Genomic DNA, 57,671 nt, shown 5'->3' on the forward strand with positions numbered 1-57,671 from the left:
TCGCTGGCAAAGAGGTCGTTTTTGATTGCGCTACGCTTCTTCATGGTACTGATCTATCGGGTGTTAGTGGTTGCTTGATGCTATCACAGGGCTACCGGTGCTGTGAGGGAGGTTTTTCGAGGTGCCCTTTGATCTCCACTGCTTGCTCCTGGGTCAACATCTCGGCGGCTCAAAACCGCCATTATCGCCCAGGGGGTCAATTTTGCCTCGGCGTCAGGGGGTCAGTATTACATCGGCGTTAACACCCATCATGGAGGGGTTGAAATTGAGCTGTTTTGTGAGCAATCCACCGCTCTGATTCCACGGGTTGAGAACGGTGACCTAGATCTCGCACTTGTGTCTCGGGAACATCCCCGACACGGCACGCTATTGTTCTATGAACCGATGGTGTGGGTCGGCTCATCTGAGTTTCGGATATGGAGGCGAGATCCGCTTCCCATAGCGGTTTACGAAAGCACAAGCCTAGCCAAACGCAGTGCTATCAACTCATTGTCTTTGCAGGGACGGCGTTATCGAGTTGTGTACAATAGTTCAAGCCTTGCTGGACAAATTGCTGCTGTTGAAAGTGGCCTCGCGATTGCTGTACTGACGCGTTGTAGTGCCCCTCCTCATTTGGAGGTTCTGGGAAGTGAGCATGGTTTAGGGCCATTGGAGCCTATGGAGGTATCTGTATACCGAAGCCTGGCGTCGCACGGAAATGCAGCCGTCGATCAGCTCCATAATTTATTGGTCAAAACGCTCAGAAGTTCGCTTTAAGAAGGCCTTCTCCCAATGTGGAGAGGAGGTACGGTGTTTGTTTTCGCTGTAACGCGCATGGCACACTTAATGTCCGCTTCGGGACGTTAGGGAACGTATGAACAAGTCCCTTCAGTGCCATTAAAACTGCATTTTCTCTGTGCTGGGGCGCATAAAATGCGCACAACCGCCCCTTCTTAACCGACTGCAACCGCCTTTTCAGGCAGTACAGACGGATTAACCCTGTGCTCTCAACATCTGGTCCACCCGCACAACATTGGCCAGCGCGAACAGCATGGCCCAGCTTGCTGTCGTTTTTCTTCAGGCCACGGTAACGGGCTTTTACGAAGCCGAACTGGCATTTGATGATCCGAAACGGATGCTCAACTTTCGCACGGATGCTGGCTTTCAGATACTCGGTGCGGATTCTGACCTTATTGATCCGAGGGTGTTTTTTCAGGGTCTTCAGCTTCCCTGGCTGTTCAGCGATGTACCAGTCCGCACTGACATCTTTCAGCTCGTCTCGCTTTTCGGCGCCCCGGTAACCCGCATCAGCAAAGATGAATGCTTCTTCACCGTGCAGTAGCTGGCCAGCCTGATTGAGATCGTGTTCGTTTGCGGCAGTTGTGCTGAAACTGTGTGTGATGCCGGTGCGGGCATCCACGCCTATATGAGCTTTCAAGCCAAAGTGCCACTGATTGCCTTTTTTGGTTTGATGCATCTCCGGATCACGCTCGCCCGTTTTGTTCTTGGTGGAGCTGGGGGCTTCGATGATAGTGGCATCAACCAGTGAGCCCTCTTTCAGAAGGACACCGGCCTCAGAGAGCCATTGGTTCACCTCTTGAAAAATCTGTCGGGTCAGACCGTGGCGTTCGAGTAAGTGCCGGAACTTCAGAATGGTGGTGTGATCGGGGATGGCTTTATCCAGTGACAAGCCTGCAAACAGCCGCATTGAGGCAATCTCGTACAGCGCATCTTCCATTGCTGGATCACTGAGGTTATACCACTGCTGCATGCAGTGAATGCGCAACATGGTGGACAAGGGGTAAGGCCGACGGCCGTTTCCAGCCTTGGGATAGTGGGGCTCGATAACGGCTTCGAGACGCGCCCATGGAAACAGCTTGTCCATTCGGCCAAGGAACTTCTCCTTGCGGGTCTGACGGCGCTTGTTGCTGAACTCGCTGTCCGCGAATGTAAGTTGCTGATCCATCTTATGCGTCCTCGATCATGTGCAGTCAGCATTATCCCATGTGGCGGACTTGATCACACCTTCCTTAGCCCGCTTGATTCACCGCACGCATAATGTCTGCTCTGGGCCAACTTCAGCATCACTGACAGGTTGGCCTGGCTAGCGCACATAACGGACCTTAGCGGGTGACTACAACTGCCGGTATACAGCCGCCGTCACGATGCCTGCCGCAATGGCGGGCAACGGTTTTTTCAGTATAAACATGAGGAATGCGGTAATGAGTAGGGCGAGTTTGGCTCCAGCATCTCCAGTTACTGCCATTGGCGCTATAATAGCCACCAGCACCGAACCAGACATTGCTTGGATAAACTGCTTAACGCGGCACCCGATTGGTACAAACGAGATTATGTAGACGCCACCCAGCGGGTCACCAATGTTACCAACGCCATCACCAGAACAATAATGATTAGGCCGATACCGGAGGCTTCAATATTCATCGCCTTGCTTCCCCGCCCCCAAAATTGTACCCGCAACACCGCCCGCTAGGGAAATGCCATAGGAGGGGGATTCCATCCCATTCCCCTAGCTCCCTGACATAAGTCTGATGCTCTTTGCACATTACAGATGAATGCACTTCGCCCACCTGAAAGATAGCAGCCTGCCCAAATCAGCTTGGCTGCGTACAGAAGATGGCAGTTGCCTATGGCTGCATGAAATGCTCTTCCTGCAGAGCCATGTCGTCTTTGAGGATACGCTGGATCTCCAGTACCGCAGCCGCGTTCTGTTGCACGCTGTGTCCCGAAATTATGACTTTCTCAGATTCTGCACCGGGAAGGTGGGCGCTGCGGTATGGTACCAGGCCGTCATCGGAATCCTCAAGCGGCACGTCGGCATTGGTCTGCGCCAGGATCGAGTGATAGCGCACCTGAGCCGAGATGGGAAAGTCCGCCGCCGCGCGCACAAAAGGATCGTTCTCGTCGAGGTTGTCGACGCTATTGGGGATATGCCCCAGGCTTTCGTGGCTGCTGGCCGCCGCATTGGGTGCTAGTGTGTGGGCGAGTTCTTCGAGCACCGTAACGGGGAAGCGAATGAATCCCGCCATCCAGCGCCCCAGGCGTCCACCTGCGACCGACGTGCCCCGGTGCGGTGCTGCGATGAAGATGGCGCGGCTGACATGCGGGAAGGGCTCGAAACGCAACATCGGATCTATGCGTTTGATCTGCTGCGGCGTCAGCCGACTGCGATCCGCAGCCAGCTGCACCAGCGACTGGTCGGTTGACGACACCATCAACCGCGCGATGACCCCGCCCATGCTATGCCCCACCAGTACAAGGTCGGACGATGCCGGCGCCTGGCCGGAAGGATCGAAATGCGCCAGCGTATCCCCGAGCGCTCTGCGAATCATCGCGTGGTTCAATGCGATCGGCAGATTGGTCGGGTAGTAGACCTGCCAGATTTGGTAATGCTGGCGCAGGGTCTCATCGCCCAGGATTTCGTTGGCGAGCTCCACCCAGGCTTCCGGGCTGCTGGCTAGTCCGTGCAGCATGACGATGATACGTCTGTTCGGATCGTAGGGTTGCATTAGGTAGACGTGCGGGCGGTCGATGCCGCCCTCGCGCCCAAGCAGGCTGCGCAGAGACTGGCGGTTGAAGTTGGCACGGGCCAGCCACAAGCCGTAGCCGGCCGTAAAATTGGCTGCCAGCGGCACACGTTGGCCGTGCAGCATGATAGCCGATTCCTCATAGGGATCATGCACCGTCAAACGGGCGGTACGGGTATGCAGCACGCTGTCCAGATCGTCTCCATCAGGGTGCAGAAGAACCGTCATGGGCGGCGCGGACATCTCGCTCCAGGGTAGTGGCTGCTGATCGTGTTTAGCTGATGAGCTACCCTCGCTGGTAGGGGCAGACGTCAAGGGGGCATCCGGCATGACGGCCACCAGCTCGGCTCCGAATCCGTCGCGTCGGTAGAGACTGCGCATTCCGCGGAAAGACAGGGATGAGGCTGGTAAGAGTTCGGCTGGCACCGCCGTACTGCCCGGCAAGCGCTCACCGCGCATATCCAGTTGCAGCTCCCAGCCTGCAATGTTCCGGTGGGGCTGCGCTGGCAACTGCGTAGGCGTTTGTTGCTCAACTTCAAATATCGCGGTGGCGGCACGTTCGACAGCATAGTTATACCAGTCGCGTACTTGTGTCTGGCGATCCTCGAAGGCTCGCTCTCCTGGAGTATGGTCGCCGAGAAAGAGGTAGGCGTAGGCATAACGGATGGTTTCAAACCAGGCGGCTTGCTGCTCGGATCCGGGCTTCATAGCTTGTGCCTGCGCCAGCCACAGTTCGGACAGCGCAGCCAGACGTCGATCTGTGGCCACTCCCGTCACCGCGGCCAGGGCCTCGACGCAATCCGCTGAGATCGGTTTTGCGCAAGCCTGCGCATCCAATGCCGCCACCCTGATGGTCTGGGTCGTCGCATCGCTGAGTTTGCCGCGTGTCAGGATATCGCCGCGCTTGAGTTCGATGGCCTCGCCCGCATCCAGTGTATGAACCTCAACCACTGGGCCGAACTCACGCAGGATCGAGCAGCCCCCCAGCAACAGCGGGGCAATGACGAGCCACACTGCCATGCGGCAAGACTGCTGGAACCTCATGGAGATACCTCGTCGGCCGGCACGCCGGGCACACCTTGTCGAATCGACATCGAGAAGTCGTCTCCTGATGCGTCAGAGGCCAGTGCGCGTTCGTTGATGTGCCCCAGTGCCTGCAGTTCTGCGTAGCGATGGCCGGGCGTCAATCCGTGCAGGTCATGGATGTATTCCGCAAAGTGTCCGGACAGCAGCAGGCGATAGTCCGCCGGCAACGCTGGCGCAATGAGCCGAGCCAGCTCGAATACGATGGTCGTGCAGTTACTGGTCAAGGTGTTGTAAAAGCGCGGTGTGCGCCGCAGTTCATTGGCCGCGTGCAGATACTCCAGAAACAACGCGCGGACATTCGCCTGACTCATCTGCAACCGATAGAGATAAACGGCCTCGCCTCGCGCATTGCTGCGCGTACGCACAATGTCGCGCTCATCGGCGGCTACCAGGATCTGCTCGAACTGACGGAAGAATCCGCCGATCGCCGAGAAGGACTCGTGGCGCTCCTTGCGTATTTCCAGTGAGAACACCACCCGCTCGCCACCGTCGAAGCCGAACGACACCAGTGTGTGCGCAATGTGCGGCCCCATCCAGTAGGAAAGTACCAGATCGGCGCTACGCAGGCGGGTAAGGTCGTAGGTACGGTTCTCCCAACGCGGCGTGTAATCGGTTTCACTGCGCCATTCGAAGTTGCGTACATTTTTCAGTTGAACATGATCGCCGTCGATCCTGGCCTCCAGCAACTGGGCGACATCGTCAGCCCATAGGCGGTGGTGCGAGGGCTGCAGGGTGCTCCACCACGCCGCCAGAATAGCGACGGCGCTTACGAATACCACTGCCGTGAAATTACATGACTTGCGGCTGAGCAGACCTGTCAGCGCCGCCACCATCGACAGTCCCGCGGCCGCCCACAGCGCGAGGGTGAACCAGCGAACAGCCGGCTGCGGCACCTGATGCCATAGAGCCAGTGCACCCCATGCAGTCAGCAGTAGCACCGCAACCCCGGTCACCAGTCGCACAGGGAGGTGTCTGGCTTTTTGCCTTACCTTGCTCATCAAGGCTGCAAGAGCTCAAGCAGCAGCTGCCGATGCGCATCTCGTACCTGCACGAGCTCTATGGAAGGGTTTCCCCTGGATAGCATTGACGAGTTCAGCCATAGCAGTGCGGGAGCGAGCGCCAGCGGGAAAAAGTGCTCAGTCAGGACACTCGGACGAACAACCCCCCGGTCTATGTTGCCTTGGATGATGAGCTGTGCTCGCCTGCGCAGTTCGCGCGCTACCTCATCATGCCAACGTTTCACCAGTTCCGGTGCTCTGGCGCTTTCGGTCAGAAGTAATCGGTAGATCGATACCGTAGCGGGGGATTCAAACGTCGCGTAAAGGCGATCAAGATAGGCGTCTACCAGCTCTGGCAGCGTCAGTTCTTCATCCGGAAGCCAGCCCTGAAAATCGCGAAACTGCTGGGTTGCACGTTCGAGCAAGGCGTGAAAAATCTCTTCCTTGCTTTTGAAGTGGGCGTAGATGCCTGCCTTGGATAAGCCCGCACATTCCGCCAGGCGCTCCATCGACACGGCGTTGTATGTCCGATCCGCAAACTCGATCAACGCCGCATCCAATATTTCCTCTCTCCTGGCCACAGAAGACAGATAGCGGCGCTTGCCTGGTACGTCGTCTTTTTTGGTTGGCATACAAAGGTCCCTGTTCAAAAATTGACTGGATTGTCCCATGGACTGGTCACCGGTTCCACCATGGGCGCATGGTCAGCCCAGGCTGAGCACTTCCAACTGGCGGGTGTGCAGTGCCTAGTGAACGGCTAGTTGCGTTTTCGGGATTGTAACGTATAATCACAAGCAACCGTCCAGTCGTTTTCTTTATAGTGTGCGATAACGCGCACTATTCGCAGGGACGCATACGAACCCGGAACGCCGGAAAATGAAGAAGGAGAGCCCCATCGACCGGTTGCTAGAGGCGAGAGTGCAGACATTAATAGGGAGGTGGCGTGAACAGCCATCAAAGTCGCGCTCGATTGCAGCGTTCGTTGGTGACCGACATGCCTGCGCGTCGCTGTACGTGGGCGGCTACTCCTCTACAACCAGGCCCTATTCAGCCCGAACCCCGTACGGAACGTGATCATGCCTCCAGCTTTTCCTTTATTGTCTGAGTTCAAATTGCGCACTGCCTCGCTGGCACTGAGCGCCGTCGTACTGACCGGCTGCATGTCGCTCGCTCCCGCTCCTGATACTCCGCCCCCGCCGGTGCCAGCGGTTTGGTCTGGTCATCCTGAATCGAGCACCGAGGGTGCCCACGCGGGAGAACTTGCCTGGCAGGCCTACTTCACGGACCCTTTGCTGCAACGCCTCATCGAGACCGCGCTGGAGAACAACCGCGATCTGCGCCTGGCCGCGCTGCGTGTCGAGGAAGCCAGCGCCGCATTCCGCATTCAGCGCTCGGATCGATTTCCTGCCGTGGGCGTGGGTGCCCAGGGTGGACGCGCCCGCGTCCCTGGCGATCTGAACATGTCGGGCCGGTCGCAGGTGGGCGGCGAATATCGGGCCGAGGTGGGTTTGAGCACCTGGGAGCTGGATCTGTGGGGCCGGGTCCGCAACCTCGAGGACGCCGCCCTGCAAACCTGGCTGGCAACCGACGCTGCGCGCCAGGCCGTCCACCTGGCGCTGATCGCCCAGGTGGCGGACGGTTACCTGGGCTTGCGCGAGATTGACGAGCGTGTGGCTATCGCCCGTCAAACCGTCGCGACTCGCGAGAATTCCTACCGCATTTTCCGGCGCCGCGTTGAAGTCGGCTCGACCTCGAAGCTGGATCTCACCCAAGTCCAGACCCTGCTGAACCAGGCTCAGGCGCTGCTGACCCAGCTTGAGCAAGCGCGCGCCACGCAACTGCACGCGCTGGCGCTGCTGGTGGGCGCTGATCCTGGCCCGCTGCCCGCCAAAGCACCCTTCGATGAAACAACGGTGCTGGCCGACCTGCGGGCCGGTCTGCCTTCGGAGCTGCTGGTCAGCCGCCCGGACATCATTTCCGCGGAACACCAATTGCGCGCTGGCGATGCCAACATCGGGGCCGCCCGCGCGGCGTTCTTGCCGCGCATTGCGCTGACCGGCAGCTTCGGCACGGCCAGTTCCGATCTGGACGGCCTGTTCGATTCCGGCAGCCGCGCCTGGACCTTCATGCCCACCCTGTCGCTGCCCATCTTCGATGGCGGGCGGCGGCGCGCCAACCTGGAACTGAGCGAAGTGCGCCGCGACATCGCCGTTGCCGGCTACGAGAAGACCATTCAAACGGCCTTTCGCGAGGTGGCCGATGCACTGAGCGCCAAGTACTGGCTGGCTGAGAAATTGACGATCCAGCGGGCCAATCTGGAAGCGCAAAGCGAACGCGCGCGGCTGGCCCAGTTGCGCTACGACAACGGCTCGGCCGCTTTCCTGGAGGTGCTGGACGCCCAACGCGATCTGCTGGATGCCGGACAACAGCTGGTACAGGCGCGCCGTGCGCTGCTGTCCAGCCAGGTGGCGCTGTATGCCGCACTCGGCGGCGGAACCCTCGCCGCAACCGGTCAGGCGCAGGGTGCGACCTCGGCGCCCACTTCCACCCCATCAACCCGTTAAGGCACGCGAAACCTATGACTGCTTCATTCTCTCTCAAGAAAAAACTTCTGATTGTTGCCGCTGCAGCGGTTGTTATCGCGCTGGCCTGGTGGGGCTGGACAGAGCTTGCCGACAGTGGGCCCGGCGAAGGCTTCGTTAACGGCAATGGCCGCATCGAAGCCACCGAGATCGACATCGCCACCAAGCTTCCCGGACGTATCGAAGACATCCTCGTACGTGAAGGCGACTTCGTCGTGGCGGGCCAGCCACTGGCCAGGATGCAACTGGAAACGCTTGAGGCGCAGCGCGACGAAGCCTTCGCCATGCGTGAACAGGCCGAGCACGCGGTGACCGCAGCACAGGCCCAGGTGGCGCTGCGTGAAGCCGACGTGGTTGCGGCGCAGGCACTCGTCGGTCAGCGCGAGTCGGAGCTCGACGCCGCACAGCGGCGTCTGGCACGTTCGGAGACACTGTCCCGAGAGGGTGCCGCCTCGATACAGGAGCTGGACGATGACCGGGCGCGCGTGCGGGGCGCACAGGCGACGCTCGCGGCCAGCAAAGCACAGACCGCCGCTGCCCGCGCCGCGGTCGAGGCCGCCAAAGCGCACCTTGTCGGCGCGAGATCCAGCGTATCCGCTGCCACGGCCAGCATCAATCGCATCGAAGCGGACATCCGCGACAGCGAACTGCGCGCGCCGCGCGACGGAAGAGTTCAGATTCGTGTGGCGCAACCCGGTGAGGTGCTTGGAGCCGGCGGACGTGTCCTGAACCTGATCGACCTGTCGGACGTGTACATCACCTTCTTCCTGCCCGAAACCGTGGCCGGCCGCGTAGCGCTTGGCACCGAGGTACGCATCATTCTGGATGCCGCGCCGGATTTTGTTATTCCAGCCACTGTTTCCTTCGTCGCCAGTGTGGCGCAATTTACCCCTAAGACGGTTGAAACCGCGAGCGAGCGGCAGAAACTGATGTTCCGAGTGCGCGGGCAGATTTCCCAGGATCTGCTGCGTGAACACCTGGATCAGGTCAAGACCGGGCTGCCCGGCGTGGCCTGGGTCAAGCTCGACGCCAATGCCGAGTGGCCCGAGAACTTGTCCCTTCGCGTGCCGGAGTAAGTATGAGCCACAGTGCGCAACCCATGACCGTTGCAAGCGTCAGACAGGTGCGCTTGCGTTACGGCGACGTCATCGCCCTGGATGGCATCGATCTGGACATTCCCGCCGGACGGATGGTCGGCCTGATCGGCCCCGACGGCGTGGGCAAATCCAGTCTGCTCTCATTGCTGGCGGGTGTGCGCATCATCCAGGAGGGCACGGTCGAGGTGCTGGGTGGCGATATGGCCAGCAAAGCCCATCGCAAGCAGGTTTGCCCGCGCATCGCCTACATGCCGCAGGGACTGGGCAAGAACCTGTACCCGACGCTCTCGGTCGAGGAGAATCTGCAGTTCTTCGCGCGCCTGTTCGGTCATGGCTCTGCGGAACGCCGCCAGCGTATCGATGAGCTCACTCAGGCCACTGGCCTGTTCAAATTCCTTGAGCGCCCGGCAGGCAAGCTCTCCGGGGGCATGAAGCAGAAACTCGGCCTGTGCTGCGCACTGATTCACGACCCGGATTTTCTGATTCTCGATGAGCCGACGACCGGCGTGGATCCGCTGGCGCGCGCACAGTTCTGGGACCTGATCGAGCGCATCCGCGCCGATCGCCCCGGCATGAGCGTGATCGTGGCTACCGCCTACATGGATGAGGCACAGCGCTTCGACTGGCTCGCCGCCATCGACGACGGCAAGGTCCTCGCCACCGGTACGCCGAAGGAATTGCTGGAGACAACAAACAGCCCGAACCTGGAAGAGGCATTCATCCGCCTGCTCCCGGAAGAGAAAAAGCGCGGACACCAAGCGGTTGTCATTCCGCCTCTGCCTGAGGACGGCGCGGACGATATCGCCATCGAAGCCGAGGGGCTGACCATGCGCTTTGGCGACTTCGTTGCTGTCGACAGTGTCTCCTTCCGTATCCGGCGCGGTGAGATCTTCGGCTTCCTCGGCTCCAATGGTTGCGGCAAGTCCACGACCATGAAGATGCTCACCGGCCTGCTGCCGGCGAGCGAGGGCCGGGCCTGGCTGTTCGGCCACGAAGTCGATCCGCATGACCTGGACACCCGCCGCCGTGTCGGCTACATGTCGCAGGCGTTCTCGCTCTACAGTGAACTCACGGTACGCCAGAATCTGGAGTTGCACGCCAAGCTGTTCAGTGTGTCCCCGAACGATATTCCGGGCCGCGTGGACGAGATGGTGGAGCGCTTTGGGCTGGCGGACGTCATCGACAGCCTGCCGGCCAGTCTGCCGCTGGGCATACGCCAGCGCCTGTCGCTGGCCGTTGCCATGGTGCACAAGCCCGAGCTGCTGATTCTGGACGAGCCGACCTCCGGCGTCGACCCGGTGGCGCGTGATGCGTTCTGGCGGCTGCTTATTGAATTGTCGCGGCGCGACCGGGTGACGGTCTTCATTTCCACTCACTTTATGAACGAGGCCGAACGCTGCGACCGCATGTCGATGATGCATGCCGGCAAGGTGCTCGACAGCGACGTGCCCGCCAGACTGGTCGAGAAACGCGGCGCCAAAACCCTTGAAGAGGCCTTCATCGGCTACCTCCTCGAAGCCGAGGGCGGCACAGCCGCCCCGCCCAGCCAGCCTGAGGCCGACAATCACGAGGAGCCGCCATCCGCGGTACCCGCTGAACACCGCGGGCACCGCGCTGGAGGCTTCAGCTTGCAGCGCATGTTCAGCTATCTATGGCGCGAGACCCTGGAGCTGCAGCGGGATCCGGTCCGCGCTACCCTGGCGCTGGGCGGTTCTTTGCTACTGATGTTCGTGATCGGCTTCGGCATCACCATGGACGTCGAGGATCTGAGTTATGCGGTGCTCGATCGCGACCAGACCACGCTAAGCCAGAGCTACACGTTGAACCTGGCCGGCTCGCGCTACTTTACCGAGCACGCGCCGATCGTCGACTACGACGATCTTGACCGGCGCATGCGCAGCGGCGAACTGTCGCTGGCCATTGAGATCCCCCCTGGCTTCTCTCGCGATGTGTTGCGAGGCCAGAACGTGCAGATCGGTGCCTGGATCGATGGCGCCATGCCACAACGCGCGGAAACCGTCCAGGGCTACGTTCAGGGCATGCACCAGCACTGGCTGTTGGCACAGGCCAGCGAGCGCGGCGGCGCCAGCGTAGCCGGGAATGCCAGCGTCGAGACGCGCTTTCGCTACAACCCCGATGTCAAGAGCCTGCCGGCCATGGTACCGGCCGTGATTCCTCTGTTGTTGCTCATGCTGCCGGCGATGCTGACCGCGCTGGCGGTGGTGCGCGAGAAGGAGACGGGCTCGATCACCAATCTCTACGTGACGCCGGTCACGCGCATCGAGTTCCTGCTTGGCAAGCAACTGCCCTATGTCGGTCTGGCCATGGTGAACTTCCTGCTGATGAGCCTGCTCGCGGTCACCGTCTTCGGTGTGCCGGTCACGGGCAGCTTCTTCACCCTGTCGCTGGCCGCGCTGATCTTCTCCTTCGCCGCGACAGGCATGGGGCTGCTGGCCTCGGCCGTCACGCGCAGCCAGATCGCCGCCATGTTCTTTGCCATGATCGGCACCATCATTCCGGCCACCCAGTTCGCCGGCCTGAGGGAGCCCGTGTCCTCGCTTGAAGGCTCCAGCAAGTTCATCGGCGAGATCTACCCCGCCACGCACATGATCTCCATCAGCCGTGGCGTGTTCAACAAATCACTCGGCCTGGCCGACCTGACGGGGCCGCTGTGGTCGATGCTCATTTCGGTTCCGGTCATTCTCGGCGTGGCTGTTTTGCTACTCAAGAAGCAGGAGCGTTGAGATGCGCAGAAGAAACCTGGCCAACATCTACGACCTTGGTGTCAAGGAGCTGTGGAGTCTTTGGCGCGATCCGATGATGCTTGTGCTCATCGTCTATGTGTTCACCGCGTCGGTCTACACCAAGGCCACGTCCATGCCGGAGACGCTGCACAACGCGCCCATCGCCATCGTCGACGAGGATAATTCGGCGCTGTCCCAGCGGGTTGCCTCGGCCTTCTACCCCCCGCAGTTCACGCCACCGGCCATGATCGACTATGGGGACGTGGACCCGGGCATGGACGCGGGGCTGTACACCTTCGCTCTGGTCATTCCGCCCAACTTCCAGCGCGACGTGCTGGCGGGGCGATCGCCTGCCGTGCAGCTCAATGTCGACGCCACCCGCATGAGCCAGGCCTTCACCGGCAGTGGCTATATCCAGCAGATCTTCACCGGCGAAGTCAATGAGTTCGTCAAGCGTTACCGCGGCACCGACGCGCCACCCGTGGATCTGGCATTGCGCGCACGCTTCAACCCGGCACTGGACAAGGCCTGGTTCGGCTCGGTGGTGCAGATCATCAACCACATCACGCTGTTGTCCATCATCCTGACCGGCGCAGCGCTGATCCGGGAGCGCGAGCACGGCACCATCGAGCACCTGCTGGTGATGCCGGTTACACCCGCGCAGATCATGCTCTCCAAGGTCTGGTCGATGGCCCTGGTCGTGCTGATCGCCTCCTTCCTGTCCCTCAACCTCATGGTGCGCGGCATCCTGGGCGTGCCCATCGAGGGCTCCATTGTGTTGTTCTTCGCCGGCGCGGCCCTCAGCCTGTTCGCCACCACCTCCATGGGCATATTCATCGCCACGCTGGCGCGCAACATGCCGCAGTTCGGCATGCTGATGATGCTGACCATCCTGCCGCTCCAGATGCTATCCGGCGGCGACACGCCCCGCGAAAGCATGCCCGAGATCGTGCAGAACATCATGCTGATCGCACCCACCACCCATTTCGTGGAACTGAGCCAGGCCATCCTTTACCGGGACGCGGGCCTGGAGACGGTATGGCAGCCGTTCCTGGCGCTGGCCCTGATCGGCACGGTGCTGTTTTTCCTGTCGTTGGCACGCTTTCGCAAAACGATCGGCCAGATGGCCTGATCGTTTGATCGCCCGAGTGGGCACTCAACCCAGTAAGGAGTTTGACCATGAGCAATGAAACCATCCCTCCCAACCTGTTCAAGGCGAACCTGGAACTGCAGCTGCGCCTCTGTATTGACCACCGGAGGGCACAACGGCGGCATCGTGAGCGAGCCTGGCCGAGGCAAGCGCCAGTATCAAATCCATACGCGCGCCGTGAATGAGGGGTACATGGCGCCGGACGAGTGGCAAGCCACTGCACAGACGCATCTAGATTCGTGGTGGCCGGCATGGTCAGCATGGCTTCGAGAGCGCTCTGGTGAAGGTGTTGCGCCTCCGCTCATGGGGGCCGAATCCCGTGGATATCCCACTATTTGCGACGCCCCGGGGAAATATGTACGCAGCTGAATAAGCGCATACCGCGTCCGCTATTGCGACACGGTATGCGCAATATCTGTTCGGCACCCCGTCCTACTCTGATAACTGGAGATATTCATGTACTCAAGACTGCTGGTTCCGCTCGACGGAAGTCCTACCGCCAATTTGGCGCTCCACCACGCTGCGGTGCTGGCACGCCTGAATGGCGCAACCATCGTCTTGCTGCACGTCATCGAGGAGATGAAGCACAGCAACGGCTTCGAGAGGCCGAGGATCTATATTGAAGAAGTGAGGCCGGGCTTCCTGGCGGCCGGGCAGAAGCTGCTGGACGAGGCGGCGCTGCGGCTGAGGCAGGAAGGCCTGGCGGTTGAGACCGTCCTTCTGGAAAGCAAGGGCGAGCGCGTCTCGGTGCTCATCGCTCAGCAGGCACTGACCACTCAATGCGAGTTGGTGGTGTTGGGTACTCACGGACGCCGGGGCGTGGACAGGCTGCTGATGGGAAGCGATGCCGAGCAGCTCGCTCGCATCGCACCAGTTCCGGTGATGCTGGTGCGCCAGCCCCAATCGGTCATTGCGACTGCAACCCCTGGGCAGGGTGGCACGCCAGCGTGACGAAGGTTCAGTCCACCGACCAAACTGAATGGAGGCTGAAAGTCGCAGCCCCCTTGCTGCTGCTATTGCTGAGCGCCTCCGCACAGGCCCAATCCTGCCACCAGGACAACCCGCTGCGCTCAACGGGAACGCTCAATCTGCGGATCGACAACGACATGTTCGGCGGCATTGGACAAGACCAAGGGTACTCCAACGGGTTTCTCGTCAGCTGGGTCTCCCCCAACCTTGTGGACTATCGCGATGACCCTTGCCTACCCCGTCTCGTCCGTGGGCTGAATCGTTTTCTCACGGTGCTGCAACCCGAGGGTTTTGACGAACAGAACATGACCATCGGCTTCGGGCAGATGATGTACACCCCGAGCGACAAAACGCGCAGCGATCTGATCAAAGACGACCGCCCTTTCGCCGGCGCAATGATGTTGAGCCTCGGCTACAACGCGCGGCGCGGCGATACGCTGCGCACCTCACAAATCCGCGTCGGTGTTGTGGGCCCCTCCTCCCAGGCCAGGCAAACCCAGAACTGGTGGCATGACACCATCGGAGTGGACAAATTCAATGGCTGGAGACACCAACTGCGCGACGAACCTGTGCTGCAGTTGCTGCACGAACGCCGAACGCGAGTCTTCAGGCAAGAAAACGTCAGCGGTTGGGGCTGGGATCTGACCCGCCACTGGGGCGGCAGCTTCGGCAATTTCGCCACCTACGCGAATGTAGGTGGAGAACTGCGCTATGGCCTGCGCCTGCCGGATGATTTAGGCACGGCACCGCTGCGGCCTGCCGGAGAAAACACCGCGCCCGTGCGCACGACCGCTGGCGGCAACTGGAACGCCCACCTCTTCGTGGCGCTAGACGCTCGCTGGGTTCTGCACGACATCACGTTGGACGGCAATACCTTCAAGTCCAGCCATAGCGTGGATAAACGGTCACTCGTGGCGGATGTCGGCTACGGCGTCGCGATTACCCAGGGCAATTGGCGCATCGCGATAGCCCGCTACCACCGCACACGCGAATTCCGGGGACAAAACGAAATCCCGGTCTACGGAACGATCACTGTAGGAAGGAAATTCTGATGCCGGTCGATTCCTTCCTCGACTCCACATGGGCCGTCCTGTTGTTATTCGTCGGCACGGGACTGATTGCTCGTGTGGAGTACTGACGCTGAATAAACACCCGAGTTCGTATATGGTCTTCTCCCGTCTTGCAAACCATGCCAGATAAAAAGGCTGCTGTCGTATATTCGGTCTCAGATGAAGCTCAATGATCGCTTCGGACCCAGATGAAGCATTCGCACATACTCGGCTTTATCGACAGTACGGTGTTTTCAATCACCAACGAACTCTGCAAGCTTTCAAGTATGTCGGTTTGACCTGTTATTCATCATGTCATGGTTAACGCAAACCTTGGGTGGTCAGCTCCTTAAATAGCCTTACAAGTCAGATTCATGCAGCGGCAGCATGCCTGATGAGGAAGCGCTCTTTTTTGGCGACACACACCCAGGCGAATCGCACCATTTTATTAGCATAGGCAACCACCGCTCGATTAAAGCCCCTATGCTCAACGAGGCGTTGAATCCAGCGACTCAATGGGTCATCTTTCTTGCTCGCTCTCGATACCACTGCACGCGCCCCGTGAATCACTGCGCTGCGCACCCGCGCGTCACCGCGTTTCGAGATACCCATTAACCGTGCTTTACCACCCGTACTGTGCTGTCGTGGTACCAAACCCAGGGCCGCGGAGGCATCTCGGCCTTTACTGAACTGCTGACCGTTCCCCATCCACTGTTTCAGGGCATGAGCGACAATATCACCGACTCCCGGGATCGCAAGCATACGTTGACAGGCACTATCCTTTTCGACCGATTGTTTTAACTGCTCATCGTACCAGTCGACCTCCTCGTCTAGTGCCATCAGCCTCTCTCGCTGTCGAGACAGCAGCAGCCGCATTCGATAGGTCAATTGATTATCTGCATCTTCCAGGATCTCGGGGAGGCTCCGTTTCAGTATGTGCAAACCAACAGGCAATACGATTCCATATTCAGCCAGAATGCCGCGTATGTGATTGGCTAAACGGGTACGATCATGCACCAGTTGCTGCCGGATGCGTGCGAAAGTGGAGTCGTCTTGTTCATCAACTGTCTTTGGCAGCACCGGCCGTATAGCCCCATGATGACAGGCTTCAGCAATCGCTTGGGCATCGTTGTAATCGTTTTTCTGTCCACGGGAATAACCTTTCACATGCTGCGCTGGCAACAGAACAACGTTATGGCCTAACTGCGTGAGCGTTCGAGCCCAGTAATGAGAACTGGCACAGGCTTCCATAGCAATTGTTGACTCCGGCCGTTGGGCGATATAACTCACCAACTGGCTGCGCGTGCGCTTCTTCTTTTCAACAACGCGACAGGATTTATCGACTACAACGATGTAGAAGCTGTTTTTTGCCAGATCAATACCGACAGTATGTTGTTGATCAGTCATAACATGTACTCCCGTATTCACTGTGACGCTCTTGTTACATTATGGGGCACATCATTCGAATGTGCTCCGAGGGAGGGAGAAGACCATTTAATCAACAGTTATCCACTGACTATCGTCTGTTTTGCACAATCCAGCCCTGATTCAGAGTTATGGTCATTTCTGGTGTACGGGGAGATAGAAGGATGGCGTATCCTGTCTGACTGATCCTGTACTTGTTCCCCATCCTTGAATTTCACGTTGTTGACCACGAGGGCCAGCAGATCAAATCCCTTGATCCGTTTCCAGCGCTTCTGCGCGGTTTCCAGTAGCTTGTAGACCATCGCCAGCGTGGTCTCTCGGGAGCCGCAGTTCCGCGCTCTCTTGCTTCTCAGGCGCACCGTCGAAAACGTCGATTCGATCGGATTGGTCGTCCGGATATGGACCCAGTGTTCTGCCGGGAAGTCGTAGAACGCCAGCAGCTCCTCACGATCCTTGCGCAGCCGTTCCATGGCGCCGGGATACTTCGACTCAAAGCGTACCAGCGCCCGGTCAAATGCCTTGTGCGCCTCGTCCTGCGTCTCGGCCATCCAGATCTCATGCAGCGCCGCCTTGACCTTCGGTTGCACCGACTTTGGCAGCGCGGACATGATGTTCGCGCTCTTGTGCACCCAGCAGCGCTGATGGCGGGTGTCCGGATAGCACTTGGCCAGCGCTTTCCAGAAGCCCAAAGCGCCGTCGCCGATGGCCAGCTTCGGGCTGGTCGTCAGGCCTCGGGCCCGAAGCCCTGACAGGAGCTCTGACCAACTGGCCTCCGACTCGCGGTAGCCGTCCTCAACCGCAACCAGCTCCTTGCGCCCATGCTCCGTCACGCCGATGATCACCAGCAGGCAGAGGCGGTCATCCATGCGCACGTTGCTGTATACGCCGTCGGCCCACCAGTACACGTAGCGGCTTTGGCTCAGATCTCGCTGACACCACTCCCGGTGCTCATCGATCCAGTGCTGCTTCAAGCGACTGATGGTGTTGGCCGACAAGCCCCTGGCCTGATCACCCAGCAACGCGGCCAGTGCCTCTTGGTAATCGCCGGTGCTCACACCCTTCAGGTACAGCCAGGGAAGCACTTCCTCCACACTCCGGGCTCGCTTCAGGTACGGCGGCAGCAAGGTGCTGTTGAAGCGAACCCCGGAACCACTCCGATCCCGTACTTTCGGCACCTTGATGTCGACATTGCCGATGCCGGTCTGGACAGTACGCTCAGGCAAATAGCCATTGCGCACGACGGCCTGACGGCCATCCGGGAGCCGGTGCTCGGCATGCTGATCCAGAAGCGCCTGAAGCTCGGCCTCGACGGCCTGTGCGATCAGCTCCCGTGCCCCAGTCCGCAGCAGCTCGGTCAGCGGATCAATAACGTCTTTTTCTGGTTGTGGAAGAGTCTTCAGGGTAGACTTGGCCATGGCGTATCACCTTCTGTTGGTTGTTGATCTGGCGTGATCAATCAACAGGATACGCCATCCTTTCTACCTTCCCGTACACCAGAAATGACCATAACTCTTTTCCAGTCCGGTAAAGGGATTATTGCGTTGCTGCTGAGCCAATTGAGCGGCGCGGATTAGAATTTTTGAGGGTACGCAGCCGACATTCACGCAACAGCCGCCAATCACATCGGCTCCCTCAATAAGAGTGACCTTGGCACCACCTTCAGCGGCTTTAATAGCGCAGGCAAAAGCGCCGGAACCCGTACCGATAATCGCCACGTGTTGAGTTTGGTTGCTTTCAGTGTTGCTTGCATTTTCGTTGTCACAGCAGTCGTTCGGTGAAGTAATTTCTTTTGCAGTGCCAGTGGATTCTTTTGCGATATAACCGAGAGCTTCTATTGCTCCAATGAGAACGGTTACGCTGACCCCACCGTTCGTGGTGATCGTTGCTCTGGCGTTTTCATAAGATATTTCAACCTTATTAACGCCTTCGATCGCATCGAGTGCTTCTTTAACGTGGGCGACGCAACTTGGACAGGTCCTCCCTTCTATCGATAGTAAGATCATTCGTTTTCCTCAAATAGTAGTCAGGCATTGCGTCGTGTTAAACAGCACAGCTGTCATCATCACAGCGTTTATTCGCCGGTGAAAAAATATCCCAAAGCGATACGGCAACCATCAGGCCTAATGCTGAATAGGTGACATAGCTGCTCCAGCCGTACTGGAAAAACGGATAGAGCGATAACAGCAATAAAATGGGGCCGGCCACACCCAGCGCACTACGGTGCCATTGCCGGTGGCTGAACCAGCCAAGTCCGTTGAGTACCAAGGCAATCCAGGCAAACAGGGGTAATAGCGTGCTAACAAACAGACCTTCCCATTGGCTGAGAAAACCCAGTCCTACCGCAGCGCCCAGACTGGCAATGGCCGGGAAACACATGGCGCATCCCATAGCAGAAACCAGCGCGCCCAATGAGCTAATCTTATCGCCGAACCGGGTCAGTAACCGTATTAGCATTTCTATGCTTTACTCCTTGAGCGTTGACGGATAACCCGCGTTAGTGGTGGCTTCGGTCAGTGCTTTTACCGTGGTTTTTTCGTCGTCGAAGGTGACCACCGCCAGTTTGGTCTTAAAGGTCACTTCGGCTTTACTGACGCCATCGACTTTTTGTAAGGCTTTTTCCACGGTAAAGGGACAGGTCACACAGTTCATGGTTGGGACTTCCAAAGTAACTGTTTTCGGGGCAGCTAAAGCGTTCAGGCTGGTCAGTACGAACAGGGACATTAGGGCGAGTGTTTTCATAATTTTCTCCAAGAGCAAGCCATAAAGATTTAATCAAAATAAAAGGTTAGAAATCGTCATCAGGCGAACCAGACAATCCAATAATTACTGGTGACTAAAACCAACGCAGTCAGTGCCGTTAACCAAAAGATCACCTGCCGACGTTTTCGCACTTGAGGAACTGCACAGGCGGTGCCTGGCTCACAGTCCTCGACGGGGCGATAGACCTTCCAGCCTGCGAAGCCAAATAAGGCTAAAACCAGCAGGATAAAAATGGGACGATAAGGTTCTAACAAGGTTAAATTACCAATCCAGGAGCCACTCACGCCTAGCAGCAACAAGACGAAAGGACCAGCGCAGCAAAGACCAGCGCCAATAGCGGCAATAACACCGCCGATGATTGGAAAGTTGGGATTACTTTTTGACATAACTCACTCTACTTATCGTACTTTAGTAAAACAAGCTTAAACCCCGTACCCAACTACGGAGTCAAGATAAAATTTGACTCATTATTAATCTTCAGGAAGTAGGGAATCAATAATGGGACAGTGGGATTGGTTAGTATTAGAATTACACTCATTCAATAATTCTGTGAGAACGGTTTCTAAGCGGCGAAGACCTGCTATTTTGGCTTTCACACTTGCAAGCTTGTGTAAAGTCATTTCTTGCACTTCTATACAGGGAGTGTCATTAAGGCTGAGTAAATTGGAGATTTCTTCCAAAGTGAACCCAAGATCTTGGGAACGTTTAATGAATTTTATTCGGTTTAATGTTGCCAAAGGATAAAGTCGGTAGCCTAGATGCGGTTTTTCAGGTTTTTCTATAAGACCACGTCGTTCGTAATAACGAACAGTCTCAACATTGATACTAGCTTGTTCGGCTAATTTTCCAATTGTGTACATGTGTTATATTTCTCCGTATCTAAGTACGGAGAAATATATCCCTATCTACGTAATTAAGCCATAAAACTTCGTTAGCCTTGAGCTTCTACTCCTTGTTTTATTTATTTCCTGATGCCTGGTTATATGCCCTAATATCGATCAAGTTGTTCTGAGCATAATCTCCCGCAAGGGGTGCATTTGAGATCACTGCAATCTGCTTATCCACAAATGCTTTATCTTCATCAGACACACTGTCAGAGATGTAAGCGCCACTCTCATCCTTTTGACGATACTCATTTAGCATTTGCTCCCTTAGACCAAGCATTTCAGGCGACCAACTCGATGAGTCTTCAGAGTTGAAAACGCGCCCCGCCAAACCTTCATTGAAAGCTTGAGCGAAAACTTGACTTTGAATCGGGGTCAATCCCATTCTCTGCCCTTCGCTGTATGCTTCCTGTTTAAAATCATCAGCATACTGCTCTAGAAACTCACCATATCGATTGTTAACTGCCGCACCGAATGCCCCCGCCAACATGGCTTCAGACTTAGTGCCCCAGTTTACTTCGGAGGCATACTGCGAACTCGATCCACTGTATGCATCATTAAACGCCGTCAATGGGTTTTCCAAAGAGGTTCCGGCATCAACGGCGGCTTTTAAGCCATCCCAGGTTGATTTGCTGGCCACAGTAGCGTTGTGCAAGAAACCTCGTGAGCCAGGATCTTCAAGCGCTTGTTCTTTGTAACTCTCATAGTCTTCGCCAAAGTGATTCAGGGTATGCAGAGCTGCATCAGTATGCTTGCCACTGAAATCACCAATAGCACTGGCGCTGTTGAAGAACATTTCAGCACCAGAAACTCCGCTATCATCAGCCATAATACGTGATCGCCACTGAGATCCAGCTTCACTGTTTAGTTCAGATTGATAGGTACTTGTGTCAGTAGCTACGGCCTGTTGGGCTTGCTGCTGATGCGCATTCAACTGTCCATCTATACCAGACAGATTGGTTTGGTAAGCCGATTGAGCTGCGTTGAACTGAGTTTGAACTGTTGCTGCATCCTCGTAGCCGCCCAATACACCCGATTCAACTTGGCTTTGAGCACCACCAAAAGTAGGTGCAGCTGATGACAAGCCTTCATTAGAGCGCGGTTGAATTGATCGTAAATCGGCTCCGGTAGCCATGGCCATAACAGTCATTGCTGCTTGATAATCATTGTCTCGTTCAGCGGGCGTTGAGGAGTTGCTATAGGTTAAAGACTCCATAGCTGCGGCCACATACGCCTGATTATCATCAGGTAGCAAGCGCTGATACATTGGAAGGTTTTCACGTAATCGGTTACCTGCTTCAACATGCTGGTTCATATAGCGACCTAAATAATCCATGACTTCAGGATTATCCGCTGCTAATCGAGTTAACGTCGAACCATCCGTGTTCCTTTGTCCTGATAGACTGTAGCTGGCCTGATCAAGCTCACTAAAGCGGTTTGATGCCGTGATAACGTCTTGTGCTGAACTCTGAAGTGACTGATAGTCTTGGTTAGACAACGACATTTCAACGCCAGAACGTCTTGAATCTGAAAGGTCCTTAACCATTGCATCGCGATACTCAGCACGTCGTGAATCACTCGATGCCAAGCTTTGCATTTCCCCAGTGAGTGTATTTGCGGTCGTTGATCGAGAACTGCCTTCTGACGACTCAACTTGGCCACTAAAGTTTCCACCTAAATCCAAGCCTGCTCGTAACCGTGATATTTTTGGCACTCTTGAGGATTCGGGCTTATCGACTCCAGGCAAGTTACCTTGTCGGGAGTCATTCCCCCCTGTACCAAGTAATCTTCCCAAGAAGCCTTTATCTGCTACTTCTTTATCATCGGTATTTGTAATGGTTCCATCTCCACCGACCCTTAGGCCTCCCGATAACACGCCCGATACCAAGCCACGTACAGCGTCTTTTTTATCGTCTCCGAAACCATACCGTGTTTGCAGGTCATCAGTGACCTGATTAACAACGGCGCTAGATGCGGAATTAGAAGAACCGATCTGACGTCCAACCGAAGAAAGGTTGTCGTAACTTAGCTTTTCACCAAAGGTTCGACTCATGGTATTGCCAACCTGACGGCTAAAGGCTTGAGTTGCCTGAGTCATGGATTCTTTTGCAGAGCCGACCATTGAACCCACTGCGTTTCCGACAGAGAAACTGCTTAGTAAGTTTGACGCGCCGGTCATTGCAGAACCCGTGAGGGCTGAATTTTGGAACATTGACTGTGATTGCATCACCGGGGCATTTTTCGCGACATCTGGACTTGCCAGCTTTTCATCAATGGCATCACCGTTTTGAAGACGTCCAGCCAAGTGGGTTGCAGTTATTGCTGAGCCATACACGAGCATGAGCGAAATTGCCGGAACACTCGACGCCAACATGCCGCCAGTAGCTATCCAGGTTTGCAGCACTGAATCCATCTGCATCATCCCAGCAAAAGATGGCACTTCTGTACCTGCAAAGGCATCAAGAGCCGACATTTTCCCTGCAACGGTTAAATGAATATACAGGTTAATGATAGCCATGACAGGCATCCAAAGTTGAATCCAAAGCAGGATTAACAAGTACTTCCCAGCCATTCGCATCCCGATTTGGCCAAGGGCTATCACAAAGGCCATCAAAGGGGTGATGGCGTAAATGAAACCCTCAAAAAACGTCATCATCGGACGAACGATACTTTGGAAAAGAGTCTGCTCCGCCGCCCATTGTGTATTGCGCTGTTCAATCGCTTGATTAACCATAACGGCGGCGGTGAAAGCTTGATCATCCATATACTTGCCCGTCACGCTTTGCTCATAAATAGGCAAAAGCACTGACGCGGTCATATACTCTTGGGTGTTAACCGAAGCCAAACCAAGGTTATTCAGTGCATTTCGGATCACGTCATCAGTGTCCGTTGCTGACGAAGTCCCCAATGAGGCTGACAGAACCTGTTTAAGCCTTGGAATGAAGGTTGATTCTGTCATGAGTTTCAGTTGGCTATAGGCATCGGTGCAGTCCAGATCGCTACTGCTACCACTGAGCATGATTCGAGTGCCATAAATGCGCGAATCAAACCTAATCGCTGTCATCGGATTAGGATCACTCAGCACCTGATCGAGGTTCTTTTGGCCAATGTCGATACCAATCAAGGTGCACTCTTTGATGTAGTTAAACCACGATTGCTCGATGTCCGAGCCGCCGACACGATTTGCATCACCCAACCCAGAGCGATCCATCACCTGTTTTCTCACTTTAATCAGTGACTGTAAACTGGATGCAAAGCCGTATTCCGTCATGGCGGGAGTTGAGAACGCCGTCTCAAACAATCGCGTGATTTGAAAGCCGACAGTTGAAATCGTACTGCCTGCGGCAGCAACACCGATGGGCACATTATCAACCACTCGAACTTGTCCCGTGTACGCATCCTCAATGCTCACTCGGGTACTGGGTCCAAACATGGTTGCAAAGACTAACCATGAGACTAAAACGTGTTGAAAGTTAATGCCACGACCGCCTTGCATTAAGGCCTGAACAGAGACCATCAATACCCCAATGAGCAAGCCAATGCGAACCATTGAAGTAAAGTCGCCTGTACCAGTAATCATCGCGACAGCGTTCAAGACCTGCTCTAAAAATGCCGAATCCCCGATGGAATAGATCTCCCACATGACCTATTCCCCCAGTGCCGTAGATTTAACGGTGTAATAACGCTGTTTGCGAATGGTCTGAATCACCTGGTTAAAATGCGCCAGCAATTCTTGCTCTGAGCCGTATCTTCGCTGCAACGCAGCGTACTCCTCATTGATTTGGCGACGTGCACGTTCAAGGTCTTCCGTTAATAACTTCGCATAGGCATGATCTTCCACACCGGAGGTACTTCTAGCTGCATTGAGCATGTCTTCAACCAATGCTTGGGCCATCTCAACAGCAATAAATGGCGCAGCTCTTGAAGCAAACGACCTAGCAGCCCCTTCATTTAATGCAGAAAGTGTTCGAATCATGCCGCCAATGCTTGCAGGAGCCGAGGTCATAAAAGCTTTTTCAGTGGTGCTAGCTGCCCCTGTATTTCGAGCAAATTTAAAAATAATGCCGTTACTAGAACCTGTACCTAGAAGTAAATTTTCTACCTGGGTTGATAACCCAGTAAGAGTCACGTTAGTAATTGTCGGGTTCAGACAACCGTCTTGCGTCACTGTGTCACATCGGTACATAGCGACGTTACCGCCGTGAATTAGATGCTCAATAGTCACTTTATTGCCATTCAGCCTGGTCAGTTTTGGGGCTTTACCTTGGCCATCAGCGGCATTAGCTAGATCACCAACAATGATCGAACCCGTCACAGACATAACCGCTTCTAGAAAACGGTCATCCCCCGATGCAAACCAGCTTGATGCAGAGTGACGTTTCAGTGCTCGCCAAACCAAGTTGCCTTTAATCGTTTTGTTCACATCAGATGCCGCGACACTTGAAGCATTCTCGTAAGGGTTCTTACCATTGGATTCACTCCAACTGGTAAAAATGTCTCCAGCCCCTTTAAGTGAGCTCAACATGCTGGCTTCTGTTTGCCCCTTCTTACCAAAGGCGGCCAGGGTATCGTTCACGACTCCCTGAGCCATTTGACAGGAATTGCCAAAATACTCGTTCAACTGCTGGATTTTCTTTTGCAGAGTCTCCATGTGCTGGGAACATTTCTCACACATAGCACTGAGCGCCAATTGGAATGCGTATCCCTTGGCATTTGCCGCTACAGAGCGAAGTAATTGAACAAACTGATCTGCATTAACAAATGACAAACTTCCAGCGAACATATCAATGCCGCCACAACCGGCTTGGAATGACGGAGGCACCATAGAGACGAGGTTCTCGTTCATGATCCTGTTACGAACAACAACACTTCCGCCAGATATAACGCCACGCCGCTGACTCTCGAATACACCAGGCGCAGTGCTGTTGGTCATTGAACCAAATAACTGGTTCATCTCCTGTTGCAAGCTTGCTTGGCTCATAGACGAAAAACCAATCGCACAGACGATTAGCGATACTCGTAATACTTTTTTCATCGTTATAACCCTCCTTGTGCACGCAGATAGCGAACAAGGAACTCAGGGTCCTGTAATATCTTCTCGTTAAGCTCTTGGGCTGACATCGCGAGTGACACGCCGGGCTGAACAGGTCTGGTGGCATAGTAAGTTTGATCGTCAATCCAACCGGCTTGATGGGCTGCGAGAATAATTCGATTATTGAGCTCATCAAGGCTCATTGCGCCTTGGCCAATCGGAGTGATGACATTAGGCGGATCAACTAAGAATACGGCAGGGACAGTCGTAACGGACAAGGATTGAGCTTGTCCTGAATCGACTTTGTAATTAGGAAACTCTCCACCCGGTAAAGGCAAGCCATCGACTGCAATAGCAAACACCTCGAAACCATAGTTCAAAGCCATTGATTCGATGATAGGCGCTTGAGCATGGCAGTAAGGGCAATCAGAACGATAGAAGAAGAATAAGCCAGCCCGTTTTGCTACTTCACCTAAAGCAATATCTCGTTGAGCGCCAGCTTCTCGATCCATCCGATTGGCAGCATAGGTAGCCAAGGGTCTGCGACTGATTTCATCCAAAACTGGATCGCCCATGACTACCTGCTGACTAACATCAGCAAACTGTGAGCCCTTATCCATCATGACGCGCTGGAGATACAGATAGGCTCTGACGTTCTCATTCGTCGGCTCATCAATTGCCTTGTCCATGAACGACTGCATGTGCTCACGAAACCAGGCAGCACTGAAAGGCTTTAGCCCGCTCTGACTCGACTCTGCCGCACCAGATTCCGGCTTAATAAGCTCTTCAGCCTCCGCTGGCTCAGGAATGACCTGATACCAAAACCAGCCTTCCTGACCACGCTGATAGAATGGCTCGTCACTGGCATAGGCGGGTAAGATGAATAGAAAGAAAATAATGATTGGGATGGTCACCCATAGGATAAACCAAGGTAACAAAGGCGTTCTCATTGTCAGCTCCAGAAAATTTCATAGAGCTAACATGCTAATGATCCCGGTAAGAGCGATTGGCCAGATAGATGAAGGAATTGTGTGTGTTTCTGACTAGCTGTTGTGACTAGTAACAACAGCTAACGTTAATGAACAAAAGATATGATTTTACGCTTTGAGCGAAAGGCTAAGCCTCAGCATAGCCATCACTTTTATCTCAAAGATTAAGAGATAAGCTTTTGAGCAACAGTTTTTAGTTTAAGTTTTAAGTCGTCAGAAATAATTGGAAGCGCTACACCGTCATCGCCAACAGCTACTGCTGGCCCATAATCATCATAATCTTCACCAGTGTCAGCATTGATTGCCCTGTAACAATCTTTGGTTACGTCGATATCATCCTGTAGACCAACGTAATACCAAAACCACTTTTCAGTTTCACTAATCGTAGCTTCGATTATTTCAATCAACCCTTCGCGTGACGGAGCAACAATCATTTCAGCTTTTAGCCAATCAAGATAAAAACTAATTGGGATTACTGGCTCATCTTCGTCATGACAATGCAAAGCATATCCAATAGCCTCAATCACAACATAAGGATCATCATAAAAATAGCCACTCCAGCAGTGGCTATGGCCGTCACCACATTGATCATAGATTGGTTTCAACGATGAAGGAATTGGAAATACCGCATCATTACTGTTTTCAAATTTCTTTAATACCAGCGTTAAAAGCTCTCGATAAGGGACGATTTTCTGGTATTGCTCAGCAACGTCAGACTGAATTACATTAAGCGAATGACCAGCTAGTTTTTTGTTATACCAGAACTCGCCACTTCTGTTATCCGGATTGCCTTCATATTCAGCCAATAATGTCGCAGCTACAACAAGACCAACCAATATCGCTTCTGAGTCATTTGCATCTATGAATGAGGTTAAAACACCTAGCATTCGTGTTTCACCTAATGCTTCTTCAAAAGAAGCCTCAGCATAAAATGCATAAACATCATCTAAAGAGATAATGTTAAATTGCTCCCAAGCTTGCTGGATTCGCTGGCATACTTGAAGCGTAACACCTGCATCAAAATCCAAAGCTTGCAAGCGCTCAAAGCACTGTCTATTTGCGATCTCAAGGTTTTCAACTCTATATTCAGAGGCAACTTGAAATGCCGCGTAGCTTTTAAAGCCGCAAAATGCTGCGAACGCTTCGTATAAATGGCTTTTCTTTATTGATGGAATTGCTGTTTTTAACTCAGAATGAGCCGTAAAAATGATGGGTTTTAAACTTTTCATATACATATCCATATGCTTGAGACAGTTATTAACCGTTATCAATCATTGCTACACACGATTACAACATGATCTCTCAAGCCATGTATGTATAATTAAAATTTAAGTAAATATTGGGTTCTCTATACGCCTTTTCAGGTCAATTTGCTGTTTTTCACTCGTGTGCAAGTGTGGCTAGCGCCACTAAAAAATAAAGAAGCAAAAGAAACCGTAGTAAAAGCCGACCGAGATGGGCTAAGTGCTCGCGTATCGCCCAAGGGCAAAATTGTTTTTCAGTTTCGTTATCGGTTCGATGGCAAGCAACAGCGGGTAGACATAGGTACTTACCCACTTATGAAACTTGCTGAAGCCAGGAATGAGCTGGATAGGTTAAGAGCGGTGCTCGACCAGGGCAGAAACCCCAAGCTCTACCTACAGCAGGAACGGGCCAAGTATTCTGCCAATCAAAGCTTCGAATCGATTTTTCGAGACTGGATAGACTCTGCCGGTAAGCAAGGGCTAAAGGAGAAAACGTGGCACTACCAAAAACGCAGCAGTGAAATATATTTGCTGCCCCGACTTGGCAAGTACCCATTAACTGACATCAATGAATTGTCCTTGCGTAACTGTCTTCGTGAGGTTTCGGAGTCGTCCCCTTCAAACACAGAACGCCTAGTGTCTGTGCTGCATAAGTTTTATGACTGGCTGATTGATGAACAAATTTTGGAAATTAACGCTGCCGCTGGGATCACAGCAAAAAAGGTTGGCGGTAAGAAAGGCAAACGAACTCGGGTGCTAAATGACAACGAGATCAGGATACTTTGGCGATATTTGCATGAGTCAAAAATCACTGAGAAGAATCGCATCTACATAAAACTGCTTCTGCTATTGGGCGGTCGCAAGGGCGAACTCATTCAAGCTGAAAAGCATCACTTTGACTTGCAATCAGCAATGTGGACAGTGCCTATAGAGATCCGCAAACAAGGTGAGAAAATTGGAGCGCCGATCATGCGGCCATTAATCAAACCAGCTATCGAGCTGATTGAACTGGCGATGCAAATGAGTAAATCAACTTACTTGTTTCCCGCTAACGGGCAAGAAGAACTTGCCACAAATGGCTTTGATACCACTATTCCTAACAATGTGAAAATCTGGGCTCGCAGATCGCTTGGTATTGAGATGGAACACTGGTCTATGCATGATCTTCGAAGAACGATGCGAACGCGAATGTCTGCCATCACGACGCAAGAAGTTGCCGAGTTGATGATTGGCCACAGCAAAAAGGGGTTGGATGCTATCTACAACCAATATCAGTACCTGGATGAAATGCGTCATGCTTACGACGTTTGGTATCAACAACTAGAGACCATCATTGAGCCGACAGGCTTTCCATTCAACTGGCGTTTCGGACAATAAAATAAAAGAAAGAGGCTCAGTCCTCTTTCTTCTCATACTCCTCCAAATCTTCAATGTGCCACAGCTTGTTTCGTGTATTTCGGTTGATACGAGGTTGCGGCAAGCTGCCATCTTTTATTCTTCGCCAGAGCGTCGTATAGCTAATGTGGTAACGAGCCATCACTTCGTAAGATGTTAGAAAAGGGGTTACCTGGTGCGCTACTGCTGTCATCTGCATTCTCCTGAAAATCAATGTAAAGCTATCATCGCCTGATTCATCACTTGTTGATGGTCAGAAAGATGCATGATTTGTTCAGAAGATCAGCCTTATCATGACACCGGTATCATTGTGCAGTTTACCAAATTTCCAGTTTACGGCGAAAAGCGCCGTAAAATCGCATTAAGTTAAACCATCTTTATCGATATGCACGCTCTAGCTACTAGGAATTTAGCGTAGCGGTATACTTCGTAAGTGCATTTCGATGGCTTCAATCACTGACTTAGTGAGGGGTAAATGCGCTTTTTCTTTCGCCCATACCTCATGGAAGCCTGCTACGGTTTGCTTTGCAGTATCTAACACCAATTTTTCTGGCAACATGGCTTTAGCCGCTAAGTGTGATAGCTCATCCAGCGTGAAATCGCTGAATTTCTTGCTACGGCTCACCTTCAGCGATGCACTATCATCGGGGATATAAGGAATGGTTGAAACAAAGTCATAAGCAGGTGCAATAGACGCAGTGCGCTTATCTTTGTAAATCACAGACCAATTCTTCAAATGCATATCGGCATTGCCAATTAGCGTGTTGAACACCAATCGGCGAGTAAATTCAGCAATGTCTTCGTCTTGCCCTTCAATACCGATAACCTGAGCAATATTTCGCATACTGGCTTTTTTGTATTTATCTTGAGGATAGACGCCAAACACTTGCGCAAAGTCCTCAATGTGAACAGCTTGACCATCTGCACGGTCAAAACGCTTGATCACAAAAGCGCTATCTCCAAATTTGCCAATGCCATTTGGGATATTAGTAATCCGATTAATAGGGAGTAGCTGCGTTTCTGGCACGTCCATTCCCAACATTCGAGCCAGTTCCATCATTGAATATTCATTTTCTGGCACAGCTTCAAATCGAGACGACGGTAATTTTACAATCCAAGAGCCACCTTGACCGGTTGCTGGGATCGTCAAACCGCCATTTGCCTGCTGCACAGCTGAAAACTTCAATTGCACTCCCGCTAATGAAAAACGCATTGGCCCATCTGTCTTCGTTTCATCTTCTATGTCTTGATACACATTAGGTGGTAAGGCTTCACCATCCGCAGGCTCAACCGTGATCGCTCCAGCCAGATCCTGCCCCAGTACCCACAATAGAAAAAATTCCCGTGCTGGGTTCACACCAGCACGCTCAGCCAGGTAATTACGCATGGTTTCTTCTGGTAAAAGGTTGGAGAAAAACGGGGTTAACTTAGTTTGGGTAGGTTTGAAGCTAGTCAGCAGGCCACCGAGCGAATCTTTAAAGCCAAGCCCTAACACAGGCCGCGATTCGTCATTAATGTACGAATCCATAAAGGCAAAAAGTGTTCTGTCATTACCCACGTTGGTGATCGTTGCGATCGGTTCACCATAGAGCAACACGTTGAGCGTAGAGACATGGTTAGTCATCGTCGTCTTCCTCTAACTGATACGCGGGCGACATTGGCTCACCCTCATCGCTGATGCCGTTAATACCTTGGCCACTTCGAATGATCGACTTGATGGCAGGTACAGACTTTTTAGGCGCAACCAATAGCTCTAGGTCTAGTACACGGGCAAGTGCAATCAAACTGGATATTCTTAAATCAACACTGCCAGACTCGATTTTCGAAATATGGCTTTGAGGCACACCCGAACGAGCACTTAACTCTCTCTGGCTAAACCCCTTTCGTACCCGAGCTTCTCGAAGACTTTCTAGTATCTGCTCTGTTACATAGCTCATTTCGATACGCCTTAATGCATCACTTAAGAATAATTATATACAAAAACATATCACAGTAACTCAAATAACACAAATTCGATTAGCCATTACATATCAAAAGCAATGACCTGATACATAATTACATATAAGTAGAAGGAGATTTTTGTCATCGACAAAAGAGCGATACTCTCGCTGATAATCGCGAACTGACGCATCAAACTCCCTAAGTACTTTTGTCGCTCAGCCCTTATACAGCAAGGGCTACAGAAGAACTCGCGTCAAATCGCCAGAAGATAAGTGCAACAAAGAGGAAGTTTGTACACAGTTACAGGAAATTTTGTACACACAAGTCGAAAAACAAGTGCAAAATGATGGTGTAAACAGCAACTAAATTTGAAGGTAAGTCTGATATCTCAATTAGAAATAACCGTATTGGTTCGCTTCAAGCATCTTCAAAAACAAACACTAAAGCAAAAATTACACCAACAATAAACTCCCTCATTAAATTTTGTAATTTGGTACAGAAGAAAACATTTACCAAAAAAGAGACTCTTTTTAACGGTAGTACTTTTTACGTCAAACCCAGTAACCACAAGGCCTACAGACAGGTTTGTGTCATGGAATTTTCGCCAAAGGCCTCTAAAACGGAATTTGTACTCAAGTTTGTACACACTTTCCGAGGTTACGCTTGAACATCATTGAAAAGCAAATAAACGAGAAAAAGACAAAAAGCCTTTAAATTCAGTACGTAGAGATGTGATTGTGGTGTGCAATGAAAGGTGATTTTAAGCGTTGAAAGGCTGGGCGGCATCAGGGTGGGAGATGATTGCAAAAGTGCGGCGGTTAGCCACTTGATCGTGAACTGCGTTTGACATGAATCGTTCTTCTAGAAAATTGAAAAGAGCCGTCGCTCAGAATTGGCGCGTATTTTCGCTGATTCTAAGCGATTAGACAAACGACTCGACCGTTTTAGAGCAGATTGACTAGGAACCTAGCTCTTCCGCTTTGGTTTCTACCGTCGGTTGAGGCACTTTACTGCCATCTTCACCGTAGATTTCACGAATCAGTCTTTGCAGGTCGACGCGCCATGGACGTTGACGAATACCGAAGGTATTCAAAATCTTCTTACAGGTCAGCACGGATGAAGTTGGGCGTTCGGCCCCCTCCTCTTCTGCGCCAGCCACCGGGCGAATTTTACGAACCGCCAGCTCCTCATATTGGCCAGCAGCAGCGATGATCGCCTCAGTAAATCGGTAGCGCGTTGTGATCTCTGCACCGGAGTAGTGGTAGGTACCCCAGTGATCAGCACCCTCTTCCAACTGTTGGATAATCGCCAAAATTACTCGAGCCACATCATGCGCAGCGGTTGGGCATCCACGTCGATCATCCACCGCTTCAATGGTTTTATACTCACGCGCTTTATCGAGCATTTTGGTCAGATAGTTGACTCCGGACTCACTGAATACCCAGCTGATTCTAAGAATAATGTGTTTAGGTTGATAAGCTCTAACATGCTCTTCACCGCGCAGTTTTGACTCACCAAAGGCTCCTAAAGGAGCCGGCTCATCCAGTTCAGTATAGCCACTCGCATAGTGACCATCGAACACGTAATCAGACGAGATATGGATAATTGGAATACTAAGGTCACTGCAGGCTTTAGCCAGATTAAGAGGCCCATCCGCATTAATTGCAAAGGCTTTGCCTGGGTGGGCATCGGCCGCATCAACCTGATTGAAACCGGCACCATTAAGAACGTAATGTGGAAGTACATCCGCCAATTTGGCTTCAATGGCAGCCGGATCAGTCACATCAAAACTGCGATGGTTGACGGGGATTATTTCGATATTTTCTAGCTTTTCAGCGACACGACAAAACGCTCGGCCAATCTGCCCTTCCGAACCGGTTACTAAAATTCTAATTTTATCGCCGTACAACTCTGAATCACTCCAACAACCATTAATATGAGTTTAAAAAGGAGAAACCGGCAGTGCAACCAGTAATTGCTGCTTCAGTCACACCCTTGCAGGTTGTGACTGTTGTGCGATCATTTCGATCAGAACTTGAGAGGTTAGATAACGCGCTTTGTCATTACTGCGTAAGCTGATAACCGAATCTAGAACATCGCACGCAGCGATTGAGATCTGTTTTTCCAGCAACACTTGAGCAACCTTAGCAAACTGATCACTCGACAGCCGGGTAAAGTCATAGACTTTACTGAGTAGAAGCAGATCGCCCGACTTCAATTTATCCAAAATCTTTAAGAGCTGAATGGGTTCAGAGGTCTCTTCAAAGGCCACTGAATCAAGCTCGATACCGGCCACTCGAGCACTGTCAGCCAATCGAGCCTGAAGCTGGGCTTTACCTTCATCGCCATGTATTGAGGCGTATCCAAACAGTGACATAGATCCTTAGGCTTTGATGCGTGTAAGACTTTCTTCAAGCCAGTCTACAGAATCCTTATGCACTTCTTCAACAGTTCTCTCTGTCGTTTCGATAGGTTTACTTATAAGAACATCAACCGTACCAGGGTGCTTAATAAAACCCTTTCCTGGCCAGAAACGACCCGCATTATGAGCGATGGCGACTAGAGGAACTTCACTGCTCACAGCCAACATAGCTCCACCTTTATTCCAACGACCTAATTCACCCACCGGAAGTCGGGTACCCTGAGGAAAAATAAGGATGGGCACACCCGCAGACAATTTTGCCTTACCTTGGTCCAGCAGTTGTTTTAGTGCGCCTCGACGTTTACTGCGATCAAGAGCGATCGGTTCTAGCAGAGCAAGCGCCCAACCAAAAAATGGGATTTTCAGTAACTCCTGCTTAAGGACCACCACCTGTGGCTGGATCAACAGCTGAAAATAGATCGTCTCCCACTCACTCTGGTGATTAGATATCGCAACATAAGCACCCGATGCAGGGAGGTTTTCTCGCCCCTGAACATTGACCTTAACGCCACAACAGACTCGTAGCCAAACAATATAGAAGTTATTGATCGCGGTTACAAAATAGAATCTTGGTTTAAACGGCAGTGCACGAGCAACCACCAGACAGAGTGATGCCCAGACGATCGTCACTGGATAGAAGCCTGCGTAATAGCAGAGCGCACGAACAAACCCAATCAGCTTAGTCACTGCATCAACCCCCTGTCACAGGCGGGAAGAAGGCGACTTCATCACCCTCTTTAATGGGAGCACTTCTATCAGACATCTCATGGTTCACCGCAACCAAAACCGTCGACCCATTAATGGTTGAAGACCACTCTTCCCCGTGCATTGTCGAAAGATGATCAATCAAAGAGTCGACTGAACTGATACCTTCAGGAAGGCCGATACTCTCTTCAGAGCGACCGATGCGATCTTTTAAACTGGCGAAATAGACAATTTTTAACATGTAGCTTCCAAATAGTGCTGTTATTCAGCAATCCAGTGGCCCGATTTACCACCCTTTTTCTCTTGCAGAGAGACTTGATCGATCACCATACCTTTATCGACCGCCTTACACATATCATAAAGTGTCAAACCGGCCACAGAGACAGCGGTCAGCGCTTCCATCTCAACACCCGTCTGGCCACTCAATTTGCAGATCGCGCTGATCTCAACACAGCTCTCTGCTTCATTCGGCGTCAGCTCAACTTTCACACTCGACAACATCAGAGGGTGGCACATTGGAATGAGGTCGGAAGTACGTTTAGCCGCCATGATCCCAGCAATACGTGCTGTCGCCAGTACATCACCCTTTTTATGACCGCCATTGACGATCATTGAGAGAGTCTCTGGCAACATGGTCACACGACCATAGGCTCTTGCTTCACGGAAGCTAACCTCTTTTTCAGAGACATCGACCATTCGAGCCTGACCCTTCTCATCGATATGAGTAAACTCTGACATCAGTGGCTCTCCGTTTGCGCATTGTTGTAGTTTAAAACCGGTTTAGCGTACATCGCTTTCAAAATATCTTTAGCAGCGCCATCAACCTGACTCAGCCTTGACTCAAGTAACGCCAGCCCCTCATCAGTTGCTTCACCTGCAGCGGCTAGATTGGTGGCATGCAAGCGGTAATTTTGGTGTATCTGACGGTCAATTTCTGCCGCCAGCTCTTCTGCCGATTCAAATTCACCTCGAATAGGCTCACCAAAGCCTACATGAACGCGGCCTTTGTCACCGACAATCCCTTTGACGATACTCTGAATATCTTCGAACTCACTCTTCTCATAAGTTCCGCCCTCAGCTTTGGCAGCCAACTCATTGGCTTTAGCCGAGTCACAAGGGTCTAGTTCGTATGCGATAGATACTGGGACAATATTGAGTCGCTCCACCATCTCAGAGAAGCTACGTTGCTTACGCTGAGACATATAGAACATTTTCAGTAGCGCTGGATCTGTACGATCGTCACCATCTTTCGCACGCCCTTCGCGCTGAGCGATCCAGACGGAATGTCCCGTGGTGACACTGTGATCGATGTAACTAGAGAGCTGAGTTAAGGCCGTCATCATCTCACGTCCTTTAGCAGAACGGTTGACGATAAACGACTTGTTCAAACGCATCAGATCTGACACGTAAGGCTTACGCAGCAGGTTATCACCGATCGCAATTCGGACTGTGTCCATCCCTGCATGGTAGAGCATCCAATTCACGAACGCTGGATCCATAGCAATGTCGCGATGATTAGAGACAAACAGATAAGCATCCTCTTTATCGAGCTTATCCAATCCACTGCAACTTAACTTGGTCGTGGATCGTTTGATCATCTTGTTCATGTAGCTTTCAACAAGCTGTTGAAAATCACGAACGGTATCAACATCACCCATGCGTGCCGCTAGATACTGCTTGACGATGGGCCTTAAAAACCATCCCGCCCAACCTGAGGCTTTAGGAAACTGATACTTTGTAATGGCATCCACAAACTCATTATTGTGGAGGAGATCAAACAGAACCTGACCCACTTCATCATCGCGGTAGGGGCGAATCTCTTTATAGGGGTCGTCGTTGTTAACAGCAGTGTGACTCATAGATATCCAGTGTTATAGCAATAGGCGCTTATTTTAGAGCTTTAAGCGCTAATTAGCACCTGCCATCTACCTAAACAAAAACGGGGAGGGTTCATAGAACCATCCCCGTTTAAAAAATGAGTCGAATTAAGGACTATTTGGTCACTAATTCAGGACCCATGATGCTGTAGGGTAGCCAGGTCGAGATCGCTGGCACATAGGTCACAAGAATCAAGAAGACAAAGAGTACCGCGACAAACGGTGCGGCCGCCTTCACGACACGCGACAAGCTCATACCTGTAATCCCCGAGGTTACAAACAGGTTCAAACCGATCGGTGGTGTGATCATACCGATTTCCATGTTAACTACCATGATAATACCTAGGTGAATTGGGTCGATGCCCAACTCCATGGCAATCGGGAATACAACCGGTGCCACAATAACCAATAGACCTGATGGCTCCATGAACTGGCCACCGATCAACAACAGAATGTTGACTGCAATCAGGAATGACCACCAAGTAAAGCCCACATCGAGCATCCACTCAGTCACGTGCTGAGGAATACGCTCAGCCGATAGAGTGTGAGCGAACAACAGTGCATTGGCGATGATGAACATCAGCATCACTGTGGTTTTGGTACCCTCAAGCATGGTCTTACGGCTCTCTTCACCGAACAGTGATGGGAAGAAGGCTGTAATCAGAGTCACAAAGTTACGTTTCCAGATCGCTAAGCCTGCAACAAAGCAGTGAGCAAAACTCTCATTCATGGCGTGACTGCGCTTAATGGTGTAGAAGATGGTCAAGGCGATACTGACCACAGCACCCCAGATTGCACGCTCGCCAGCGGTTACCGTGCTATCTGGATCCGACGTCGCAAAGAACGACAGGATCATCCAGACTAAGAAGAGTGACACACCATAAACCGAACCACTGAAGCCGACTTTCGCGTGTGGCGCATCCGACTCAAGTACCCATGGCGTGTTTTTCAAAGGCCCCATATCGCGATAGATAAAGAGCGCAACAATAATTGAGTAGACCGCCGCAACAACCGCAGCCTCTGTTGGGGTGAATGCGCCTCCGTAGATACCGCCCATGATGATGACGATCAGGAACAGTCCCCAGAATGCATCCTTACCACCACGAACGATGGTACCGAAACCTTTCCACTCCTCTGCAGGCAGGTTTTTAATACGTGCAACCACGTAGATAGCCAGCATCAGCATACCGCCGGCAATTAGACCTGGAATAACACCAGCCAAGAACATACGACCTACCGACACATCCGTCGATGCCGCGTAAACGACCATAACGATAGAGGGCGGAATCAAGATACCCAAAGTACCCGCGTTTGCGATAACACCCGAAGCGAACTCTTTTGAGTAACCCACTTGGCGCATACCGGCGATAGCAATCGTACCGATCGCGACAACAGTCGCTGGCGATGAACCAGAGAGTGCAGCAAACATCATACAGGCCAATACTGACGCCATCGCAAGACCACCACGGAAGTGCCCCACTGACGCAATCGCAAAGTTAATCAAGCGTTTCGCAACACCACCGGTCGACATGAACGACGACGCGATAATGAAAAACGGGATCGCTAAAAGAGTGTAGTGTGTACCGACACCAAACAGCGAAATCGCTACAGACGACAATGAGTCTGTAGAGAAGAAAGTAATAAATAGAATTGAGGATAGGCCTAGCGCCACACCCACAGGAAGACCGATAAAGAGCAGACCCAATACCAGTGCAAATAGAATTAATGCTTCCATCAGTTCAGGCCCTTAATCTTTCAGTGCATCTTTGTGCTCATCAACAAGGTCTTCCGCCTCGTGACCAGCAATGAGGTGATGACGTGCACCGGTCCAAATACCGACAAACGCCTGCAGTGAGCGATAAGCCAACAGAGCCAAACTGATTGGCAGAATAACCAACACCAACCAACGTTGAACACGCTCTTTAACGCCGAACCACTCCATAATGAAGTCAGGCCAACGCATCTCTTCGACACCGATGTTGATCTTGTACATTTTAGCCCAGTACTCAATGGCACCACCGCGGACATCGACGCCCAAGGCTGCCAACCAAGCACTATCAAGAAGAATCAAGGCGTACATCAGCGTTGCAAAAGCTGCAAACAGCGACAACCACTTACCGACCCTGCTAGGTACCGCATTAAGAACGATATCGACACCCAAGTGGGTACCATTCTTAATACCGAAGCTCATCCCCATCAAAATCAGCCATGAGAACATCACCATGCTGAATTCAAGTGCCGCTGACCAACCGGTTCCGAAGGCGTAGCGAGCAATAACCTGACCAAAGGATACGGCCATGATCGAGAAGATGATTAGAACAAGGAAATTCTCTTCCAGTTTTTCCATAAATCTTGGGAAACGTTTCTCTAAGCCCCAGATCACTAGAATAAGAATTAAGAGGTAAAGATGCGGCCACTCCACGTCAGTACTCCAATATGTTGAGCTACATAAGCTCGAGAAAAGGAAAGGACGGGCTCTAAACGAGCCCGTCGATCATCAACCTAAGTTGATTAAGAGTTTGCAGCAGCTTCGATTAGATCAGCACCGATCTTATCTTCAAACTGTTTCCAAACAGGTTTCATAGCGTCAACCCACTCTTTACGCGCAGCATCGTCAAGTGTGTTGATTTTGCCGCCACCCTTAAGGATGTTTTCACGGTTGCCCTGCTCTTTCGCTTTAACTGCTAGGTTAGCTTCGTTAGTCACGTCTTTAGCGATCGCAATGAACTGCTCACGAGCGTCTTTAGGCATAGAGTCTAGGAACTCTTGAGACGTCATGAATAGGTATGCAAGAAGCTGGTGGCTAGTCTCAGTCGTTGAATCTTGCACTTCGAAGAACTTCTTAGTGTAGATGTTTGACCAAGTGTTTTCCTGACCGTCTACAACGCCAGTCTGTAGTGCACCGTAAACCTCTTTAAATGCCATTGGCTGTGGTGAACCGCCCATTGCTGCGATCATCGCTTTAGCAACGTCAGAGTTCTGTACGCGGAACTTTAGACCTTCAGCATCAGATGGTTTTAGTAGTGGTTTGTTGGCAGAGAAGTACTTCATACCAGACATCCAGTAACCTAGGCCTACAAAACCAACATCTTCCATTGCAAGAAGAAGGTCCTGACCAGCATCAGAGTTAGTGAAGCGCATTGCAGCGTCCATATCTTTGAAGATGAATGGAAGGTCGAATACGCCAAACTTAGAAGTGTAAGAACCGAACTTAGATAGTGAAGGCGCTAGGATCTGTACGTCACCTAGTAGAAGCGCTTCAAGCTCTTTAGAGTCACCGAACAGTGTAGAGTTTGGGTAAACTTCGATACACATAGTGCCGTTCATTTCAGCGTTTACACGCTCAGCAAGTTTGTTAGCCGCAACCACTTTAGGGTGAGTTGTACCACCAGTAACGTGTGAAAGTTTTGCAACGATCTCGCCAGCGTCACAGTTAGCCTGTGCAGTAGCAGCCGATACAGATAGAGCCAAGGCAGAAAGGCCAAGAGTTAGTTTTTTCATTATTTACACTCCAGTTTGTATTAGGTCACAACGACCTTGTAAAAAGCACTTTTACAAAGCAGAAAACGTGCCAACAACCTAGATATATATTTATTTTCAACAAGTTAGTGAAAATAAATACAGGACATAAGACTTAAAGGAGGCATTAATGGCGGATGCTCGCCGAAGCTAATCAGCAAGAAGTGGCGGAAAACCGCCACTTAGCAATGCGATGGCTTACTACTGATTGTCGATGTACTTAGCCGCGTCAAATGTACGAATCCAATCGGGATGAAACACCATGACAGCGGTCATAAGAATGCCGTTAATGAGCCCCTCTGGGAACATAATCAACGGCAAGAAGGAGATGTACTCGTGATAAATCGTTTGCCAACTGTGGATACCTGACAAGCCAAGCACAAGCGACAGGGTCAACCCCGAGCTAGCGACTGCAAACCCACCACCAATAAAGGCGGCTAAAAAGAGATAGGCAAAGAAGTTAGGCGGGTATCGTCTCTCAATATATTTAAGAAGCGTGATGGTCAGTGTCGCTGGCACCACAACAATCGCAATTAAATTTATGGCCAGCATATCAAAGCGCTCCACTCCAACTAGAGTGATGCCGAGCATCGCAATCGCGCCAGCCAAGATGGCAAGATCCCAGCCAAACATCAGTGTCAACGCGGTCATACCCAAAAAGTGAACACTCAACCCTTCCGATAGGCCCGCTCTAAAGGTCCAAGTCAACATCAGCAAGACCATAGCGCCGAACAACAGATGCTGAAGTCGAGGCTCAGCCCAAAGCGCTTGAAAAGGCACACGTTTAAAGGCACTCCAGATAGAGGTAACCGCTAAAAGTGCCGCTACCAGATGCCAAATAAGATTGATGTCTAAGATAGGATTTTCCATCTGTTTAATTTACACCGGTCGTGACATTAGGATCGCATCCTCCCTACCCTCTTGACCGATCAGCGGGTAGTAATGTTTACGCAGACCGTCCGTGACAAAACCCACCGATTGATAGAGACGAATCGCCGCCTCATTAGAAGCACGCACTTCCAACATGACACGGCTGATTCCATCCCCAGTGAACTGTTCAAGCTGATCAGTCAGCATCTTCGCCGCCCAACCTTCTCCACGCCGATCAGGCACTACGCCAATGCGGAGCAGTTCCGCTTCATCAAATAACCTTTGGTAGAGCGCAAAGCCGATCGGTTCGTTAGCGTCAAACAGTGTGTAGCAGGGAAAACGATCATCTTGAGATAGATACGTCTGCCATTGAGATTTTGACCAGTAATCAGGAAAGCACTGTTGATCCAGAGCAAACAGTTGATCAATCGTCATCACAGCAGGCATTTCAGAAGATAAACACTAAACCAGTGGCTGAAGATCAGACCAGATCTGCTGTTTAGCGCCAGGCATATTAAGAGCCTGCGAGAGTGATTGGGTCGTTAGATAGTTCAGTCCCGATTGTTGCAGTGGCAGCAGTTGCCCATGAGTCTCATCCACACCTTCACCAACCACCCAATTCGCAAGCCCCTCGCCAAACAGAATAACGGTCTCTAGACCAGACTCTTTCTGCATAAAGCTCAACTGTCGCTGCACATGTTTTCTCGCTTCATGCGGCCCCTGATCCAGGGTTTTACCGGCAAGCATAGGCCACTCAAGCGTAATCGGCAGTGTGATTGATTGTGGTGACTCTCCAAGAGCTTGAACAATGCCCGCCAAAAGACGCTTATGCTTATTGGAGAAGCCTTCGCGAGCACGAATGGGAAGATTATCGATTAGTAGGAGTCGGCCCGCTCGAGCCATAACAATTTTATAACGCGGCGCAGGTTCAAAGCTTCGTTTGACCGAAGTAGTGGGCGATGTTTGAGGCTCTTTAGAACTTTCATCAGCCGTCAACTCAGCAACGGCAGCACGTCTGATGTTAGAAGAACCTACCTCTGCCTCATCGGGAGCGGAGACCTCTAAGGCTTCACCAATCTGAGTAATCGCACGACGCTCAGCATGAGGCTCGACAGGCTTGTGTGCTTGTGGAGCCAACGCCTGCATCACCTCTTCATCGTCACCAAGGAGATCCGCAGGATGAGCAAAGCGATAGACCCAATCAGGCGAAGGCTTTGCTGCTGGCAAGATTTGACGAGGCATCCACTGCTGGATACCAAGCTGATCTAAATAGGCGGCTTGGATTCGAGCCTGCTGAACTGACATGATTAAACCTGTGGGTGCGCTTTTTCCGCGTTAGTATCCAGAAGATTGAGCGCATGGATATAGGCCTTAGCCGATGCAATGATGACATCGGTATCGGCACCTAAACCATTTACGATGCGACCACCCTTCTCAAGACGCACGGTGACTTCACCTTGCGAATCGGTTCCTTCAGTCACGGCATTCACCGAATAGATCAACAGTGTAGAGCCAGAGTTCACCTGTGACTCAATCGCTTTAAAGATAGCATCGACTGGACCACTACCCTCAGCACAGCACGAGTGCTCTTGCCCATCAATACTCACAACTAGATCGGCTTGAGGTGTCTCACCCGTTTGCGATGTCACAGATAGGTTGACCAACTGAAAACGTTCGCTTGACGCTTCGGCACGGCTATTGCTGACCAGCGCCATAAGATCCTCATCAAAGATCTCATGTTTCTTATCGGCTAACACTTTGAAGGCTTGGAAAGCGCTGTTTAGATCAGCATCACTCTTGAACGTAGTACCCAGCTCCTCAAGACGTGATTTAAATGCAGCACGGCCTGAATGCTTACCCAATACCATTTTATTGGTCGTCCAACCGACACTCTCTGCGGTCATGATCTCATAGGTTTCACGGTGCTTCAGTACACCATCTTGGTGAATGCCCGATTCATGAGCAAAGGCGTTAGCGCCGACAATCGCCTTGTTAGGCTGAACAGGGAAACCTGTCACGCTAGACACCAGTTTAGAGGCACCGACAATGTGCTGAGTATCAATATTGGTCTCAAGACCCATAACGTCTTGGCGAGTTTTCAGTGCCATAACGATCTCTTCTAGGGCTGCGTTACCAGCACGCTCACCCAAACCGTTGATCGTACACTCCACCTGACGTGCACCCGCTCCCACGGCTGCCAGTGAGTTGGCGACCGCTAGGCCTAGATCGTTATGACAGTGGACAGAGAAGATCGCTTTATCCGAGTTTGGAATACGCTGAATGAGCTCCCCGATCACCTCAGCAAACTGATGAGGCACGGCGTAACCGACCGTATCAGGGATATTGATAGTACGAGCGCCAGCATCGATCACTTTTTCGATAATACGGCACATAAAATCCAACTCAGAGCGGCTAGCATCCTCTAACGAGAACTCGACATCATCGATCAGATTACGCGCTCGCTTAACGGCATGCACAGCCTGCTCGACAACACGATCAGGCTCCATCTGAAGCTTGTACTTCATATGAATCGGCGAAGTCGCGATAAAGGTATGAATACGACCTTGCGCAGCATTCTTCAGCGCTTCACCCGCACGATCAATATCCGCATCCAAAGCACGAGAGAGTGAACAGACTCGGCTATCTTTGATGTTGTCGGCAATATTTTTCACCGCCTCGAAATCACCAGGACTCGCAATGGCGAAACCCGCTTCAATCACATCAACTTTCATACGTTCAAGCTGACGAGCGATTCGCAGTTTCTCTTCACCGGTCATAGACGCACCGGGACTCTGTTCACCATCGCGCAGCGTGGTATCAAAAATAATAACGCGATCGTTGCTCATAAGGGTCTCCACGAATTTAGGCCGTAGAAATAATTTCTCTAACGGCTCGCTATAAAGAGTAATTGGCCTATGATAGCTTGATGATCGACCAGTAGAAAGGGAAGAGTAGTGAGTGAACCAATGAATGATTTCGATTTTGATCACTTAATTGATCGCCAAGGGACCTGGAGTGACAAGTGGTCTAAATACGCCGGTACAGACATACTTCCAATGTGGGTTGCTGATACCGATTTTCGCTCTCCACAAGCTGTGATTGATGCTTTAAAAACGCGTGTCGATCATGGCGTTTTTGGCTACACCCGCACACCAGAAACACTCAATCAGCTGTTTTCTGAACGCATGCAGCGCCTATACAACTGGACGGTCTCTGCTGAAGATCTAGTCTGGTTACCCGGTCTCGTCTGCGGGCTAAATTTAGCGACCCGCGCTTTAAGCACGGCTGAGCAATCCGTCATCACCGCCCAACCTATCTACCCACCCTTTATGTCCGCTCCCGCTCTCTCTTCGAGGGCGTTGATCACCATTCCCATGAAGGGTCGTGTCATTGATTTTGATGCACTAGAAGAGGCCATTACAGCAGAAACCAGACTGCTACTTTTCTGCAACCCACACAATCCTGGGGGTGGCGTCTACCGCCGTGAAGAGCTCGAGAGGCTCGCACAGATCATTATCGATCAGGATCTATTGATCTGCAGCGATGAGATTCATTGCGATCTCATTTTACAACCTGAACTACAGCACACACCGATCGCGAGTTTGAGTGAAGAGATCGCCTCACGCACTGTGACGCTGATGGCGCCCAGTAAAACCTGGAACATTGCAGGGCTGGCCTGCTCTGTTGCGATCATTCAAAACCCCGAATTAAGAGCGCGATTTAAAAAGGTACGCAAGGGCATAGTGCCCGACGTCAATCTACTGGGCTACACCGCGGCAGAAGCCGCCTACTCACAGGGAGACGAATGGAATCGCAAGCAGTGCGAATATCTGAAGGGAAATAGAGACTACCTGATCTCTGAAATAGGCAAGATTCCCGGCTTAAGCATGCTACCTAACGAGGCCACCTACCTTGCCTGGATCGATGCCAATCAGCTTGGCGTCGACAGCCCACAACAACTGTTTGAATCTCAGGGTGTGGGACTATCTGATGGGGAGGATTTTGGTGCACCTGGATTTGTTAGACTTAACTTCGGGTGTCCAAGATCGCGTATTGAGGAAGCGGTTCGTAGGATGAAGCTGGCCGTCGATTCGCTCTAACAGCGCTCAAACCCGAAAGGGACAACCTCTTTGATACTGCTCGCGCCAACTTTGATCATCAGCAACCGATCAAAACCAAGTGCCACGCCGGCACAAGCTGGAATGCCGGATTCTAGGGCCGAGACTAAACGAGTCTCCAGCGGTCGTCGTGGAAGCCCTGAGGATTCACGCTGCTGATCGTCAGCTTCCAGCCGTTCAGCCTGCTCAGCGGGATCTCGCAGCTCCTGATAACCATTCGCCAACTCCATACCGCCCGCATACAGCTCGAAGCGGGCTGCCACTTTGACACCCTGATCATCCTCAACAACCTCAGCCAACGCAGCTTGAGAGGCGGGAAAATCAAATACTAGCACCGGTTCAATGAGTTTCGGCTCAATCAGATGCGACATGACCAGCTCGAGCCAAGTATCTTTGCGATCATCCGTAAAAGGGCACTCAAAATGGGGCTCAAGCAGAGCTTTTAACTGGTCAATGGTCGCTTGATGAGGATCCATGCCCACAAAGCGTTTAAACAGTTCACGATAACTGAGACGTTCCCAATGCTGCGGCCCCAGCACCGCAGTAACCAGAGCCTGAACTTCATCCATCAGCTGCTGCGCACTGAAACGAGGGCGATACCACTCAAGCATGGTGAATTCAGGATTGTGAAGCCGCCCTACCTCGCCATTCCTAAATGCTTTAGCCAACTGATAGATGGGGCCTGAGTCAGCTGCCAATAGGCGCTTCATGGCGTACTCTGGCGAACTCTGCAGGTAGTAACGCTGCTCTTCAGCCCCGGGGTAACTTGAGTAGGAGACTTCAAGTGAATCGATAAAAGGATCACTGACTGCCGCTTGTGACAGACATTGAGTATCCACCTCCATGACACCGCGTTCAGCAAAAAAAGCGCGCACATCAGCCAGCATCTTTGCTCGCTCACGAAGTGTTAAGATCTCTGCTGTAGGTTGCCAGTGATTTCGATTCATACAGACTCCAAAATTAGAACCAAAAACGGCAGCCGAAGCTGCCGTTTCTATTACGAACCCGTGTTAGGCACGGCTTACGTATTCACCGGTACGAGTGTCGATCTTAAGAACTTCACCCTGGTTGATAAATAGTGGCACACGAACCACTGCACCCGTGCTGAGAGTCGCAGGCTTAGAACCGCCCTGAGCCGTATCGCCTTTAAGGCCTGGATCAGTTTCAGTCACTTCAAGCTCAACAAAGTTAGGAGGTGTCACAGCAATAGGGTTGTCGTTAAATAGAGTGATCATCACTTTGTCACCCTCTTTCAACCACTGCGAACAGTCGGCAACGGCTTTCTCATCCGCAGCGTACTGTTCAAATGTGCTTGGCTCCATGAAGTGCCACATCTCACCATCACTGTAGAGGTACTCCATGTCACGATCCATCACATCGGCTGTTTCAGCTGATTCGTTCGATTTGAAAGTACGCTCCCAAATACGACCCGTCATAAGGTTACGAAGACGAACTCGAGTGAACGCCTGACCTTTTCCCGGTTTAACAAATTCAACTTCAACCATGTTACATGGATCGCCGTCGATCATCACTTTCATGCCAGTCTTAAACTGACCACTTGAAACGTTTCCCATCTCTTTTTCCAAATCATTGATTGAATGTTTGACGAGCATTCTACTTCAAAGGAGAATCGGCTCCAACAGATCGTTTACATTCTTGGAAATTTTGGTCACTTCAATGATGCAGCTGTTGGACATTACGCCAAACTCTTGGCAAGACTCACTGAAAAGTGCCATCACCGATCCTAAAGCCTTACTGGAGAGACTGTCCCTACCCAACGAGCTACTCGAACAGGCTCAAGCGGCTAGCCAGCTCTTCCCATTGCGAGTCCCTCTTGAGTTCCTAAGCCGCATGGAGCTAGGCAATCCAGACGATCCTTTGCTAAAACAGGTCCTTCCGATCAGAGACGAGTTCATTCAAACTCCAGGTTTCACAGAAGATCCGTTAAACGAGAGTGATGCACGCCCGACTCCAGGCGTTGTGCACAAATATAAAGATCGAGCACTGTTGATCTTGAGCGGAGCTTGCGCCATAAACTGTCGTTACTGTTTTCGCAGACACTTCCCTTACTCTGACAACCAGCTTAGTGGGGAGCATTGGCAAAGGGCTCTCGCCTATCTAAAAGAGCATACAGAGTTAAGAGAGGTGATCTTCTCAGGCGGTGATCCACTGGTCACCTCTGATCACCGTTTTTCAAAGATGGTAGCGGATCTTGAAGCCATACCTCATCTCGAACGACTCAGAGTCCACACTCGCCTACCCGTAGTGATTCCATCCAGAGTAACTGATCAACTCAATGACACCTTGCATAAATCAAGGTTCGATTGTGTCGTGGTCCTTCACATCAACCACGCCAATGAAATTGATCAGAGTCTGAACAACGCCGTCACCAAGCTAAAACAGAGTGGTGCAACCATTCTCAATCAAGCGGTGTTGTTAAAAGGGGTTAATGACAGCGCTGATGAGCAGGTCAGACTCTCACGTGCTCTGTTTAGCGCAGGCATCCTCCCCTACTACCTCTTTCTTTTTGATCCTGTCGCAGGGGCCAGTCACTTTGATATCCCGATTGAACGGGGCAAAGAGATCTTTACGCAAATGCAGAGAGAGCTACCAGGGTATCTTGTTCCTAGACTCGCGAAAGAAATTTCAGGCAAAACATCAAAAACCTTGTTAATATCCAGTTAAGGTTTTTGGAGAAAACAACGTGATTGCAAAAAGAATAACAATGCAAAACGCTTTAAAACTGTCCCTGCCAGCACTGGTATTGTCAGGCTGTATCAGCTTGCCAGACACAACAGCTAAGCTGACAACTCAACAGCCCATCACACCCGCTCCACCACAAAAAACCCTGGTTATTCACCAACTTCAGACGGAAGTCATCACCCAAAAAAATGTTGCTGCAGTCATCGACTTTAGCAATCAGACGGATCGCGACCTGGACTACGTGATGTTTAAGACGATCGCTTTCGACGCAGAGGGTAAGGTTATTCCTGCGATGAAGAGCGGCGATGATCATGCCTACTTGAGAATTGCAGGGCCTTTGTCGCCCGAGCATAGAACCGGCGATCAACAGTGGGATAAGGTGTGGGCTGACAGCTCGGTTAGCTGTTTTAGAATTGAGAGTGCCGAACTGATCTTTTCAGACTCAAGCGTAGAGGACTACTCTACGGATCAGATAGAGCTCCAACTACCCACCTTGCAGCCTGCCATCTGTCAGCACGACCAAGGGTCGCTGGCAAGTAACTGATTATCAGTTTCGCGAGGTTATTTACTCCGTGAGGGCATGACTGGAAAAGCGGTGACGGTGCCCTCGGCATCCGTAATACGAGCTTTTCCTCGCTTCTCAACCTCATCAATCTGAATAATGGCCTGCATCGGAACGAAAGAGCGTTTTACACCTGCGAACTCCTGCTGTAGACGATCTTCGGCAGGATCAATCAGCATCTCAGTGTGACTACCAAACACGAAACCCTCTAGCGCAACAAACCCCCACATATCAGCACTGTAAACCTGTTCAACGTAAAGCTCGTAGACTTTATCTTTGTTGATGTAAGTGACGCGATAGAGGCGTTTGGCATCGGCCATTGAGAATCTCCAATCAATCTAAACTTGAGTTGCCTAATCAGGTTAGTGGGGGCGCTCTAAACAATTGCAAGTTCGTTAGCGCCAAAGAGTGCGCTGAGGTATACTTCATCGCCCCAAATGATGGGGCATAGATTCAACGTAACGACAGGTGAAACATGACTAAAAAGCTCTTTATCAAGACACACGGATGTCAGATGAATGAGTACGACTCCGCACGAATGGCTGACCTTCTGGGCGATAGCCACAAGCTGGAGCTAACCGATAATCCAGAAGAGGCTGACGTCCTGCTTCTAAACACCTGTTCAATTCGTGAAAAGGCGCAAGAGAAGGTGTTCCACCAGTTAGGCCGTTGGCGTCTTTTGAAAGAGCAAAAACCCGGATTAATGATCGGGGTAGGCGGCTGTGTTGCAAGCCAAGAGGGCGAAGCGATTCGTGATCGCGCGCCGTTCGTCGATATGATTTTTGGCCCACAGACCCTACACCGTCTTCCCGAGATGATTGAAGATACAAAGGGGGGCAAGGTCGGTATCGTTGATGTCAGCTTCCCAGAGATCGAAAAGTTCGACCACCTCCCCGCTCCTAAAGTTGAGGGGGCAGAGGCATTTGTTTCAGTCATGGAAGGTTGTAGTAAGTACTGTACTTTCTGTGTCGTGCCCTACACCCGTGGCGAAGAGGTCAGCCGCCCGCTGGATGATGTGATAGCCGAGTGTGTTGAGCTGGCTGAACAGGGCGTGCGTGAAGTCAATCTACTGGGCCAAAACGTCAACGCTTACCTCGGTGCGACTCATGACGGTGATACGGCTGATCTGGCTGAGCTGATTCGCACCATTGCCGCGATTGAGGGTATCGATCGTATTCGTTTCACTACTTCACACCCTGTAGAGTTTACCGACAGCCTGATCGAGGTTTATGACGAAGTGCCGGAATTGGTGAGTCATCTTCACCTACCGGTTCAGAGTGGCTCTGACCGCATACTGATGGCGATGAAGCGCGGCCACACGGCGATTGAGTACAAGTCGAAATTACGTCGAATCAAGGCGAAGCGTCCAGATATCAGCTTCTCGTCGGACTTTATCATCGGCTTCCCAGGTGAAACGGATGCCGACTTTGAGGCGACCATGAAGCTAATCGAGGATATAGGTTTTGATACGTCGTTCAGCTTCATCTACAGCCGTCGCCCAGGCACCCCTGCGGCAGACCTGCCTGACGACGTATCGGAAGAGACGAAGAAACAACGCCTACACATTTTGCAAAGCCGTATCACTCAGAACGCTTTGCAGATCAGCCGCCGCATGGTCGGAACCACTCAACGCATTCTGGTCAACGGTTACTCGCGTAAAGACCCTGGCCAACTATCGGGTCGCACGGAGAACAATCGTGTTGTGAACTTCCGTTGCGATAATCCAGACCTGATTGGTCACTTCGCCGATGTCCGCATTGCTGAAGCGCTTCCGAACTCGTTGATCGGTGAGTTAGTTAGCTCCGAGCTGGATCAATAATGAGCGAAACACAATCTTTCCACATCAACCTACAGCCTGAAGATGGCGCAGCCTTGGCTAATCTAGTCGGCCAGTTTGATGAGCACTTACGTCTGATTGAAGAGCGCACCGGAGTCCAAATCGGTAACCGTGGATTCCAGTTCAAAGTTGAAGGTGCAATTCAGGCCGTTCGCCCGGTCTGCACACTGATTGAAGCACTGTACAAAGAGTCTCTAAACGGCAAACCACTTGCCCCATCAGACATTCATCTATCGCTACAACACTCAGGCATTTCACAAACTGATGTGAAATCGACTGCGACGGATGATGTCACTATTCGTACTCGAAAAATGACGATTCGACCTCGCGGGGAGAATCAGCAAAAGTACGTTCAGTCGATTCGTTACCATGACATTAACTTTGGTATCGGACCTGCCGGCACCGGTAAAACCTACCTTGCGGTTGCTTGTGCGGTTGAGGCCCTTGAGCGCGAAGAGGTCAGTCGAATACTACTGGTTCGCCCTGCCGTCGAAGCGGGTGAAAAACTCGGTTTTCTACCCGGCGATCTGACTCAGAAAGTCGATCCCTACTTACGCCCTCTCTACGACGCACTCTATGAGATGATGGGCTTTGAGAAGGTAGCACGCCTGATCGAAAAGAATGTCATAGAGATCGCACCCTTAGCTTACATGCGCGGCAGAACGTTGAACGGCTCGTTTGTCATTCTTGATGAGTCACAAAATACGACACGCGAGCAGATGAAGATGTTTCTTACCCGCATAGGGTTTGGCTCAACAGCGGTTATCACTGGGGATAAAACCCAGGTCGACCTACCACGCGGCGCTAGCTCAGGCCTAATTCATGCGATGCAGGTACTGGACGGGGTGAAAGGGATTGGATTTACCCACTTCGAAGCGAAAGATGTGGTTCGTCACCCTATCGTGCAGCACATTGTACGTGCTTATGAAGCGTACGAAGCCAAACATACAGACGAGCGTAAATAGTGATTCATTTAGAGGTTATTCGCGCTGTTGATAGCAACTCACTCCCGAGTGATGAGCAGTTTCAATCCTGGGCCGAATTAGCGGCATCACAGCTATCGGGCGAAGCTGAACTATGCATTCGTATCGTTGATGAAACCGAGAGCCAGACACTGAATCGTGAATATCGCGGTAAAGACAAGTCGACCAACGTACTCTCTTTTCCGTTTGAAGCACCTCCGGGCTTCCCTGGCAATATATTAGGTGATCTAGCGATTTGTGCCGCGGTTGTAGAGCGCGAAGCAACCGAACAAAACAAACAGATTCATCACCATTGGGCTCACATGGTGATCCATGGGGTATTGCATCTACTTGGATTCGATCATATAAAGGATGAAGAAGCCGAGGAGATGGAGTCACTTGAACGAGAACTGCTCGCTCAACTCCAAATCCCAGACCCCTATATTTGAGGCAACCACACACTATGAGTGAAGACCGATCGAGCGGCTCATCCAAAAGCTTTTTTAGCAAACTTGCTTCAGCTTTTTCGGATGAGCCCAAAACCCGCGAAGACCTGTTTGAAGTTCTTTATGAGGCCAACGACACTGGCCTACTAGACCAAGATGCGCTAACGATTGTAGAAGGCGCTATACAAGTGACCGACATGCAAGTGCGTGACGTCATGATCCCTAGATCACAAATGGTCTCGGTACAGATCGATCAATCTGCCCACGAATTTATGCCACTGGTCATCGACAGTGCACACTCTCGCTTTCCTATTGCAGGTGAAAACCCAGATGAGATCGTCGGCATTCTTCTTGCCAAGGATCTTCTTCCCTATGCACTGGACGGCCGCTTAGAACAGTTCAGTCTCGCTGAGCACCTTCGCAAAGCAACCTTCATTCCTGAAAGTAAGCGACTGAACGTCTTGCTACGTGAATTCCGTGTCACACGCAATCACATGGCCATCGTCGTTGATGAGTACGGCGGAATTGCCGGTCTTATTACCATCGAAGACGTGCTCGAACAGATCGTCGGGGATATCGAAGATGAGCACGACGAAGATGAAGACGAGGGCAACATCAAAGCCTTTGAAGATGATGGCTTCATTGTCAAAGCGTTAACCCCTATCGAAGACTTTAACGAGTACTTTGACGTCGGCCTACCTGATGATGAGTTCGATACCGTGGGTGGACTGGTGACACGTCAATTTGGTCACCTACCCGATAAAGGGGAGACGATTCGACTCGATGACTTCACCTTCACCGTGCTAGCGTCTGAAAACCGCAGAATTAGACTGCTACAGGTTAAGCACCACAAGGAGTAGTGATGCTGCTCCAGCCTCTTGTGAATAGGACTTTGGCGGTTGCTGCAGGGGCAATAGCGACACTCGCTTTTGCCCCTTTTAGTTACCCGCTATTAGCGATTGTCTCTATTGCCACCCTCTACTTGCTGACCCTTAAATCCGATTCAGCGTTCCTGATGGGTTGGCTCTATGGTTTGGGATACTTCACCGCCGGTGTCTCTTGGGTCTATGTGAGTATTCACTTACACGGTGGCATGGGTGTTTTAGCCGCCGCACTGATGACTCTCATGTTCACTGGCGCGTTAGCGATACTCTTTGCCGCACAAATTTGGCTCTACAAACGCCTGTTTACTGACGGCTCAGCACCAGGATTTGTCGCTCTTTGGATCTTGTTTGAATGGGTGAGAAGCTGGCTATTTACCGGCTTCCCTTGGCTGCTCATCGGCTATGCGTTCATCGATACACCACTTATCTCATTAGCCCCGATCGGCGGCGTGTGGCTAGTGTCGGCGATGGTTCTGATCATTGCTGTCTCGGCTTCCCATGTCATCCACCGTAAAAAACCGACCCCTCTCCTACTGATCCTTGCGATATTAGGTGCCTCTTACCTTATTCCGTCACACTGGACAGAGAGTTCAGAAAAGACCGTCTCGATCACATTAATACAGCCCAATTTAGCCCAAGAGTCTAAGTGGCAAATTGAGCAAGTTGATCGACACATACAGAACATTATTAATTTAAGCGTCCAAGCGCCCGCTACCGATCTACTCATTTGGCCTGAGACCGCCGTACCCAAATTAATAGGCCGCGCCATCAACCAGATCAGTCCGCTAGTGGAGATCCTCAACCAACAAGGCACCACGTTAATTTCAGGTTTCCCAAGAAAAGAGTGGAGTGAGAGCCAACAACGAAACCTGTACCACAACTCGGTGGGCACGTTGACGGGTAAAATCAGCCTGTACGACAAACAGAGACTGGTCCCTTTTGGGGAGTACATTCCCTTTGAAAATCAGTTGCGAGGGCTGATCGCCTTTTTTGATCTCCCCATGTCTAGCTTTAGCTTGCCAGAACAACCAACTTTTCAGGTAGAGACACCTCAGGGGTCGCTGGCGGGCGCAATCTGTTATGAGATCGCCTACCCAGAGTTGGTCAGAGAGAATGCCAATCAGAGTGACATGATTCTGACGCTCTCTAATGACACCTGGTTCGGCGGATCTCATGGCCCAGATCAGCACTTTGAGATCGCCAGAATGCGTGCTATCGAAAATGGTAGGCCCGTGATAAGAGCCACCAACAACGGCATATCAGGATTCATTGATGCCAAGGGTCAAGTCTTAGCGACCGCACCCAGATTCGAGACGGCGATCCTAACCCATGAGATCGCCCCAAGCATGGGCCAAACCCCCTATCAACAGTTGGGGTTGTGGCCAGCGCTTATCCTTGCTGCAGCACTGTTATTAGCCGCGCTATTTAGACATCGCTCGTTCAAACAGAACCGCTGAACAGTCACGACAAGGCTGTAATTTTTGACTCTCGCTCAGCATCTGCTTAGCTCCACACTGTGTACAGACAAACTGTCCAGGTAGCGCGATTTCACCGGCGGCGTAGTGCGCTTCACCATGACTCAACTGCTCACGGAGTAACTCTTGTTCGATACGGGTTTTATCGGCCACTCTCATCAAGCGATCGACAATTCCCTTCTCCAATACGGCAAGATCCAGCTCTAACCAATCAGCCAGCGCTCCGCCGACCTTTTGAACACCGATTGAGAACTGCTTCAGATCACGCATTAGGTAGGCTTTTAGCAGGGCCGCTTCATCTGCAGACATATCAAGCGCTGTCTGCTCCAGATCAACCGCTTCATTGACCGCTAAGGTAAGTTTCTCAAGCGTCACTTCACTGGCACCATCGAGAGAATCCATCACTTGATCGACCAATTGATCATAACGGCCAGAATCGAGCTTATCTTGGTTTGTATCACTCATAAGCAAACTCCTTTTAAGAGCGGATTATTCAGCAGCCAAACCTGTCGGCGCGACCGCATCTGATGTATCCTATGCAGTATTGAACAGTATTAATGAAATAACCATTGAGCGGTGTCATTTCTTAGCAAAGTAATTTGCTCCAAGAACAATAATGCCGTTTTTATGTTTGCAGAATATAGAGACCGATGAACGAACAGTACCAACCCCAGGATATTGAACCAAAAGTCCAGCAGCAGTGGGAAGAATCCGGCGCATTCAACGTTGAAGAGGATTCCAGCAAAGAGAAGTTTTACTGCCTCTCGATGTTCCCTTACCCAAGTGGTCGCCTGCACATGGGCCACGTACGTAACTACACCATCGGTGATGTCGTCTCTCGATACCAGCGCATGCAGGGAAAAAACGTTCTTCAGCCTATGGGTTGGGACGCCTTTGGCCTACCAGCTGAAAACGCTGCACTTAAAAACAATGTGCCTCCTGCTAACTGGACCTACAGCAATATCGATTACATGCGTAATCAGCTTAAACAGATGGGCTTTGGTTACGACTGGGATCGCGAGCTAGCGACCTGTCACCCGGAGTACTACCGTTGGGAGCAGTGGTTCTTTACTCGTCTTCTTGAGAAAGGTCTGGTCTACAAGAAAGAGGCCGAGGTGAACTGGGACCCAGTTGACCAAACCGTTCTGGCTAACGAGCAAGTGATCGATGGTCGCGGTTGGCGCTCTGGCGCGATTGTTGAGCGTAAGAAAATCCCTCAATGGTTTCTGAAAATTACTGACTACGCAGACCAACTACTGGAAGATCTAGAGAAGCTGGATCACTGGCCAGAACAGGTCCGCACTATGCAGCGCAACTGGATCGGCCGCTCTAAAGGAGTTGAGCTGAAATTTGCGGTGCCTAACAAAGGTGATCTAGAGGTCTTCACAACCCGCCCTGATACGCTGATGGGTGTTACCTATGTAGCCGTTGCACCACAACACCCTCTAGCACTTGAAGCAGCCGAAAATAACCCAGAACTTGCTAGCTTTATTGATGAGTGTCGTCACCAAAAAGTCGCCGAAGCTGACATGGCGATGATGGAAAAACGCGGCATGCCATTAGGCATCGAAGCCACTCACCCTCTCACTGGTGAAATGGTGCCGGTTTGGACAGCAAACTTTGTTCTGATGGATTACGGTTCAGGCGCTGTCATGGCGGTTCCGGGTCACGACCAACGTGACTGGGAGTTTGCAACCAAATACGGACTGAACATCAAACAGGTCATCAAGCCTCTGTCTGACGATCAGACTGTCGACTTGACGCAAGAAGCGTTCACAGAGAAAGGCGTTCTGTGCAACTCGGGTGACTTTGACGATCTAGAGTTCGAAATGGCGTTTAAAGCCATTGCAACTGAACTGAACAACAAAGGTCGCGGTCATACAACCATCAACTTCCGCCTTCGCGATTGGGGTGTTTCACGCCAACGCTACTGGGGCGCACCGATCCCGGTTGTTAACTGTAATAGCTGTGGATCAGTACCCGTACCTGAAGATCAGCTGCCTGTGCTTCTGCCAGAAGAGGTAACCTTCGACGGCGTCGGTTCACCGATTAAAAAGATGGAGAGCTTCATCAAAACAAGCTGTCCAAAGTGTGGCGCAGATGCAGAACGCGAAACGGATACCTTCGACACCTTCATGGAGTCAAGTTGGTACTTTGCTCGCTATGCAAGCCGTTACTCAGACAGTGCGATGCTGGATCCTCAAGCAGCCAACTACTGGCTCCCTGTTGATCAGTACATCGGTGGTATCGAGCACGCTATTTTGCACCTACTCTACTCACGCTTCTATCACAAACTACTGCGTGACGAGGGTCTAGTAAACTCTGATGAACCTTTCACTCGCCTACTCTGTCAGGGCATGGTTCTAGCCGATGGCTACTACTACGAAGATGAACAGGGCGGTAAGGTTTGGATCTCACCGGTTGATGTAGAGACTGAGACAGACGAGAAAGGTCGTGTGACCAAAGCCACTCATAAAGAGACGGGTAAAACGCTGATTCACGACGGCATGTCCAAGATGTCTAAGTCGAAAAACAACGGCATCGACCCTCAGGTTATGATCGATCGATACGGCGCCGATACGGTTCGTCTATTCATGATGTTTGCGGCACCACCAGAACAGTCACTAGAGTGGTCTGACTCAGGTGTGGAAGGTGCACACCGTTTCATCAAACGTCTCTGGAAACAGGCACACGACCATATCGCAGCCGGCCCAGCATCAACTTTAGACACGTCCAAGCTGAATGATGGGCAGAAAGAGCTGCGCCGTAAGACTCATGAAACCATCCAAAAAGTGACGGATGATATTGAGCGCCGCCAGACATTCAATACAGCCATTGCCGCTGTCATGGAGCTTTCAAACAGTATCGGTCGATTCAACGATGACTCCGAGCAAGGACGTGCTTGTAAACAAGAAGCGCTTAGCGCTGCTGTCCAGCTGTTGTCCCCGATCATTCCACACGCAGCCGATCAGCTGCTGACTGAACTGACGGGTGCAAGCCAAAATGATAGCTGGCCAAGCGTTGATGAATCCGCTTTGGTACGTGATAACATCGAGATGATTGTGCAGGTTAATGGCAAACTTCGTGCTCGTATCAATGTTGCCGCCGATGCCGATAAGGACACAATTTTGCAACTGGCCCTGGCTGAAGCTAATGTTCAGAAATACATGGAAGGCCTAACGCTGCGCAAAGAGATTGTTGTACCAGGCAAACTGGTCAACATCGTCGTCAGCTAGGAGTAAAAGATGAAGTTGTCACGTACGTTCGTTGCAGGTTTCGCCATGCTGTTTCTAACAGCTTGTGGCTTCCACCTAAAAGGGCTTTATGAGGTACCACCAGCGTTACAGCAATTAACTCTGGTCGAAAACACCACACAGCCCACTTCGTTAGGCAGAGAGCTGACAACTCAACTGCAACGCAACGGCGTGACCCTAACATCCCGAGCTAAGCTTAAACTGATCGTTGAATCGGCACGCTACAATCGCCGCGCGGTGATTCTTGATGCCAATGCCGATGCACAAGAGTACGAATTAAGCGGTGAAGCTCAATTTGCCATCTATCAAGGTGATAGCACAGCGCCCGCCATTGAGCGCCGAGTCAATGTTCAACGCAGTGTTACCGAAACTTCAGACACCTTGGCACAAGAGACTCTGGAAGAGCGCTACCGCACAGAGATCAATCGTGCACTGGCTGAACAGATTATTCGCCAATACCTAAGTTTCGTTCCGCGCTAACCTATGAAAGTTAGAGTTGATCAGCTACCTCAGCAGCTCAACAAGCTAAATACCTCGCTACCGGTCTACCTTGTAACCGGGGACGAAACACTTCAACACGACGAAAGCTGTGACGCCATTCGAGCCCATCTTCGCGGTCTAGAATTCACTGAACGAGAGCTCTATCACATCGATTCCAGCTTTAACTGGGACAGCCTGATGGAGGCCGCCAATAGCCTCTCTCTATTTGCAGAGCGCAAAATTATTGAGTTACGACTCGGTTCACAAAAGATCAAAAAAGCCGAATCAGATCTGCTACAACGCTATCTAGAGAACCCTGCGCCCGATACGGTGATATTCATTTTGGCTGATCGACTCGATGCCGGTGCGAAAAAGAGCGCCTGGTTCAAGCTGGTCGAAAAGCTCGGGCTAGTGGTTGAAATCTGGCCCATTGAAGTTGACCAACTCCCGCGCTGGCTAGCGACACGCCTTCAATCTTTTCCAATCTCTATGGATCAAGAGGCGATCGGCGTCTTAGCCGATCGTGTAGAGGGCAACCTACTCGCGGCACAACAAGAGTTAGAGAAGCTCTCTCTGCTCTACCCCAACCAAACCCTTGATGCCAACCAGGTTGCCGAGGCGGTTGGCGACATGTCACGATTTGATGCCTTTGCACTTGCAGATGCGGCGATACAAAGACAACCTGCAA

54 protein-coding genes and 1 pseudogene (1 of these 55 running past the window's edge) are annotated in these 57,671 nt (G+C 51.6%); 19 read left to right on the plus strand and 36 right to left on the minus strand.

The features are described from left to right. Positions 1–231: 231 nt before the first annotated feature. On the plus strand, positions 232–756 hold the full coding sequence (locus XMM312_RS11045) for a LysR substrate-binding domain-containing protein (protein ID WP_371731482.1): 525 nt from the start codon (positions 232–234) through the stop codon (positions 754–756). A 216-nt stretch (positions 757–972) separates the two neighbouring features. Here the strand turns inward: XMM312_RS11045 and XMM312_RS11050 are convergent. The 5 genes from XMM312_RS11050 to XMM312_RS11070 form a co-directional block, all read right to left on the minus strand. Further along, positions 973–1,945, minus strand: a protein-coding gene (locus tag XMM312_RS11050; RefSeq protein WP_371743488.1) for an IS5 family transposase whose coding sequence is annotated in 2 segments (ribosomal slippage) — positions 973–1,047 and positions 1,049–1,945 — 972 coding nt in all. Because the reading frame shifts where the segments join, the coding sequence is not laid out codon by codon here. 168 nt (positions 1,946–2,113) lie between these two features. Then, entirely contained in the window at positions 2,114–2,281 is a 168-nt protein-coding gene (locus tag XMM312_RS11710; RefSeq protein ID WP_371731478.1) for a hypothetical protein, read from the minus strand. A gap of 343 nt (positions 2,282–2,624) precedes the next feature. Continuing rightward, positions 2,625–4,544, minus strand: a complete 1,920-nt coding sequence (locus XMM312_RS11060; protein ID WP_254442938.1) for a triacylglycerol lipase — start codon at positions 4,542–4,544, stop codon at positions 2,625–2,627. Positions 4,545–4,564: 20 nt separating this feature from the next. Next, complete coding sequence (locus XMM312_RS11065; protein ID WP_015879511.1) at positions 4,565–5,608, minus strand: DUF4105 domain-containing protein; 1,044 nt, start codon at positions 5,606–5,608, stop codon at positions 4,565–4,567. Further along, entirely contained in the window at positions 5,608–6,240 is a 633-nt protein-coding gene (locus XMM312_RS11070) for a TetR/AcrR family transcriptional regulator (protein ID WP_173489264.1), read from the minus strand. The genes XMM312_RS11065 and XMM312_RS11070 overlap by 1 nt, the downstream gene beginning before the upstream one ends. Before the next feature lie 444 nt (positions 6,241–6,684). Here XMM312_RS11070 and XMM312_RS11075 point away from each other — a divergent pair, with 444 nt between their 5' ends. The 6 genes from XMM312_RS11075 (at position 6,685) to XMM312_RS11100 (ending at position 15,202) form a co-directional block, all read left to right on the plus strand. Further along, entirely contained in the window at positions 6,685–8,172 is a 1,488-nt protein-coding gene (locus tag XMM312_RS11075; RefSeq protein ID WP_173484522.1) for an efflux transporter outer membrane subunit, read from the plus strand. Between the two features lie 14 nt (positions 8,173–8,186). Beyond that, positions 8,187–9,266 (plus strand): HlyD family secretion protein, encoded by a 1,080-nt coding sequence (locus XMM312_RS11080; protein ID WP_173484521.1) that lies wholly within the window; start codon positions 8,187–8,189, stop codon positions 9,264–9,266. Positions 9,267–9,268: 2 nt separating this feature from the next. Further along, a complete protein-coding gene (gene rbbA, locus XMM312_RS11085; protein ID WP_173489265.1) occupies positions 9,269–12,031 on the plus strand; it encodes a ribosome-associated ATPase/putative transporter RbbA in 2,763 nt (920 codons plus the stop codon). A gap of 1 nt (position 12,032) precedes the next feature. Beyond that, positions 12,033–13,163 carry an ABC transporter permease gene (locus tag XMM312_RS11090; RefSeq protein ID WP_173482239.1) on the plus strand — a complete coding sequence of 377 codons (1,131 nt, stop codon included), beginning with the start codon at positions 12,033–12,035 and terminating at the stop codon, positions 13,161–13,163. 474 nt (positions 13,164–13,637) lie between these two features. After that, positions 13,638–14,132: a universal stress protein gene (locus tag XMM312_RS11095; protein ID WP_173482238.1), complete on the plus strand. Its 495-nt coding sequence runs from the start codon at positions 13,638–13,640 to the stop codon at positions 14,130–14,132. After that, on the plus strand, positions 14,129–15,202 hold the full coding sequence (locus XMM312_RS11100) for a lipid A deacylase LpxR family protein (protein ID WP_173482237.1): 1,074 nt from the start codon (positions 14,129–14,131) through the stop codon (positions 15,200–15,202). The genes XMM312_RS11095 and XMM312_RS11100 overlap by 4 nt, the downstream gene beginning before the upstream one ends. Before the next feature lie 369 nt (positions 15,203–15,571). Here XMM312_RS11100 and XMM312_RS11105 read toward each other — a convergent pair whose 3' ends face one another. From XMM312_RS11105 to XMM312_RS11155, 11 genes and pseudogenes are all read right to left on the minus strand, one after another. Then, positions 15,572–16,606 carry an IS110 family transposase gene (locus XMM312_RS11105; protein ID WP_173482236.1) on the minus strand — a complete coding sequence of 345 codons (1,035 nt, stop codon included), beginning with the start codon at positions 16,604–16,606 and terminating at the stop codon, positions 15,572–15,574. Positions 16,607–16,797: 191 nt separating this feature from the next. Next, positions 16,798–18,039 (minus strand): annotated as a pseudogene (locus XMM312_RS11110) (IS256-like element ISMaq7 family transposase); the annotation flags it as partial. Between the two features lie 63 nt (positions 18,040–18,102). Continuing rightward, positions 18,103–18,627: a cation transporter gene (locus XMM312_RS11115; RefSeq protein WP_305847189.1), complete on the minus strand. Its 525-nt coding sequence runs from the start codon at positions 18,625–18,627 to the stop codon at positions 18,103–18,105. Positions 18,628–18,664: 37 nt separating this feature from the next. Beyond that, on the minus strand, positions 18,665–19,072 hold the full coding sequence (gene merC / locus XMM312_RS11120) for an organomercurial transporter MerC (RefSeq protein ID WP_196575170.1): 408 nt from the start codon (positions 19,070–19,072) through the stop codon (positions 18,665–18,667). Between the two features lie 15 nt (positions 19,073–19,087). Next, entirely contained in the window at positions 19,088–19,363 is a 276-nt protein-coding gene (gene merP / locus XMM312_RS11125) for a mercury resistance system periplasmic binding protein MerP (RefSeq protein WP_028867975.1), read from the minus strand. Between the two features lie 59 nt (positions 19,364–19,422). Further along, positions 19,423–19,770 carry a mercuric transporter MerT family protein gene (locus XMM312_RS11130; protein ID WP_028867974.1) on the minus strand — a complete coding sequence of 116 codons (348 nt, stop codon included), beginning with the start codon at positions 19,768–19,770 and terminating at the stop codon, positions 19,423–19,425. A gap of 84 nt (positions 19,771–19,854) precedes the next feature. Continuing rightward, positions 19,855–20,244 carry an Hg(II)-responsive transcriptional regulator gene (gene merR / locus XMM312_RS11135; RefSeq protein WP_028867973.1) on the minus strand — a complete coding sequence of 130 codons (390 nt, stop codon included), beginning with the start codon at positions 20,242–20,244 and terminating at the stop codon, positions 19,855–19,857. A gap of 97 nt (positions 20,245–20,341) precedes the next feature. After that, positions 20,342–23,911: a conjugal transfer protein TraG N-terminal domain-containing protein gene (locus XMM312_RS11140; protein WP_173489266.1), complete on the minus strand. Its 3,570-nt coding sequence runs from the start codon at positions 23,909–23,911 to the stop codon at positions 20,342–20,344. A gap of 3 nt (positions 23,912–23,914) precedes the next feature. Further along, entirely contained in the window at positions 23,915–25,303 is a 1,389-nt protein-coding gene (locus XMM312_RS11145; RefSeq protein ID WP_102887296.1) for a conjugal transfer protein TraH, read from the minus strand. A gap of 2 nt (positions 25,304–25,305) precedes the next feature. Further along, positions 25,306–26,250 (minus strand): thioredoxin family protein, encoded by a 945-nt coding sequence (locus XMM312_RS11150; protein WP_102887295.1) that lies wholly within the window; start codon positions 26,248–26,250, stop codon positions 25,306–25,308. A gap of 203 nt (positions 26,251–26,453) precedes the next feature. Then, positions 26,454–27,518 (minus strand): hypothetical protein, encoded by a 1,065-nt coding sequence (locus XMM312_RS11155; RefSeq protein ID WP_102887294.1) that lies wholly within the window; start codon positions 27,516–27,518, stop codon positions 26,454–26,456. Between the two features lie 165 nt (positions 27,519–27,683). On the opposite strand from XMM312_RS11155, the gene XMM312_RS11160 reads away from it, so the two are divergent. Then, the gene (locus XMM312_RS11160; protein ID WP_371743489.1) at positions 27,684–28,910 is read left to right on the plus strand and encodes a tyrosine-type recombinase/integrase; all 1,227 of its coding nucleotides are present in this window, start codon (positions 27,684–27,686) and stop codon (positions 28,908–28,910) included. 16 nt (positions 28,911–28,926) lie between these two features. On the opposite strand, the gene XMM312_RS11165 is transcribed toward XMM312_RS11160, so the two are convergent. The 16 genes from XMM312_RS11165 to XMM312_RS11240 all read right to left on the minus strand — a co-directional run bounded on the left by XMM312_RS11165 (position 28,927) and on the right by XMM312_RS11240 (position 43,108). Next, positions 28,927–29,121 carry an AlpA family transcriptional regulator gene (locus tag XMM312_RS11165; RefSeq protein WP_000127614.1) on the minus strand — a complete coding sequence of 65 codons (195 nt, stop codon included), beginning with the start codon at positions 29,119–29,121 and terminating at the stop codon, positions 28,927–28,929. Positions 29,122–29,337: 216 nt separating this feature from the next. Continuing rightward, a complete protein-coding gene (locus XMM312_RS11170) occupies positions 29,338–30,552 on the minus strand; it encodes a type II toxin-antitoxin system HipA family toxin (RefSeq protein WP_173489268.1) in 1,215 nt (404 codons plus the stop codon). After that, positions 30,545–30,865 carry a helix-turn-helix domain-containing protein gene (locus tag XMM312_RS11175; protein ID WP_000122829.1) on the minus strand — a complete coding sequence of 107 codons (321 nt, stop codon included), beginning with the start codon at positions 30,863–30,865 and terminating at the stop codon, positions 30,545–30,547. Before XMM312_RS11175 ends, XMM312_RS11170 begins: the two co-directional genes overlap by 8 nt. A gap of 962 nt (positions 30,866–31,827) precedes the next feature. Continuing rightward, a complete protein-coding gene (gene rfbD, locus XMM312_RS11180) occupies positions 31,828–32,778 on the minus strand; it encodes a dTDP-4-dehydrorhamnose reductase (RefSeq protein WP_173483429.1) in 951 nt (316 codons plus the stop codon). Positions 32,779–32,856: 78 nt separating this feature from the next. Further along, complete coding sequence (locus XMM312_RS11185; RefSeq protein WP_173489269.1) at positions 32,857–33,246, minus strand: hypothetical protein; 390 nt, start codon at positions 33,244–33,246, stop codon at positions 32,857–32,859. A gap of 6 nt (positions 33,247–33,252) precedes the next feature. Then, positions 33,253–33,978, minus strand: coding sequence for a lysophospholipid acyltransferase family protein (locus XMM312_RS11190; RefSeq protein WP_173483431.1), 726 nt, complete (start codon positions 33,976–33,978; stop codon positions 33,253–33,255). A 4-nt stretch (positions 33,979–33,982) separates the two neighbouring features. Then, entirely contained in the window at positions 33,983–34,237 is a 255-nt protein-coding gene (gene moaD, locus XMM312_RS11195) for a molybdopterin converting factor subunit 1 (protein WP_173483432.1), read from the minus strand. A 20-nt stretch (positions 34,238–34,257) separates the two neighbouring features. Further along, complete coding sequence (gene moaC, locus XMM312_RS11200) at positions 34,258–34,734, minus strand: cyclic pyranopterin monophosphate synthase MoaC (RefSeq protein ID WP_173482231.1); 477 nt, start codon at positions 34,732–34,734, stop codon at positions 34,258–34,260. After that, positions 34,734–35,855 carry a 1-acyl-sn-glycerol-3-phosphate acyltransferase gene (locus XMM312_RS11205; protein ID WP_173482230.1) on the minus strand — a complete coding sequence of 374 codons (1,122 nt, stop codon included), beginning with the start codon at positions 35,853–35,855 and terminating at the stop codon, positions 34,734–34,736. The genes moaC and XMM312_RS11205 overlap by 1 nt, the downstream gene beginning before the upstream one ends. A 133-nt stretch (positions 35,856–35,988) precedes the next feature. Next, complete coding sequence (locus XMM312_RS11210) at positions 35,989–37,608, minus strand: TRAP transporter large permease (protein ID WP_173489270.1); 1,620 nt, start codon at positions 37,606–37,608, stop codon at positions 35,989–35,991. Between the two features lie 12 nt (positions 37,609–37,620). Next, complete coding sequence (locus tag XMM312_RS11215) at positions 37,621–38,295, minus strand: TRAP transporter small permease (protein WP_371731479.1); 675 nt, start codon at positions 38,293–38,295, stop codon at positions 37,621–37,623. Positions 38,296–38,384: 89 nt separating this feature from the next. Continuing rightward, positions 38,385–39,374: a DctP family TRAP transporter solute-binding subunit gene (locus XMM312_RS11220; RefSeq protein WP_217362123.1), complete on the minus strand. Its 990-nt coding sequence runs from the start codon at positions 39,372–39,374 to the stop codon at positions 38,385–38,387. Between the two features lie 219 nt (positions 39,375–39,593). Continuing rightward, positions 39,594–40,262 (minus strand): energy-coupling factor ABC transporter permease, encoded by a 669-nt coding sequence (locus XMM312_RS11225; protein WP_173482228.1) that lies wholly within the window; start codon positions 40,260–40,262, stop codon positions 39,594–39,596. Positions 40,263–40,271: 9 nt separating this feature from the next. After that, a complete protein-coding gene (gene rimI / locus XMM312_RS11230; protein ID WP_173489271.1) occupies positions 40,272–40,709 on the minus strand; it encodes a ribosomal protein S18-alanine N-acetyltransferase in 438 nt (145 codons plus the stop codon). 15 nt (positions 40,710–40,724) lie between these two features. Continuing rightward, the gene (locus XMM312_RS11235; RefSeq protein WP_173482226.1) at positions 40,725–41,567 is read right to left on the minus strand and encodes a hypothetical protein; all 843 of its coding nucleotides are present in this window, start codon (positions 41,565–41,567) and stop codon (positions 40,725–40,727) included. 2 nt (positions 41,568–41,569) lie between these two features. After that, on the minus strand, positions 41,570–43,108 hold the full coding sequence (locus XMM312_RS11240; protein ID WP_173482225.1) for a 2-isopropylmalate synthase: 1,539 nt from the start codon (positions 43,106–43,108) through the stop codon (positions 41,570–41,572). 108 nt (positions 43,109–43,216) lie between these two features. Between XMM312_RS11240 and XMM312_RS11245 the strand changes: the two genes are divergently transcribed. Beyond that, on the plus strand, positions 43,217–44,362 hold the full coding sequence (locus XMM312_RS11245; protein WP_371743490.1) for a MalY/PatB family protein: 1,146 nt from the start codon (positions 43,217–43,219) through the stop codon (positions 44,360–44,362). Here the strand turns inward: XMM312_RS11245 and epmA are convergent. Further along, the gene (gene epmA / locus XMM312_RS11250) at positions 44,359–45,327 is read right to left on the minus strand and encodes an EF-P lysine aminoacylase EpmA (RefSeq protein ID WP_173489272.1); all 969 of its coding nucleotides are present in this window, start codon (positions 45,325–45,327) and stop codon (positions 44,359–44,361) included. The two genes, XMM312_RS11245 and epmA, sit on opposite strands and share 4 nt — an antisense overlap. 63 nt (positions 45,328–45,390) lie before the next feature. Next, on the minus strand, positions 45,391–45,954 hold the full coding sequence (gene efp, locus XMM312_RS11255; RefSeq protein ID WP_173482223.1) for an elongation factor P: 564 nt from the start codon (positions 45,952–45,954) through the stop codon (positions 45,391–45,393). A 103-nt stretch (positions 45,955–46,057) separates the two neighbouring features. Between efp and epmB the strand changes: the two genes are divergently transcribed. Next, complete coding sequence (epmB, locus tag XMM312_RS11260; RefSeq protein WP_254442939.1) at positions 46,058–47,065, plus strand: EF-P beta-lysylation protein EpmB; 1,008 nt, start codon at positions 46,058–46,060, stop codon at positions 47,063–47,065. A gap of 40 nt (positions 47,066–47,105) precedes the next feature. Beyond that, the gene (locus XMM312_RS11265; protein WP_173489273.1) at positions 47,106–47,627 is read left to right on the plus strand and encodes a hypothetical protein; all 522 of its coding nucleotides are present in this window, start codon (positions 47,106–47,108) and stop codon (positions 47,625–47,627) included. A 17-nt stretch (positions 47,628–47,644) separates the two neighbouring features. On the opposite strand, the gene XMM312_RS11270 is transcribed toward XMM312_RS11265, so the two are convergent. Further along, the gene (locus XMM312_RS11270; RefSeq protein ID WP_173482221.1) at positions 47,645–47,965 is read right to left on the minus strand and encodes a DUF1820 family protein; all 321 of its coding nucleotides are present in this window, start codon (positions 47,963–47,965) and stop codon (positions 47,645–47,647) included. A gap of 155 nt (positions 47,966–48,120) precedes the next feature. Between XMM312_RS11270 and miaB the strand changes: the two genes are divergently transcribed. The 5 genes from miaB to lnt are packed head-to-tail and all read left to right on the plus strand — an operon-like array spanning position 48,121 to position 53,231. After that, complete coding sequence (miaB, locus tag XMM312_RS11275) at positions 48,121–49,464, plus strand: tRNA (N6-isopentenyl adenosine(37)-C2)-methylthiotransferase MiaB (RefSeq protein ID WP_173482220.1); 1,344 nt, start codon at positions 48,121–48,123, stop codon at positions 49,462–49,464. Then, a complete protein-coding gene (locus tag XMM312_RS11280; protein ID WP_173482219.1) occupies positions 49,464–50,447 on the plus strand; it encodes a PhoH family protein in 984 nt (327 codons plus the stop codon). The genes miaB and XMM312_RS11280 overlap by 1 nt, the downstream gene beginning before the upstream one ends. Further along, a complete protein-coding gene (gene ybeY, locus XMM312_RS11285; RefSeq protein ID WP_371731481.1) occupies positions 50,447–50,893 on the plus strand; it encodes an rRNA maturation RNase YbeY in 447 nt (148 codons plus the stop codon). Before XMM312_RS11280 ends, ybeY begins: the two co-directional genes overlap by 1 nt. A 14-nt stretch (positions 50,894–50,907) precedes the next feature. Beyond that, positions 50,908–51,750: an HlyC/CorC family transporter gene (locus tag XMM312_RS11290; RefSeq protein WP_173482218.1), complete on the plus strand. Its 843-nt coding sequence runs from the start codon at positions 50,908–50,910 to the stop codon at positions 51,748–51,750. Positions 51,751–51,752: 2 nt separating this feature from the next. Beyond that, positions 51,753–53,231 carry an apolipoprotein N-acyltransferase gene (lnt, locus tag XMM312_RS11295; RefSeq protein ID WP_173482217.1) on the plus strand — a complete coding sequence of 493 codons (1,479 nt, stop codon included), beginning with the start codon at positions 51,753–51,755 and terminating at the stop codon, positions 53,229–53,231. Here the strand turns inward: lnt and XMM312_RS11300 are convergent. After that, positions 53,196–53,714 carry a metalloendopeptidase gene (locus tag XMM312_RS11300; RefSeq protein ID WP_173489274.1) on the minus strand — a complete coding sequence of 173 codons (519 nt, stop codon included), beginning with the start codon at positions 53,712–53,714 and terminating at the stop codon, positions 53,196–53,198. The genes lnt and XMM312_RS11300 overlap by 36 nt on opposite strands. A gap of 185 nt (positions 53,715–53,899) precedes the next feature. On the opposite strand from XMM312_RS11300, the gene leuS reads away from it, so the two are divergent. The 3 genes in view from leuS to holA are tightly spaced (at most 9 nt apart) and all read left to right on the plus strand, a layout consistent with a single transcriptional unit that may run on beyond the window. Then, on the plus strand, positions 53,900–56,485 hold the full coding sequence (gene leuS, locus XMM312_RS11305) for a leucine--tRNA ligase (protein WP_173482215.1): 2,586 nt from the start codon (positions 53,900–53,902) through the stop codon (positions 56,483–56,485). Between the two features lie 9 nt (positions 56,486–56,494). Continuing rightward, complete coding sequence (gene lptE / locus XMM312_RS11310) at positions 56,495–56,983, plus strand: LPS assembly lipoprotein LptE (RefSeq protein ID WP_173489275.1); 489 nt, start codon at positions 56,495–56,497, stop codon at positions 56,981–56,983. A gap of 3 nt (positions 56,984–56,986) precedes the next feature. Beyond that, positions 56,987–57,671, plus strand: partial view of a DNA polymerase III subunit delta gene (gene holA, locus XMM312_RS11315; protein WP_173484512.1) — the 5' portion only. The gene runs 362 nt beyond the window's last position; the window shows 685 of its 1,047 coding nt (coding positions 1–685); it begins with the start codon at positions 56,987–56,989; its stop codon lies off the right edge, out of view.

Source organism: Marinobacterium sp. xm-m-312 (assembly GCF_013283295.1).
Taxonomy (GTDB): domain Bacteria; phylum Pseudomonadota; class Gammaproteobacteria; order Pseudomonadales; family Balneatricaceae; genus Marinobacterium_E.

Bases quoted from the DNA above. Each gene is read 5' to 3' on its own strand.
- XMM312_RS11210 (WP_173489270.1), bottom strand. From the start codon at position 37,608: ATGGAAGCATTAATTCTATTTGCACTGGTATTGGGTCTGCTCTTTATC.
- merP (WP_028867975.1), bottom strand. From the start codon at position 19,363: ATGAAAACACTCGCCCTAATGTCCCTGTTCGTACTGACCAGCCTGAAC.
- XMM312_RS11165 (WP_000127614.1), bottom strand. From the start codon at position 29,121: ATGACAGCAGTAGCGCACCAGGTAACCCCTTTTCTAACATCTTACGAA.
- XMM312_RS11235 (WP_173482226.1), bottom strand. From the start codon at position 41,567: ATGTCAGTTCAGCAGGCTCGAATCCAAGCCGCCTATTTAGATCAGCTT.
- XMM312_RS11240 (WP_173482225.1), bottom strand. From the start codon at position 43,108: ATGAGCAACGATCGCGTTATTATTTTTGATACCACGCTGCGCGATGGT.
- XMM312_RS11205 (WP_173482230.1), bottom strand. From the start codon at position 35,855: ATGAGTCACACTGCTGTTAACAACGACGACCCCTATAAAGAGATTCGC.
- efp (WP_173482223.1), bottom strand. From the start codon at position 45,954: ATGGGAAACGTTTCAAGTGGTCAGTTTAAGACTGGCATGAAAGTGATG.
- epmA (WP_173489272.1), bottom strand. From the start codon at position 45,327: ATGAATCGAAATCACTGGCAACCTACAGCAGAGATCTTAACACTTCGT.
- XMM312_RS11270 (WP_173482221.1), bottom strand. From the start codon at position 47,965: ATGGCCGATGCCAAACGCCTCTATCGCGTCACTTACATCAACAAAGAT.
- XMM312_RS11265 (WP_173489273.1), top strand. From the start codon at position 47,106: ATGCAAAACGCTTTAAAACTGTCCCTGCCAGCACTGGTATTGTCAGGC.
- XMM312_RS11150 (WP_102887295.1), bottom strand. From the start codon at position 26,250: ATGAGAACGCCTTTGTTACCTTGGTTTATCCTATGGGTGACCATCCCA.
- XMM312_RS11155 (WP_102887294.1), bottom strand. From the start codon at position 27,518: ATGAAAAGTTTAAAACCCATCATTTTTACGGCTCATTCTGAGTTAAAA.
- XMM312_RS11065 (WP_015879511.1), bottom strand. From the start codon at position 5,608: ATGAGCAAGGTAAGGCAAAAAGCCAGACACCTCCCTGTGCGACTGGTG.
- XMM312_RS11175 (WP_000122829.1), bottom strand. From the start codon at position 30,865: ATGAGCTATGTAACAGAGCAGATACTAGAAAGTCTTCGAGAAGCTCGG.
- XMM312_RS11220 (WP_217362123.1), bottom strand. From the start codon at position 39,374: ATGAAAAAACTAACTCTTGGCCTTTCTGCCTTGGCTCTATCTGTATCG.
- XMM312_RS11710 (WP_371731478.1), bottom strand. From the start codon at position 2,281: ATGTCTGGTTCGGTGCTGGTGGCTATTATAGCGCCAATGGCAGTAACT.
- XMM312_RS11090 (WP_173482239.1), top strand. From the start codon at position 12,033: ATGCGCAGAAGAAACCTGGCCAACATCTACGACCTTGGTGTCAAGGAG.
- XMM312_RS11060 (WP_254442938.1), bottom strand. From the start codon at position 4,544: ATGGCAGTGTGGCTCGTCATTGCCCCGCTGTTGCTGGGGGGCTGCTCG.
- XMM312_RS11130 (WP_028867974.1), bottom strand. From the start codon at position 19,770: ATGTCAAAAAGTAATCCCAACTTTCCAATCATCGGCGGTGTTATTGCC.
- XMM312_RS11225 (WP_173482228.1), bottom strand. From the start codon at position 40,262: ATGGAAAATCCTATCTTAGACATCAATCTTATTTGGCATCTGGTAGCG.
- XMM312_RS11075 (WP_173484522.1), top strand. From the start codon at position 6,685: ATGCCTCCAGCTTTTCCTTTATTGTCTGAGTTCAAATTGCGCACTGCC.
- XMM312_RS11170 (WP_173489268.1), bottom strand. From the start codon at position 30,552: ATGACTAACCATGTCTCTACGCTCAACGTGTTGCTCTATGGTGAACCG.
- leuS (WP_173482215.1), top strand. From the start codon at position 53,900: ATGAACGAACAGTACCAACCCCAGGATATTGAACCAAAAGTCCAGCAG.
- moaD (WP_173483432.1), bottom strand. From the start codon at position 34,237: ATGTTAAAAATTGTCTATTTCGCCAGTTTAAAAGATCGCATCGGTCGC.
- miaB (WP_173482220.1), top strand. From the start codon at position 48,121: ATGACTAAAAAGCTCTTTATCAAGACACACGGATGTCAGATGAATGAG.
- merR (WP_028867973.1), bottom strand. From the start codon at position 20,244: ATGTACACAATTGGAAAATTAGCCGAACAAGCTAGTATCAATGTTGAG.
- moaC (WP_173482231.1), bottom strand. From the start codon at position 34,734: ATGTCAGAGTTTACTCATATCGATGAGAAGGGTCAGGCTCGAATGGTC.
- XMM312_RS11290 (WP_173482218.1), top strand. From the start codon at position 50,908: ATGAGTGAAGACCGATCGAGCGGCTCATCCAAAAGCTTTTTTAGCAAA.
- XMM312_RS11070 (WP_173489264.1), bottom strand. From the start codon at position 6,240: ATGCCAACCAAAAAAGACGACGTACCAGGCAAGCGCCGCTATCTGTCT.
- XMM312_RS11115 (WP_305847189.1), bottom strand. From the start codon at position 18,627: ATGATCTTACTATCGATAGAAGGGAGGACCTGTCCAAGTTGCGTCGCC.
- lnt (WP_173482217.1), top strand. From the start codon at position 51,753: ATGCTGCTCCAGCCTCTTGTGAATAGGACTTTGGCGGTTGCTGCAGGG.
- XMM312_RS11300 (WP_173489274.1), bottom strand. From the start codon at position 53,714: ATGAGTGATACAAACCAAGATAAGCTCGATTCTGGCCGTTATGATCAA.
- XMM312_RS11140 (WP_173489266.1), bottom strand. From the start codon at position 23,911: ATGTGGGAGATCTATTCCATCGGGGATTCGGCATTTTTAGAGCAGGTC.
- rimI (WP_173489271.1), bottom strand. From the start codon at position 40,709: ATGCCTGCTGTGATGACGATTGATCAACTGTTTGCTCTGGATCAACAG.
- epmB (WP_254442939.1), top strand. From the start codon at position 46,058: ATGATGCAGCTGTTGGACATTACGCCAAACTCTTGGCAAGACTCACTG.
- XMM312_RS11105 (WP_173482236.1), bottom strand. From the start codon at position 16,606: ATGACTGATCAACAACATACTGTCGGTATTGATCTGGCAAAAAACAGC.
- XMM312_RS11095 (WP_173482238.1), top strand. From the start codon at position 13,638: ATGTACTCAAGACTGCTGGTTCCGCTCGACGGAAGTCCTACCGCCAAT.
- lptE (WP_173489275.1), top strand. From the start codon at position 56,495: ATGAAGTTGTCACGTACGTTCGTTGCAGGTTTCGCCATGCTGTTTCTA.
- XMM312_RS11280 (WP_173482219.1), top strand. From the start codon at position 49,464: ATGAGCGAAACACAATCTTTCCACATCAACCTACAGCCTGAAGATGGC.
- XMM312_RS11185 (WP_173489269.1), bottom strand. From the start codon at position 33,246: ATGTCACTGTTTGGATACGCCTCAATACATGGCGATGAAGGTAAAGCC.
- XMM312_RS11145 (WP_102887296.1), bottom strand. From the start codon at position 25,303: ATGAAAAAAGTATTACGAGTATCGCTAATCGTCTGTGCGATTGGTTTT.
- XMM312_RS11080 (WP_173484521.1), top strand. From the start codon at position 8,187: ATGACTGCTTCATTCTCTCTCAAGAAAAAACTTCTGATTGTTGCCGCT.
- rbbA (WP_173489265.1), top strand. From the start codon at position 9,269: ATGAGCCACAGTGCGCAACCCATGACCGTTGCAAGCGTCAGACAGGTG.